Annotated in this window: 38 protein-coding genes and 8 pseudogenes (1 of these 46 running past the window's edge); 20 read left to right on the top strand and 26 right to left on the bottom strand. The window is 39.8% G+C overall.

From position 1 onward, the window contains the following. Nucleotides 1–664, bottom strand: a protein-coding gene (locus FTV28_RS11475) for an IS3 family transposase (protein WP_154320140.1) whose coding sequence is annotated in 2 segments (ribosomal slippage) — nt 1–430 and nt 430–664 — 1161 coding nt in all; it reaches 496 nt to the left of the window's first position. Because the reading frame shifts where the segments join, the coding sequence is not laid out codon by codon here. A gap of 23 nt (nt 665–687) precedes the next feature. Then, nucleotides 688–1089 (bottom strand): hypothetical protein, encoded by a 402-nt coding sequence (locus FTV28_RS11470; RefSeq protein ID WP_167846495.1) that lies wholly within the window; start codon nt 1087–1089, stop codon nt 688–690. A 49-nt stretch (nt 1090–1138) separates the two neighbouring features. On the opposite strand from FTV28_RS11470, the pseudogene FTV28_RS11465 reads away from it, so the two are divergent. Further along, a pseudogene (locus FTV28_RS11465) lies at nt 1139–1474 on the top strand (transposase); the annotation flags it as partial. A 49-nt stretch (nt 1475–1523) separates the two neighbouring features. Here the strand turns inward: FTV28_RS11465 and FTV28_RS11460 are convergent. The 9 genes from FTV28_RS11460 to FTV28_RS11420 form a co-directional block, all read right to left on the bottom strand. Then, on the bottom strand, nt 1524–2048 hold the full coding sequence (locus FTV28_RS11460; RefSeq protein WP_154320138.1) for a hypothetical protein: 525 nt from the start codon (nt 2046–2048) through the stop codon (nt 1524–1526). A 494-nt stretch (nt 2049–2542) separates the two neighbouring features. After that, nucleotides 2543–5791 carry a type I restriction endonuclease subunit R gene (locus tag FTV28_RS11455; RefSeq protein ID WP_179989053.1) on the bottom strand — a complete coding sequence of 1083 codons (3249 nt, stop codon included), beginning with the start codon at nt 5789–5791 and terminating at the stop codon, nt 2543–2545. Nucleotides 5792–5866: 75 nt separating this feature from the next. Beyond that, nucleotides 5867–6343, bottom strand: a complete 477-nt coding sequence (locus tag FTV28_RS11450; protein ID WP_070153126.1) for a hypothetical protein — start codon at nt 6341–6343, stop codon at nt 5867–5869. A 28-nt stretch (nt 6344–6371) separates the two neighbouring features. After that, the gene (locus FTV28_RS11445; protein ID WP_167846516.1) at nt 6372–6905 is read right to left on the bottom strand and encodes a DUF2939 domain-containing protein; all 534 of its coding nucleotides are present in this window, start codon (nt 6903–6905) and stop codon (nt 6372–6374) included. Between the two features lie 55 nt (nt 6906–6960). Next, nucleotides 6961–8076 (bottom strand): restriction endonuclease subunit S, encoded by a 1116-nt coding sequence (locus FTV28_RS11440; protein WP_104915058.1) that lies wholly within the window; start codon nt 8074–8076, stop codon nt 6961–6963. Continuing rightward, nucleotides 8073–9620 carry a class I SAM-dependent DNA methyltransferase gene (locus tag FTV28_RS11435; protein ID WP_154320136.1) on the bottom strand — a complete coding sequence of 516 codons (1548 nt, stop codon included), beginning with the start codon at nt 9618–9620 and terminating at the stop codon, nt 8073–8075. The genes FTV28_RS11440 and FTV28_RS11435 overlap by 4 nt, the downstream gene beginning before the upstream one ends. 227 nt (nt 9621–9847) lie before the next feature. Further along, nucleotides 9848–10126 (bottom strand): hypothetical protein, encoded by a 279-nt coding sequence (locus FTV28_RS11430; protein WP_070153138.1) that lies wholly within the window; start codon nt 10124–10126, stop codon nt 9848–9850. Between the two features lie 105 nt (nt 10127–10231). Next, nucleotides 10232–11143 (bottom strand): ParB/RepB/Spo0J family partition protein, encoded by a 912-nt coding sequence (locus tag FTV28_RS11425; RefSeq protein ID WP_070153141.1) that lies wholly within the window; start codon nt 11141–11143, stop codon nt 10232–10234. 13 nt (nt 11144–11156) lie between these two features. Beyond that, entirely contained in the window at nt 11157–11930 is a 774-nt protein-coding gene (locus FTV28_RS11420) for a ParA family protein (RefSeq protein WP_094069344.1), read from the bottom strand. An 856-nt stretch (nt 11931–12786) separates the two neighbouring features. On the opposite strand from FTV28_RS11420, the gene FTV28_RS11415 reads away from it, so the two are divergent. Further along, nucleotides 12787–13959: a replication initiation protein gene (locus tag FTV28_RS11415; protein ID WP_094069347.1), complete on the top strand. Its 1173-nt coding sequence runs from the start codon at nt 12787–12789 to the stop codon at nt 13957–13959. Nucleotides 13960–14444: 485 nt separating this feature from the next. On the opposite strand, the pseudogene FTV28_RS11410 reads toward FTV28_RS11415, so the two are convergent. The 5 genes and pseudogenes from FTV28_RS11410 to FTV28_RS11390 form a co-directional block, all read right to left on the bottom strand. Beyond that, a pseudogene (locus FTV28_RS11410) lies at nt 14445–15556 on the bottom strand (IS66 family transposase); the annotation flags it as partial. 61 nt (nt 15557–15617) lie between these two features. Then, nucleotides 15618–15935, bottom strand: coding sequence for an IS200/IS605 family transposase (gene tnpA / locus FTV28_RS11405; RefSeq protein ID WP_257229519.1), 318 nt, complete (start codon nt 15933–15935; stop codon nt 15618–15620). 329 nt (nt 15936–16264) lie between these two features. Continuing rightward, nucleotides 16265–19453: a tyrosine-type recombinase/integrase gene (locus FTV28_RS11400; protein WP_154320135.1), complete on the bottom strand. Its 3189-nt coding sequence runs from the start codon at nt 19451–19453 to the stop codon at nt 16265–16267. Then, complete coding sequence (locus FTV28_RS11395) at nt 19437–21707, bottom strand: hypothetical protein (protein ID WP_070153152.1); 2271 nt, start codon at nt 21705–21707, stop codon at nt 19437–19439. Before FTV28_RS11395 ends, FTV28_RS11400 begins: the two co-directional genes overlap by 17 nt. Then, a complete protein-coding gene (locus tag FTV28_RS11390) occupies nt 21694–22398 on the bottom strand; it encodes a hypothetical protein (protein ID WP_094069346.1) in 705 nt (234 codons plus the stop codon). Before FTV28_RS11390 ends, FTV28_RS11395 begins: the two co-directional genes overlap by 14 nt. 684 nt (nt 22399–23082) lie before the next feature. On the opposite strand from FTV28_RS11390, the gene FTV28_RS11385 reads away from it, so the two are divergent. The 8 genes from FTV28_RS11385 to FTV28_RS11350 all read left to right on the top strand — a co-directional run bounded on the left by FTV28_RS11385 (nt 23083) and on the right by FTV28_RS11350 (nt 32369). After that, the gene (locus FTV28_RS11385; protein ID WP_004974297.1) at nt 23083–24306 is read left to right on the top strand and encodes an efflux RND transporter periplasmic adaptor subunit; all 1224 of its coding nucleotides are present in this window, start codon (nt 23083–23085) and stop codon (nt 24304–24306) included. A gap of 10 nt (nt 24307–24316) precedes the next feature. Beyond that, complete coding sequence (locus FTV28_RS11380) at nt 24317–27400, top strand: efflux RND transporter permease subunit (protein WP_004974298.1); 3084 nt, start codon at nt 24317–24319, stop codon at nt 27398–27400. Continuing rightward, nucleotides 27393–27716 (top strand): DUF3240 family protein, encoded by a 324-nt coding sequence (locus FTV28_RS11375; protein ID WP_004974301.1) that lies wholly within the window; start codon nt 27393–27395, stop codon nt 27714–27716. Before FTV28_RS11380 ends, FTV28_RS11375 begins: the two co-directional genes overlap by 8 nt. Further along, nucleotides 27716–28186, top strand: coding sequence for a hypothetical protein (locus FTV28_RS11370; protein ID WP_228291711.1), 471 nt, complete (start codon nt 27716–27718; stop codon nt 28184–28186). The genes FTV28_RS11375 and FTV28_RS11370 overlap by 1 nt, the downstream gene beginning before the upstream one ends. 401 nt (nt 28187–28587) lie before the next feature. Next, complete coding sequence (locus FTV28_RS11365; protein WP_070153163.1) at nt 28588–28878, top strand: helix-turn-helix transcriptional regulator; 291 nt, start codon at nt 28588–28590, stop codon at nt 28876–28878. After that, the gene (locus FTV28_RS11360) at nt 28868–30217 is read left to right on the top strand and encodes a type II toxin-antitoxin system HipA family toxin (protein WP_154320132.1); all 1350 of its coding nucleotides are present in this window, start codon (nt 28868–28870) and stop codon (nt 30215–30217) included. The genes FTV28_RS11365 and FTV28_RS11360 overlap by 11 nt, the downstream gene beginning before the upstream one ends. Before the next feature lie 18 nt (nt 30218–30235). Continuing rightward, the gene (locus FTV28_RS11355; RefSeq protein ID WP_070153169.1) at nt 30236–31240 is read left to right on the top strand and encodes a YecA family protein; all 1005 of its coding nucleotides are present in this window, start codon (nt 30236–30238) and stop codon (nt 31238–31240) included. A gap of 10 nt (nt 31241–31250) precedes the next feature. Then, nucleotides 31251–32369: a hypothetical protein gene (locus FTV28_RS11350; RefSeq protein WP_179989052.1), complete on the top strand. Its 1119-nt coding sequence runs from the start codon at nt 31251–31253 to the stop codon at nt 32367–32369. A 143-nt stretch (nt 32370–32512) separates the two neighbouring features. On the opposite strand, the gene FTV28_RS11345 is transcribed toward FTV28_RS11350, so the two are convergent. Continuing rightward, nucleotides 32513–33826, bottom strand: a complete 1314-nt coding sequence (locus FTV28_RS11345; RefSeq protein WP_070153175.1) for an ATP-binding protein — start codon at nt 33824–33826, stop codon at nt 32513–32515. Between the two features lie 237 nt (nt 33827–34063). Between FTV28_RS11345 and FTV28_RS13665 the strand changes: the two are divergent. Then, nucleotides 34064–34369: pseudogene (locus tag FTV28_RS13665) on the top strand (transcriptional regulator). Then, nucleotides 34366–35280 (top strand): annotated as a pseudogene (locus FTV28_RS11335) (type II toxin-antitoxin system HipA family toxin); the annotation flags it as partial. The pseudogenes FTV28_RS13665 and FTV28_RS11335, both read left to right, overlap by 4 nt. Before the next feature lie 44 nt (nt 35281–35324). Here the strand turns inward: FTV28_RS11335 and FTV28_RS13620 are convergent. The 4 genes and pseudogenes from FTV28_RS13620 to FTV28_RS11320 form a co-directional block, all read right to left on the bottom strand. Further along, entirely contained in the window at nt 35325–35948 is a 624-nt protein-coding gene (locus FTV28_RS13620) for a DEAD/DEAH box helicase (protein ID WP_368856243.1), read from the bottom strand. 153 nt (nt 35949–36101) lie between these two features. After that, a pseudogene (locus FTV28_RS13690) lies at nt 36102–36742 on the bottom strand (DEAD/DEAH box helicase family protein); the annotation flags it as partial. A gap of 1015 nt (nt 36743–37757) precedes the next feature. After that, the gene (locus FTV28_RS11325) at nt 37758–38129 is read right to left on the bottom strand and encodes a type II toxin-antitoxin system HigA family antitoxin (RefSeq protein WP_000354814.1); all 372 of its coding nucleotides are present in this window, start codon (nt 38127–38129) and stop codon (nt 37758–37760) included. 31 nt (nt 38130–38160) lie between these two features. Further along, entirely contained in the window at nt 38161–38463 is a 303-nt protein-coding gene (locus tag FTV28_RS11320) for a type II toxin-antitoxin system HigB family toxin (protein WP_154320130.1), read from the bottom strand. A 390-nt stretch (nt 38464–38853) separates the two neighbouring features. On the opposite strand from FTV28_RS11320, the gene FTV28_RS11315 reads away from it, so the two are divergent. After that, nucleotides 38854–39057 carry a hypothetical protein gene (locus tag FTV28_RS11315; RefSeq protein WP_094069354.1) on the top strand — a complete coding sequence of 68 codons (204 nt, stop codon included), beginning with the start codon at nt 38854–38856 and terminating at the stop codon, nt 39055–39057. Nucleotides 39058–39079: 22 nt separating this feature from the next. On the opposite strand, the gene FTV28_RS11310 is transcribed toward FTV28_RS11315, so the two are convergent. Then, complete coding sequence (locus FTV28_RS11310; RefSeq protein WP_179989051.1) at nt 39080–39961, bottom strand: hypothetical protein; 882 nt, start codon at nt 39959–39961, stop codon at nt 39080–39082. A gap of 67 nt (nt 39962–40028) precedes the next feature. After that, nucleotides 40029–41582 carry an esterase-like activity of phytase family protein gene (locus FTV28_RS11305; protein ID WP_167846514.1) on the bottom strand — a complete coding sequence of 518 codons (1554 nt, stop codon included), beginning with the start codon at nt 41580–41582 and terminating at the stop codon, nt 40029–40031. A 474-nt stretch (nt 41583–42056) separates the two neighbouring features. On the opposite strand from FTV28_RS11305, the pseudogene FTV28_RS11300 reads away from it, so the two are divergent. Further along, nucleotides 42057–42884: pseudogene (locus FTV28_RS11300) on the top strand (TonB-dependent receptor); the annotation flags it as partial. 268 nt (nt 42885–43152) lie between these two features. Here FTV28_RS11300 and FTV28_RS13660 read toward each other — a convergent pair. Continuing rightward, nucleotides 43153–43239, bottom strand: a pseudogene (locus FTV28_RS13660) (HNH endonuclease); the annotation flags it as partial. A gap of 38 nt (nt 43240–43277) precedes the next feature. Continuing rightward, nucleotides 43278–44510 carry an ATP-binding protein gene (locus tag FTV28_RS11295; RefSeq protein WP_094069408.1) on the bottom strand — a complete coding sequence of 411 codons (1233 nt, stop codon included), beginning with the start codon at nt 44508–44510 and terminating at the stop codon, nt 43278–43280. 335 nt (nt 44511–44845) lie between these two features. On the opposite strand from FTV28_RS11295, the pseudogene FTV28_RS11290 reads away from it, so the two are divergent. Next, nucleotides 44846–45148, top strand: a pseudogene (locus FTV28_RS11290) (transposase); the annotation flags it as partial. Here the strand turns inward: FTV28_RS11290 and FTV28_RS11285 are convergent. After that, nucleotides 45133–45471: a transposase gene (locus FTV28_RS11285; RefSeq protein WP_154320127.1), complete on the bottom strand. Its 339-nt coding sequence runs from the start codon at nt 45469–45471 to the stop codon at nt 45133–45135. The pseudogene FTV28_RS11290 and the gene FTV28_RS11285 sit on opposite strands and share 16 nt — an antisense overlap. 305 nt (nt 45472–45776) lie before the next feature. Here FTV28_RS11285 and FTV28_RS11280 point away from each other — a divergent pair, with 305 nt between their 5' ends. From FTV28_RS11280 to FTV28_RS11260, 5 genes are all read left to right on the top strand, one after another. Next, on the top strand, nt 45777–47534 hold the full coding sequence (locus FTV28_RS11280) for a ShlB/FhaC/HecB family hemolysin secretion/activation protein (RefSeq protein WP_154320126.1): 1758 nt from the start codon (nt 45777–45779) through the stop codon (nt 47532–47534). Nucleotides 47535–47620: 86 nt separating this feature from the next. Beyond that, complete coding sequence (locus FTV28_RS11275; RefSeq protein WP_179990510.1) at nt 47621–54664, top strand: hemagglutinin repeat-containing protein; 7044 nt, start codon at nt 47621–47623, stop codon at nt 54662–54664. An 18-nt stretch (nt 54665–54682) separates the two neighbouring features. Then, entirely contained in the window at nt 54683–55303 is a 621-nt protein-coding gene (locus tag FTV28_RS11270) for a hypothetical protein (protein WP_154320123.1), read from the top strand. A gap of 236 nt (nt 55304–55539) precedes the next feature. Beyond that, nucleotides 55540–56615, top strand: a protein-coding gene (locus FTV28_RS11265) for an IS3 family transposase (RefSeq protein WP_154320122.1) whose coding sequence is annotated in 2 segments (ribosomal slippage) — nt 55540–55792 and nt 55792–56615 — 1077 coding nt in all. Because the reading frame shifts where the segments join, the coding sequence is not laid out codon by codon here. A gap of 98 nt (nt 56616–56713) precedes the next feature. Beyond that, nucleotides 56714–57568, top strand: coding sequence for a hypothetical protein (locus tag FTV28_RS11260; protein ID WP_179990508.1), 855 nt, complete (start codon nt 56714–56716; stop codon nt 57566–57568). Nucleotides 57569–57671: the final 103 nt, after the last annotated feature.

Raw genomic sequence — 57671 nt, 5'->3', positions numbered from 1 at the left:
TCTGTTGTCCAGATCTTATTGGGTTCATTGACCGTAAATTGACGATCTAACAAGTTAGGTGCTGTAGGCAAACGATGGTTTGAATCAGTCGTATGCTTGTATTTACGTGCAATCCTGCTACGTAAACCAAGCTTTTTAAGCATTCTTCCAACGGTTCGTTCGCTCATGCTGTAACCTAAATCATGCATGTCATGTACCAATGAAGGTGCACCCAATCGTGCATGATGCTGCCAATATACGGCTTTTAAATCATTATATTTCTGCGCTAGATTGGTCTGGCGCTTTCGCCAGGCATAATAGCCTGAAGTGCTGACACCCAGGCATTTACAGACAGAAGATACAGTGACTTCATTCACATCCAGATCTTGAATTACCGTGTACTTTTCTTGGCATGATCTGTCAGAAAGTACACATGCGCTTTTTTTAAGATGTCATTGACTTCCCTAAGCTGTTTGACTTCTTTCTCTAATTCCAATATCCGCTGTTGTTCTGGTGAAAGTTGACGTTTGCTTGAACCCACTGGATTGGCTTCACGAATCCATTTGTCTAAAGTTGAATAACCCACACCTAATTTCTGGGCGATTGCAGCTGTAGGCTCGTGTGAGTTTGAAAGTGCATAATCAATTGCTTGCTGTTTAAATTTGGGATTAAAACGTTTGGCCATTTCTTGGATCTCCAAAGTTAACGTTACGTTATCTTTAGAGGGAAGTACTGTCCATTATTTTGGCTAGGATCAACATGATGAAATAGCTCTCTTAAAATCAAAGGTTCAGCTTGATCAAATGCAATATCCCTAGTCTGAACGATCTGCTTCAAGAATTTATTCACATTGTTGTCGATATGAGTGACTGTGATCTCCTGCCAGATACTAGGCACAATCAGGGCTAAAGGACGTATTTTATAAAAATGAGAGGCAATATTAATCCCATACGGATCAAGATCACCATAAAATGCCAACAAGCAGTTATCCGATACTTGTTCTAATAATTTAACTACTGTTTTAATGTTGGCCCCATGCCCACGATAGACAAACAGGCTCGACTGCCACTCAAGAGGCAACTGCATATACCAATCAAATACCCTATTCATCATGGCACCATTTTCAATAATAATGATGCGCTGTATCGATTGTATGTCATCCCTGGATGAATTTGGTCAAAAGTGAGACGATAAATATCCTCAAATCAGTAAATCATGGCTTGCCAACTGGTCGAATCTCAACACGTTCTTTGCCTATCCAATGGACATTCGCAAGGCGATTTATACCACCAATGCAATTGAATCCTTGAACAGTGTCATTCGCCATGCCACCAAGAAAAGAAAAATCTTCCCAACCGATGAATCTGTGAAAAAAGTGGTATATTTAGCGATTATGGCAGCAAGCAAAAAATGGACGATGCCCATTCAGAATTGGAAAGCTGCCATGAATCGTTTTAGTATCATGTTTGATGAACGTGTAACCAAGTATTTTTAAAACCACATTTACACAGAATTATTTACACCCTCATTAAATAGTGTAATTATCAGTAGATACCAAATTTACAATCTTCAATGGCTTGCATTTTTTTAGTAGTTGACTCAGCCAACGTTTTACGTTGCTCTTGAATTGCAGGGTCACGAGTAAAAATAGGTAGTTCTTTAACTTTAGTCCGATATTCTGTTTCAATTTCATGACACACTTTAATATTTTCTATTGTTTTATTGACAAAATTTTCATCTACTTTTTTGTACTGATTTTTAGAAATACGTAATGTTTGACCATCATCAGATAAATGTAAGGGCATAGCAGCTAAACCATTATTAACCGCTAAAGTATCATCTTTTTTTTCCAATACGAGAGAACTTCCCTCTTTACCATTCACCACATTACTACGAGCAACCACATTTTCTTTAAGAATATAACTATCTTTACCCTCTTTAAAAATTTGCATAATGCGCTTTCCTTGCACATTTTCTAATTGCCAGTAGCCAACCATTTTGTCATGTTTATTACCACAAGCTGATAAAAAAACCGTCGACATTGATAATAAGATTACTAACTTTTTCATAAGTAAACCTCTGAAAATAATAAAGATTCTTCTAAGCACAACTTTTTATAACTATCACTAGTCGTTTTTAGGTTAAACTGAAATATATCAAAAAATAAATAAAATACATACATTTATTTTTAATTGAATTATTTCAAGTGGAAACTACACCCCAAATTTGCTAAATAGGTTTTCCAGCGTTTCAGTTATACAATGTTTTATGAGATCTGGACTAAATTCAACAGCATCATGAAAAGTTAGAACAACAAAATATCCGAAACTATTCCCAAAAGATGTCAAACAGGAAGCCCATTTGAAACTTTACTTAATGGAAAACGAATTTGGGCTGATAAGAATTTAGCCCAAATTTAACCTGACAGGCACAATAAAAAACGGGGAACTGTCAGATCAGTTTTGAGCTAGTATAAGTGAAGGGTTGTCCTTGTTAGCAGCAGTGTAAAAATGCCCCCTTGGTTATGGTTAATATAGCGGTCTTTTTGAACACTATCTGTACCCTATTCTTTTGAACTGGAAAGCTCTTCAGCCAACTGCTCAGCCTGTTCCAATACAGTTTCTGTAGCCAATAAAGCCATATCAGGTGGATAGCCATACTTCTTCAGCAATCTCTTCACGATGACTCTTAACTTTGCTCTAGCAGCTTCCTTGATCGTCCAATCCAAAGTCACATTCTTACGAATAGAATCAGTGAGTACGACTGCAAGTTCTCTCAATATGTCTTTCTGCATCAATTCTCGAGCACTGTCATTGTCTGCTACTGCTGAGTAGAACGCATATTCGTATTCTGTCAGGTTGAGTTCTTCAGCCAGTTTGTCTGACTCCTGAATTGTCTTAGCTAACTTGATCAGTTCATCAATGACTTCTGCTGCAGTAAGTACCTTGTTCTGATAACCCTTAATTGCTGAACTCAACATATCCATGAGCTTCTTACCTTGGGTGACACTGCGTTGCTCTCGTACCTTAATCTCATCACCAAGTAACTTCTTAAGTGTTTCAAGCGCAATGTTCTTATGCTTATAGTCTTTCATCTCCTGCATAAACTCATCAGAGAGAATCGAGATATCTGGTTTCTGAATCCCTGCAGCATCGAAGATATCTACCACTTGCTCTGTGACTAGAGCTTGGTCAATGGTTTGCTTTACCTTGGCTTCAAGCTCAGCATTACTTAAGCCAGAAATCTTGCCTGTACCATCACTAAACTTAGCAAGACGTGCTTTGACTGCTTGGAAGAATGCCACCACTGGTGCAGCTTCCATAGCATGTGGATGAGGTACAGCTAATGCGAATGCCTGTGACATCGCTGTGACTGCTGTCAGGAAGCGAGTCTTCCCTTCTCCTTGATCTACACCAAGGATATGCTCTTCCGCTTCTAAAATGATGTTGAGCTTACGAGAAGTATCTGCAGTGAAGTACTCTTGGTAGTTGAAGCCATGCAAAATGCCATCAAGCACTTCTAGCTTTTCTTGCAGGATCGTTGCAGCTTCATCCTGCACCAATGCAGGATCACCTTTACCACCTGCTTCTGAGTAAAACGATAAGGCTTCTTTCAAGTCAGATGCGATACCAAGATAGTCCACAACCAAGCCACCAGCCTTGTCTTTGTAGACACGGTTGACTCGTGCAATCGCTTGCATGAGGTTGTGACCTTTCATTGGTTTGTCGATGTAAAGGGTGTGCATACTTGGGGCATCGAAACCAGTCAGCCACATATCACGAACAATAACGAGTTTGAGCTTATCATCATTGTCTTTCATACGATCTGCTAAGCGTTGGCGCTGTTGCTTGGTAGTGTGATGTTTAGCAATCACCTCACCATCTGAAGCTGAGGCAGTCATCACAACTTTGATTACACCATCATTCAGATCATCACTGTGCCACTCTGGTTTGATCTTTACAATCTCGTTGTAAAGGTCTACAGCGATCCTGCGAGACATGCTGACGATCATGCCTTTGCCTTGGTTTGCATTGGCTTTAAGACGCTGCTCAAAGTGTTCTACGATGTCCTTTGCAATGGCTTTGATACGTTCTTTACTGCCGATCAAACCTTCGACTCTTGCCCACTTCGCACGTTCTTTTTGAGTTTGGTTTAAGTCATCTTCAGTAAACTGGTCATCAAAGTCTTCAATCAGCTCTTTGCCTTCCTCACTGATGGCAATCTTAGCTAGGCGGCTTTCATAGAAGATACGAACAGTTGCACCATCCTCCACTGCTTGCGAGATGTCATAGATATCTACATAGTTCCCGAAGACTGCAGGTGTGTTTACATCCGTCTTCTCAATTGGTGTTCCTGTGAAACCAAGGTAAGTAGCATTAGGAAGTGCATCACGCATGTACTTGGCAAAACCATAGACAGTACGTTTACCGACAACCTTGCCATCTTCATCTTTGACATCGACTTCCTTGGCATTAAAGCCATACTGAGAACGATGTGCTTCATCTGCAATCACGACAATGTTGGTTCGGTCTGACAGTTGCTCGTAGACGCTAGTGCCATCATCCGGTTGGAACTTTTGGATGGTGGTGAAGATCACGCCACCTGAACCCACCTTGAGTAACTCTTTGAGTTCTTCTCGGCTGTCTGCTTGTCGTGGTGTTTGTCTAAGGAGTTGGCTTGATGCAGCGAATGTACCAAAGAGCTGATCATCTAGATCATTACGATCTGTGATCACAACGACTGTTGGATTATCCAAAGCCAAGACAATCTTGCCTGTGTAGAAAACCATAGACAAAGACTTACCTGAGCCTTGGGTATGCCATACCACACCGGCTTTCTTGTCACCGACTGCTTGTTGCTGTACCAATTCGAGCTTACTTCTACCTTGATGTTGCATGGCAACTTCTGCTGATTTCGAGTCCGAGTTCACTGCAGACGCACGAATAGTCGAGAGGACTGCTGCATTCACTGCATAGTACTGATGATATGCAGCCATCTTCTTGATGGTCTTAATGGTGATTAAGCCATTGGTATCCTCGTGCTTCGTTGATTCATAGACAATGAAGTGTCGAATCATGTCGAGTAGTGTGACTGGATTCAGTAAACCATGAATCAGGACTTCTAGCTGTGCTTGTGTCTTCTTGGCTTTGGTTTGACCATTGTTTGTCTTCCACGCCATGTAGCGACTGTAGTCTGCTGAGACAGTACCTGCTTTCGCCTCTAAACCATCAGAGATGACGTTGAAAGCATTGTAGGTAAACAAGCTAGGGATTTGGCTTTGATAGGTCTGTATTTGCTTGTATGCGCCTTCTACAGTGGCATTCTCGTCTGTTGCATTCTTGAGTTCAATGACCACCAAGGGTAAGCCATTCACATACAAGATAATGTCTGGTCGTCTTGTCCAGCGATCTTCTTTGATGGTTACTTGATTGACGACAAGGAATTCGTTATTGGTTGGATTCTCAAAGTCAATCAACCAAGCATACTCACCTTGAGTGTTACCCTCTTTGCTCACCTCAATGTTAATGCCCTCAGTGAGCAGTCGGTGGAATGCTTGGTTATTACTGAGTAGATCAGGGGATTGAATATTGGTGACTTGCTTTAGTGCTTCAGTACATTTGTCTTGGCTTAAATGAGGATTTAAGCGTTGTAATGCATCAAGCACTTTGTCTTCCAAGATGACCTGCTTATAGCTTCGTAGAGGGTTAGTGCCCTTCGATTCAATCTCAGGTCCATACACATAGGTATAGCCCAATCCCTCTAGTTGCTCTATCGCCATCAGCTCAATGTCTGATTCGGTCATCTTAGTCACTTGATTATTTCCCCCTAAACTTATCCATATAACCTGGACTCATTAATTTTTTATATGATGTAAAGCTAAGAAACCTTATTCATCGTCCTGCACGTTATAGCCATACTTCTGCACAGCATTCTCAATAGCGCCCTCAAACTTATGGCAAACATATAGATAGAGTTCAGCATCTACCATCAGTACTCCAGGAACACCTAAACCATCATTGAGTGGAATCAGAGTCTTTTGTGAACCAATCTGAACTGTTGGTCGTTGGTATGAGCAATTCACAGTGACTTTATGTGGCGATCTATTCCAGTCAATTTTCTTGGCTTCCCACTCACGACTACCGCCCAGCAAGGTGACTTGAATCTTGGATTCAGTCGCTGTCTTATTCAGTTGTTTGTAAGAGACAAACTTGGCGACTGAACAAGGAGAGTGATAACAGGTTTCTATGACTTTACCTTTTTGTATGCCGCTATGATTGAATTTAGCCGGTGCTGCTTGAACGGTTGCAGCAAAGCTAACTACAGCAATCAAGCCAAATCCCATTTGAATCATGCGCTTTATCATTCTGTTTTTCCTCTTTGTTCTCTTTTACTTAATCCATCGGCACAGCGATCTTATTCACTTTCCAACTCAAACCATCACGAACCATTTTGACAGTGACGGCTTTGGAATCATTTGGATGTTGGATCACAACCTCAAAGTCACTGAATGAGGTATAGCGAGTTTTGTACTCTGCTTGATCTTCTTCTTTGGTTTCTGTTGTTGATGCTCCCTGTGATGAATGTGCTGCATCTTTAAGGTCTTTGCCTTGCATCATCATGGTCATCCCTTCAGGTGTGACAAAACCATCAATCATCTTGTCTACCATGGTAGATGCAAGCATGGCACCTAGTGCTGCGAAACCATCATCTTTATGGGTTGCCATCTCTTTCATCATCATGGCATTCATTTGATCTTTGAAGCTCTGACGCACACTTGGATAGTCGATGTACTTGGACACCTTTTCGCTATCACCTACTTGTGCAGCATTCTTGATGTTATTGATGGCAATGTATGGCGAAGCATACAAGTAGCCACAGATCACTACGACTAAGGCAATGATTGCCCCTATAATTTTTTTATTCAATTCAGCCCCCTGAATGTAAAAAAGGTGAAGCCATCAAATGACTTCACCTCAAATGTTATGCAACTTCTTCTGTTTGGTATTGGACTCTGACTTCGCCGCTCATCAGCTTAGGAAGCAAGGTATCTCGTAGTTGTTCAAGTGTTTGGATTTGCTTCTTGTTAGATGAAACCTTTTGCATCGAAGGAGTAATCAACAGCGAATACTCTTCAAGGTAGTCTAAACTTGGAGTCTTAAAAGAGATATTTAACATATCTTCTGGCTTAACCCTTTGATGACTGCCACTGGTTCCCGAAGCACTCATTGCTAATTCATCAATAACATCTCTTGAATTGAATAAGCTATACAAGAACATTAAATGAGATCCTACTTTAGGCTTCAAATTCTGAAACTCTGTTGAACATACATAATTATCTTTGACATCAGTTAATAACCATATACGAGGCACTCTTGGATTCAGCTTTGAGACTAAAATTGAGTTCTCACATACTCTGTACTTATTACTCAGAATTTCCGCACCCAATTCAATAGTAGGCTTTTCTCCTGAATCAAAAGCAGGCAAACTAAAATGATAGTATGTCTTAAGAGGATCTTTTGATGGGTTCACATTGTCTTTGATATGAGTAGCTATATCACTTACTAGTAAATCATCCCAATCCTCTTTCGCTTCCTCAATAAACCATTGACGAAACAGTGTTTCAGCCATGGCTTCCAAAGTCTTGTTCTGACAGTGCAGTAAGTCGATCTTGTCATCTAATGATGAAAGGATTGAGGCTATGGCTTTTTGTTCAGGGAGAGACGGAAAGCATATCTCTTCTTGATGAACATCATTACGGTTAACTCCAGGCACCGCACTTTTGTCACTAAATTTTTCCCAATCCAATGTTTGCAAAAAGTAGTAGATGAACTTTTTGTCATTCCCCTTAAAGTCGTTTACATAAAGAGATGTGTTTAATGGCCAAAATGGTACATCACTGAAAAAAACTGAACCAATGGTTCCATATCGGCCCGTCACAACACCTGATTCATTTACTTTGGCTTCATTATGAAAATCAGCAAAACCTGAAGAAGCAATGATGGGAACACTACCAGAAACACGAGATTGCTTTGGTAAGTCATAACCACGTTTTAGGGTAAAGAAGCTATCTAATCGCCCAACCTGCCACTCACTCATACAACCACCTTTGCTAAGTTCTCAGCAATGGCTTGGTTTAGCTTGGCTTCCTCAGCAAGCTGTGCTTCAAACTCTGCCTTTAAGCTTGTAAAGCGTACCTTGAAGTCGAACTCATCTTCATCATCAGCTAAACCAACATAACGACCTGGCGTCAGTACATAATCAAGCTCAGCGACTTTCTCAAGTGGTACAGATGCACAGAAGCCTGCAACATCCTCATACTCACCACCCTTGTTACGCCAATTGTGGTAAGTGTCTGTGATGAGCTTAATATCTTCATCAGACAAGACTTTGGTTCTGCGGTTAATCAGATGACCTAGGTTACGAGCATCAATGAACAGAATCTCATTGCTACGATCTTGGTATTGGCTTGAGTTAACACGGTCACGACGCATAAACCATAAAGCAGCAGGAATCTGTGTGTTCAGGAACAGCTTGGCAGGTAGGTTCACAATACAGTCGATGACATTGGCTTCTGAAACCAAGGCTTTACGAATCTCACCTTCACCACTGGTCTTAGAGGTTAATGCACCTTTAGCAAGCACAACGCCTGCCTGACCTTTAGGACTCATGTGATACAAGAAGTGTTGCATCCATGCGAAGTTCGCATTGCCTGCAGGTGGTGTACCTAGAGACCAACGAGCATCACCCACTAACTGCTCACCGCTCCAATCAGAGACGTTGAATGGTGGATTAGCAATGATGTAATCCGCTTTCAGGTCTTTGTGTGCATCATTCAGGAATGAACCCTCAGAGTTCCATTTCACATGCTCTGAGTTAATGCCACGAATGGCTAAGTTCATCTTGGCCAAACGCCAAGTTGTCTGGTTACTTTCTTGACCATAGATGGAGATGTCGTCCACTAAACCCTGATGCGATTCTACGAATTTCTCAGACTGTACGAACATACCACCTGAACCACAGCAAGGATCGAATACACGTCCTTTGTATGGCTCTAGCATTTCAACCAATAAGCTCACGATGGATTTAGGCGTGTAGAACTGCCCACCTTGCTTACCTTCAGCTAAAGCGAACTCACCTAGGAAGTACTCGAATACGTGTCCTAAAACGTCGGCAGAGCGATCTTTTGCATCACCTAGGGCAATGTTACCAATGAGGTCTATCAGCTCACCTAGGCTCGTAGGATCGAGATTTTGACGTGCATAGACTTTAGGTAGTACACCTTTGAGCTGAGGGTTCTCATTCTCAATGGCTTCCATTGCATCGTCTACAATCTTACCAATGGTGACTTGCTTTGCTTGGTTTAACAGGTATGACCAACGTGCGATCTCAGGAACGAAGAAGACGTTGTATGCAGTGTATTCATCACGATCTTCAGGATCAGCTCCTGCAAACTCTCCCTCACCTTCAACCAATAGGTTGTAGTGAGCTTCAAATGAGTCAGAGATGTACTTGAGGAAGATCAAACCAAGGACTACATGCTTGTACTCAGCAGCATCAATGTTCTTACGAAGTTTGTCTGCAGCTTTCCAAAGAATGACCTCAATGGGTTCTTGTTTGGTTTGCTTTGGAGTACGTGCCATGGAATTGTCCTGCAATGAATAGGTTATCTAGTTTTAGTTAAACCAATAGTACCCAATAATACGCTCGTGTGTAAGTATTGATACGTCATTTCTTGTCGTACAATTTAAGTATTAAAAAAGTGTAGCAAGTTGCTACACTTTTCAGACTAATCACAAACCCCACTTTAGCGATCGTTAAAGTGGGGGTATTTTCTAAACTTCTATCGCTTATTCATAGTGATTTATTTTTAAGCGTATTGATGGCTAAAAAATACAATAAAAATTAACTTCGATAAGTGCAAGGCGATTTTCTTCAAGTTTTGTGCTGTAACTGACAGTAAACATTGCTGCGTTACTTGCATAACAGAGACCCTGTAATTATTTTGCAACGGCAAAATTCGTTCAACAGTCTCCTTATCGGGACAATATAGATGCGCGACACGTTCATGAATGATATTGAGATCAATCGCTTTGTCTATTTTACGTATAAGATAATTTTTAGGAATAAACTCTTCTAGCGTAACCATATCAATTTCAGTTTGGGTGGTATAATTTTTCGCATGTGATAATTATAAAAAATTCTCACGTAAGTGTGAGAGTTTTATGAGCAAACTGAAAAGTGTAGCAAGTTGCTACACTTTTTCACTTTTCTGAATAAGCTGTTTTAAAAAATCTTCTAGTTGTAAAAGACTAGCTTCATCAATTTCTGAAATTTTAAGAGAGATATTGAGCTGTTTTTGATTCAGTTTGATATTTCCAGCAACCTTACCATCATATTCGATTTTTCTTACCACTGATGTCGTGGTTACTTTTTCTGGATCTTGACTCAATAGTTTTTCAGCATAAGAAGTAACTTTGCTTTGCTCCAGTTTTTTTTCTTTTAATTTCTCCCAAGCACCGAGTAAAGCTGTTTCCGCCTCCGAAAGTTGCTCTATATGATCCGATAAAAATTTCTTGAACGCTGTTGCAGCAGTACGACCGACTAGACCTGGCTCCAAATCCAGGTCATTCAACATTGCTTTAGGCAGCTTTTCATACGATAGATATTTGTACATATCTTCGCGATTTAAACCCAATGAATTAGCTAAACGTTGCTTGTTCTTCTTCAACTTTTCATCAAGTGAGTTCAAACCAATAAAAATTTCATAATCTGTCAGATCTTGACGCTTTAAATTTTCAGCTAGGGTTAACAAAGATGCTTCTTCATCATTAGCATCAATGATAATGGCTTCAATCACCGACTTGCCGAGTAATTGATGCGCCCGTAAGCGTCGCTCGCCTGCAATCAGTTCATATTTCAGATTATCAAGTTTACGCACTGTAATGGGCTGCAAAAGGCCGATTTCATTAATAGAATCCGCCAGTTCTTTTAATTGAGAATCTTCAAATACTTTACGCGGTTGGTTGGGACTGCGACTGATATCCTCAATAGGAACATTACGTCTAAATTCTTTTAGCTCTTTAATATTGTCTTTCTGTGCTTGCTGATGTTTTTCTGTATTTTGTTTCAATTTTTGAGCTAAAAGCTCTTTAGTGCTTGCCATAATACTCTCAGGTTTAAACTTTCGCTACAATTTCATAAGCAAGGCTTTCAAAAGCCTTACGTACTTTTGAATTTTTTTCTACTTTCAAAAGTGGCTGTTGCAGAATTGCTGCTTGATTAACTTTAGTACTTTGAGGAATGGTAGTTTGTAAAATTTTTCCAACCTGTTTTAAAGCTTCATCCCGAATCAATTTACAAACATTCTGACGTTCATCATGTTTAATCAGTAAAGCGCCTAAAAGCTCTAAATCTGGATTAATACGTTTTATCTTTTCAAGATGGTTTAAAAGATCTGTTACCCCATACAGTCCATATTGTGATCCAGATTCGATAGGGATAATGACATGTGTTGATGATGCTAAGGCATTACTGGTTAATAGTTTAAGACTAGGTGGGCAATCAATTAATATGAAGTCGTAAAGATCTTTTAACAGTTCTAGCTTGATGCTTAATTCTTCTGAAGGACGAGGAGCTTCTTCTTTAAGCTGGTCTTCAGTTTTTCCTAAATTTAATGAGCCATAAATTAATGATACTTTTTCAAAGTTTGTTTCTTCTTGTAATGCATCAGCTAATAATGAAATATCACCAACGAGTAATTCTGCTGAAGTAACAACAATTTCGCTTGGATGTTGGATCCCAATGTGTAAACTTGCGTTTGCTTGAGGATCTAAATCAATGACTAAAACTTTATTGCCAAGATTTGCAAGTTCAGAGGCTAGATGTACAACGGTCGTTGTTTTGCCACATCCACCTTTGTGGTTAGCAACCGTAATAATTTTTGCAGACATACGTGTCAGATGCTTCCGTATTTGAATGTTTAACAATATAAATAACTTTCACTCATCATACTATAGTTTTTAAATTTATAAATCTTATTTATTTAGGTGTAAAACAACTTAAAAAACTAATTTTTAAATAAGCTAGCTTAATTAATAATTAGTATAATTATTTATTTAGCTAATTAATAATTAAGACTGTTTTTTTGCTATATAAAACAAATGCTTATAAGTTTAAAAGTGGAGGGCTTGTCACCGTAAAGTGGAAGGTTTGTCACTCAAAGGTGGAAGGTCTGTCACTCAAAGGTGGAAGGTCTGTCACTCAAAGGTGGAAGGTCTGTCACCGTAAAGTGGAAAGTTTGTCACAAGAGTGGAAGGTTTGTCACTACTATTTTTAAAAAGGTTATATTTTTTAAAAAACTCTTGCAAAAATAAATACTTAATTTGTTGATAAAGTTGGCTAAACAATCTTTAAGGGTGGAAGGTTTGTCACTATGTGTTAGCACCCTGTGGATAAATTTTTTTTATTGGATATTTCCTGATGATTATCTATTCATTTATACCTTTCAAATCTAATGAAAGGTGGAAGCCTTGTCACATCTAGGTTTCTATCTGACATAGCATACCTAAATTTGGAAGAAATAAGTGAAAATGGGTATTTTGAACTGTTAGTTTAGAGCTAAAGGTGGAAGGTCTGTCACTATATGGTGGAAATAATATATTTCATTCCACTTTAAGGACAATAAATCGTCAAAAATGCATATTTCTGATGACAAGCCTTCCACTCTTAGATTCTTGTGGTGAAAGTCTTGAAAGTTTTTCCACTTTTGTATATAAAAATAGAATTAAATATATAAATATCACGGTTATGACAGAATCAGAATCATTGCAAGAAGAATTGAATCATATTCCTTACTGTATAGGCAATATTCGTCATAATGGCGTTGTTAGCACTAGTAACCGCTTAATTCGCCCAATTGAGTTATCAGCCAATGAATATAAGGCGCTCCTATATGCAATGGCTGTTGCAAATTATAGTGAGAAAAATAGGGTAAATGGTGAAATCACAGAACAAACCTATATTTATCTGTATAAGGATGATTTGGCAGATTTACTAGGATTGAATAAACGCAATTCGATTAATGTTGCAATAGACCGGATTTATAAAGAACTTTCATCTAGGGTGGCTCATTTTATTATTGAGGAACCTACTGATGATGGTAAGAGAAAGACTAAAAAAGTACATTCTGTCGTTCCTATTATCCGTGAGTTAAGATGGGAAGATGATTCTAAAAATGCCATTCAGATTCGTTTTACCAGTGAGGTGTTACCGTATTTCACGCAGTTGGCTGGGGGGAATTTCACCACCTATCAATTGAAACATCTGTTTGCCTTGGATTCTGTTGCTAGTATGAGTCTTTATACGTATTTCATTAAAAATGAATTCAAGTACGCAAGCCAAAAGAGTTATGAAGTCCCAATGCTTTTAGAAAACTTGAAAGCTCTGATTGATATTAATGAAACTAAATATGATCGCTGGGTAGATTTTAGACGCTATGTATTAGATAAAATAGTTGCAGAAATTAACGAAAATACAGATCTACAACTAGAGTATGAAACCATAAAAAAAGGGCGCCCAATTGTGGGGGTGAATTTTAAACTGCATCAGCGTATTACTGATAAAACACTAAATGAAACTGCTGTAATTGAAAAAATTTATCTTGATGTTCCATTTGAAGAGAATGCATTAGTAAAAGAATTGGGGGCAAAATTCGATACGAATGTACGTTCCTGGTACATTTTTAATAATGATGAAAAGTATTCGCAGTTCAAGAAGTGGTTTAAAAAAATTGGTTGTCTCACTGACTCTCAAGCAAATATTGTTATTAATGACACTTTATTCCAAATGGATTTTGCTGAAGTTGGTATGAGCTTGAATGACTTTAAACGTAATATGAAGCATAAACTAAAAAATAATCCGGAATTTGTACAAAGTATTCGTGATAGGCTGAATGATATTTTTGGTAAAGAGCTTGTCTAAGGAAAAGTGTAGCAACTTGCTACACATTTTTTAATGTATCACTGAAGAATTCAAGTACTAAGAAAATTGGATACAAAATATCTGTGTGTATAGCTGAATGAAAAATAGTTAAAAGAATAGATATTATTTTTAGATTTTACACTTTTGTTGTTCCTCATATATTTTTGCAGAAAAAAGTTTTTCAGTGCTCAAAAAATGGTGTGGTTAAGATAGGGAGATCAACCAAGTTTTAAGTATATAGAGTAATTTAGATAAAAAATTACTAAATATTTTTATAGCCTTTGTATAAAGCAGCGGATCATGAAAACTATTAAAATAGCCTAAGCTTATTAGCTTTGTTGTAAAAATTTACTCTGAGATGCTTCTTAAGCTAGATATTTGATGCTGTTGCGTCTAGCCACAAATGATAAGCTAAAGACCGTTTTAGCTAAAGATGATGACGATCAACTTGGCGATACCATTGATTTGTAAGTATCCTCTAAACTCTATGCCAATCTTTTAATTTGGATCACTTTGTATGTCGGCAACTTTTGCAGTACACCATTTAAATAGGCATACAGATCTAGACCATTCAACTTTGCTGACTGGATCAATGTCATGATGTTAGCAACTCGCTGACCACTGCGCAGTGATCCAACATACAACCAGTTCTTACGACTTAAAGCCCAAGGGTGCATTTGGTTCTCCACCAAATCATTGTAAATAGATAGATTACCATCATCTGAATAGCGGCTTAAGGCTTGCCAGCGCTTTAGAGTGTAATTGATTGCCTTAGCGGTGGTAGAACTTGATGGCACCATCAGATGATGTTGGTTGAGCAATTCATATAGTTGTTGCATCACTGGTTGACTATGCCGTTGCCGGTATTCGCAGCGTTGTTGCGCTGTACCGTCGGTCTTGTGCCTTAACTCTGCTTCTATCGCATACAATTTCTGAATCAGCACCAGTGCCTGTTCAGCAATCTGACTTTTCCCAGTGATATGCAGTTCATGGAATTTACGACATGCATGTGCCATGCAACCTACTTCAATGATCTGACCTGATTTGAAATGTGCTTTATAACCACTGTAATCATCACAGACCAGATGTCCCTGCCAGCCATTCAGGAATTCTTCTGCATGCAGACCTGAACGGTTTCTTGAAAGTCATAGATCACCCCCTTGCTGCAGCACCACCTGTTTTAAGGCATTGACCAGAGGTTCAAGTGTCTACACCACAGCGACCAATCCAATCTGACAGGGTGGATCTAGATAGATCTACACCTGCGCGCAGAAAGATCTGTCGCTGACGATACAGCGGTAAGTGATCAGCATATTTGGATACCAGCACATGGCTAAGTAACTCAAGTGTCGCAATACATTTATCGATCACATAGGCAGGCATCGTTTGCTGAGTCAGGGTGTCACATTGATCACAAACCCATTTACCACGCACATGCTGTTCTTTATAGAACTGCGCTGGTCTGAAATTCAATTTTTCACTGATATTCGCCGATACGACGCAGTGTGCACCCACAGATGTATTGCGTTGATGCAGATTCATGCTCAATACGTACGGTTGCTAAATGATCTGGGAGTAGTCGACGTTTATGTTTATTTATCCAATGAGCCGTAAAACACCCTCATTTATGGAGGTGATATAAGGCTCGATTTTTAATTCTAATGAGGTGATTGTTGTTGCTCGATGTATTGTTTAATAATTTCTAATGGCGCACCACCGCAACTTGAAGCAAAGTAACTTGGCGACCATAAAGAATCACCCCAAAGTTTGTTTTTAATTTCAGGAAAGTCTTTTCTAAGGTGGCGACTAGATAGACCTTTTAAGCTATTCACTAAATTTGAAATAGCAACTTTTGGTGGGTAATTAATTAATAAATGAACATGATCATCCTCCCCATTAAATTCAATCAATACAGCATCAAAATCCAAAGCCCGATATTGGCAATAGTCACCAACATAATATACATTAAATTGTATAAATTGCTGTGTATATAAGTACAATGAAATAAACAACTTACGTTTTCAAATATTTTTTATTGGAATTAATTTTTATTAAGATCGTTTAATTGTGGTCACATAAGTTTTTAAAAATTTACCAAATTATCACCAACATAATTTTGTGATGATTAATTAGGTAAACCGAATGGTAAAAAATCAGGTTGATGGAATTATATATGGCCAGCCTAGGCTTTTATCAGCATTAATTAACTGTATAACCCCCAAAAAAAATTAAAACAGACACTCACCATTAAAACTTAGGTGTAGCACGAGAGTTAAGCAGTATCCGTTACGATGATTTATTGAAGTCATTTTATTTCTAACTGCAATTGAGCAGGCCTACCAATGCAAGCCAGATGTAAACAAAATTTAAAAGCCGGTAGTGCTTTGCCTTGTTTTAAGGAATATAGCTGTAAGCGTGCATTATTTTCTTTTGTTGTTGGGTAACCTTCTAGTTTCTGATTTGCCTTGGCAAGTTTGAGTAGATTCGGCGTAATTTCTTTGTTTAAAAAATTAACCATATCTATTCCAAGTAAATGCCACATGTTGGCAGGAAACAGATCTTTGGCCGCATAGTAGAATTTTTCCAGATTCTGAATATTTTTCCGCGTTGAATGTAAACCTGTATGTGAAGCAGTTACGTGATTAATAAAGAATTCTAAGACATACCTAATATTTTCAGGTGACTTTTGATAGCAGGCTTGTAGATAGTTAAAAAAATGTGTGACCAATAAAAGGTCCTCATTAGTATCAATCATTGACGGTTTGATGTATTGCAGTTCGGTTATATGAAAAAGTCTTGGATTGTTTTTTCTAGATTTAAGTTGTTTGAGTTGGATTGCATTGTCATACCAATACTTGATGAGCTCATGAGATAGGCAAAGTTCTTGTGCTACGCGCTCCGTATCATATTTGTATAACTCTAATAAGCAGAGTGCCTTATAAAATAGATCAAGATCGATTTTAGATTCTGGAGTCGCGACAAAATAGTCAAAAATACAATGTTCTTGCGTTTGATTTACCTCTAATTCTGCATGTAGTGTGTGAGCATTGCTCGCTATCCATTTTTCTTGATTGTTTAGAAGGAGTTTACAGAGCGTTGTAGCATGCATTTCAAAATTGAATTCAGACTGATCATTGAGCGATTTTAGAAAATGTAACTCTTGTGTTGAATTGCTTATCCCCAGCATTTTCTTAACCAAACCATTGCTTAGTAATGGGCGATATTTGGAAAATTGATAACCTGCAATAAAGTAAGCTACATGAATATAACTTTTAAAGGTCTCGATGGGTTCGAGATGCCCCAAAAGATGTGCGATGATAATCCAATGATTTTGATCAATTGAATTACGTAATAACTCAGCCCTGAGCTGATTATATTCAACTTCCGTATAGTCTGTGAGGCTATCAGACAAAAAATGATAATCACATTTAAAAATTAATGCTAAATGATTTGCTGCAGAATGTCTAAATGAATGAAATGTATAGTGATGTTGCTTGAATAACTGATCCATAAAATTTTTAAAGGGTGCAGTCAGCATGTGCTGGCTGAGTTTCTTATTCTCATTGAACTGACTGAATAAATAATCATTCGGTTTTTTTGTTAACCGCTGTTTGACAACATATTGATGAAATTGTTGATACTCAGATGCTTTGAGTAAGCAATACACGGGCACGCTACGTTGCGCGCTGTCAGTCTTTAATCTGTGTTCATTGCCTATTTTTTCTGACCCATATGGCTTGACCAATAATGATATTCTGTTTAATCCTTCAGTATCTTTGATACGTAAACCAATCATTTCATTAATTCGCATCCCAGTTCTGTAAGCAAGCGTATAAATAAGACTAAGATTTTCATAGTCATGTTGAGAGATGATATTTTGTAGATGTGCTTGTTGAAGTTTTTTGATTAACAGTTGAAATGTGACTGGGCTGATAATACGTGTGCGTGGTCTGGTTTGTTGATCCAGCGTCTCTAAAGTGAATGCTGGGGCATCGAATAGTTGTTCTTGAAATTGATGAAAACGTTTGAGTGTTTTTACAATTTGAGCAGCCGATTTTTTAACAGTATCTTCGAGCAGACTTTCAGCAATACAGTTATTTTGATAAATCTGTGCATATATTTTTTGCAGGCGTGTTTCTTCATCGTCCTCAGAAAATTGATATTGTAAAGAATAGATTAGCCAAGGCTCACCAATTCGAGTGTAGTATGTGTAAATTGAGCTTTTGGCTAACTGGCTATTGTTGGAAATGATTTTAGCAAAAATTGTAGCGCAAAAATCAAATCTCTGAGCTAGCAGATCTATATCTTCTTGAGGTGGTTTAAAGAGACTAATTAACCACAGGGTGATTCGTTTACTGTATTCATTAAAGAGTTTTGCATTCTCCATACAATAATCGATCATGAGTTGATAGATTGGGGCATCTGTTTGGCGAAGACGAATAATTTTTAATAAGTCTTTATGAATTTTTAGTACATCTTTTAGTGCATCTTGCTCATGATGCAAATAAACAGTTTGTGGAGGTAAATTCTTAGACTGATGAATGACTTCAGTAGTGAGCTCATGCTTATATTTAAATTTTGGTTGCACAAAACGCTCAAACTCTTGTTCGGGTAAACCACAACTGAGTAAATTCCCGATGAGGCATTCAGAGAGCGCCGGATCTATATCTACGTTGGGAAGCTGTAACCAGTTGTAGCGAGCATGCTGAAGTAAATGCGATAAGCTATTTTTTTTAAACTTTTTCTTTATTTTTCGAAAGATATACTCAAGATAGCCCTCTACGGGAAGATGAACATGTCGAATATCTCTCAGATTAAAATGTATTAGCCACAGACGTGTGACGGGGTCTGGAATAAAATTTCTAGATTTTCGAACAGTATATTCATCAATAAAAATATCGCCATAATGATTAGAATGGGATTCTAAAAAAAGAATATTAAGGTCTTTATAATGGCGTACTTTTACTGGATTTCTGAGGTGTTCAAGCAAGGCATTAAGTTCAGCTTTTTCATTTAAGCCACCAAATAGAATGGCAGACAATATAATATTGCCCACGATTTCCTCATTTGAGAATGAGTCACAGCTTTCAGCCAATTCCCAATAATTATAAAGCTGTTGTACGAGGTCATTTATTTCATGACCATCGGCATTCCAGCTCATGGTCACGATAGGCTTATCTCTTTTAATATCTAAAACAGCATGAGGCAGCTCTAAATCCAAGCGATGCTGAGCATTTAACTCTTTGATGTAATCTTCAAAAAAATCATATGCAAACTTGATCCACTTTTTACTCGTAGAGTTTTTCTTGATGTGGCTATAAACCTCGCCGTAATCACCTAGCAAATGTGGATTCTGATCAAACTGCTGTTCTGAAAAATATTTGCGGAGTGAAGCATGAACTTCATTTTGAATTTTTTGTTCATTTAATTGTCGAGTAAGTTCTCGTTTCTTTTCGGCAAACAGTTGATCTGCTTTTTTAAGCGATGAGGACATTTAAATTCACTCCAATAATTTCAAAATATTCCTGCATTTCATTTAAATGTGTTGCGAGCGCGCGATATTGGTTCAGAGACAAACTAGAAAATGGATGTGCGGCTTCCTGTTGGAAGGCTTCATGTCCAAAAAGTGCAAGTATTAAAGGCTCGGGGATTTGTTTGTTGGTGAGAAAGGCACGTGTTGTATGGCGGTGCCAGTTGGGATGTGCTAACCCAACTTCAGGATGAAAGTCACGCACATTGGAAGGTGTAAGCGGAGTGAGTGTGCCATTTTGTAAAAGATTTAACAGAGGCTGTTCATTATTAAATATGGCATCAATTTGGGCTGAGATTTCGCGGTTAATCGCCATGTAATGTTGTTGGATATGTTCGAGGAAACGAAGATATTTCTTTAATTCACCGATGAGAAATGCACAAAGTGGAATCAAGCGTCCAAAGCCACGTCTACCACCGACCTCTTTGTCAGACAGCATAATTGTCTGTTGCTGAAAACTTATATTATTCAAAAAACCTGGAAAGTCCCGAACAGGTCGTGCAGCGGTAAACAAAAGTAGGATATGCCACATCCAAATGCTATAAGCATTAAAACTTTCTACCCAGTCGTTATCTGAAGTCGTATAAATTTTGGTGTAAAGATAGAAAAGGATGTCCTTTATGACATTTTTACTTGGTGCTTTTTGGCTACCAAAGCAGATGGACTGATCACTATAGACAATATCACCGTAGTCATTTTCAGCGAGCTGTGTACATAGTTCAGATAAAACTTTGACATAATTTTTTTGTAATTTATTTACATTGTAATGGCAGTAAGAGCTTGAAGAAGAGTGACTTGCATCTACACCAGTGATGATGTCAGCAAGTTGCCTATTGCCTGTTTTTTGCAAAATAACATGATGCAGTAATGAGCTAGTTTTTGATAAGTTCAGCTGAGGAATTTTGACTTCATCTTTTATTATTCTAATTTTTTTCTTTAGCTCATCTTCAGTGATGATTGGTTCTGCTTTGATACGATCAATAAAGTGATTTGGGATAGGGATATCTAAATGAACGGTGTTATTGATCAGTGACTCCGGATATTCAAACGTTGCATCTTCAAAAATGCTGAATTTGGTTGAGAGATAGTATTGGTCACTTTGCAATTTAATGACTTGGCGATGATTTAATCTTTTTACACGCCTTTTTTGAAAATTTAACCAGTCTTTAAAGCCAACGCCTGTGATTAAGCAAAGTAATACAACGAGCACGCTTTTATCATTATGTTTTTTATCATCATGATACAGGTATGTAATTAGGTCAGAAATAGTATAAACACTTGGGAGTAAACAACTTGCAGTGAGCAAATGATCTTGTCGTTGCATATGTTTTGGAATTAACGAAAGTGCCATACGTTGGGCATTTTTAGAATGTCTGGCAAGTGGTGTAATCTGATCTGCTTGAACAATAACAGAGGGGTCTTCTTGCTCGTCAAGGGCTTGCTCATTAGCTAAACCTCTATTACTTTTTTTAGTCTCAATGATTTCGTTAATAGTTCCATCGGTATCCCATGTACGATATTGCAGTTTACTATCTACACTTGATTTGGCAATTTTTGGACGGCTTTTTAGTACATAATTGAATGCAATACGTAATTCATCACAGAAATTTTTCTGAAAATCATTTAGTTCTTGATCTGCTTCAGGTTGAAGAGCAGACTCTACAAATTGCTCTAATGATAGAAATAAAGCAGGGAATTTAAGAGTTAAGAATGCTTGATAATCTAATGCGTGAGCATCTTTTTTTTTTGCAAAAAAAGACTTGTTTGCAACGCGGAAACGCTGAAATAAGCGCTTAATCGTATTGAGATGCTCTGTATGTTGTTTTTCAAATAAATCTGGTTTGATCTGCGGCAATGCTAATAAATATAGTGCTGCTTTAAGGACGAGCACATTCCAGGTGAGTAGTTCCGTGTGCGCATGATAAATGCTGGCAATACTGTTGATGTAATACGTGATTGGGGAATCACCAATTTTAGATTTTCTAGACGCTTGGAGAGTAGCGGGAATGCGAGGTGGTGAACTTGTAGAAATATCAGATTCAATCTCACTGAGAACAAGCCCCTTAAGATAATCTGAGCAGTCATGGTAAACCAATAGATCTGCGATAAAGTTAATATGTGCATGAAGACACAAATCCTCTGCATTAAAAAGCTTTTTTAATAAGTCTGATAATAAAATTTTGGGTTGAGGAAGGGGCTTAGTTTCACTTTCGTGCATATGAACAATTCCAAAAATCTGTTGGATTTGGTGAAAAATCATTTTGATTTAAATAATGATCGACGACTTTTGATTGCTTGCTGACTTCGTCAAGTAGATGCTGGCGACGTGCATGGATTTTTCTGTTTCTATTGTGGAGTTGTGTATGGCTAAAATTGAGTAACTTACCAAGCCCCTCAAGACTGAGCGTTTTATGTGCTTTGAATGAATGTAAGCGATTAAAGTCGAGTAAAACTTCAGTCGAAATATATCGGTTGATCGCTTGCTGAAGATGCTGCGGATTTAAATTGTGTATATCAAAAGTATTTGCTTGCAAAAAACTTAAGAATTCAAAGCTTGCATAGTGTTTGAGTTGTTGTTGTAAGTTGGCATCAGGTGGGAACGTATATACATGTAATTCCTGAGGTGAAGGCGGAAGCTTCATGTGATGCAGGTACAAATCAAAATTATCAGCGATCCAGAAATTGGATATTCCTGCTATAGACCAAACATTGAGTTTGTTTGATGCTAAACGAAAATGAGAAGTTAATCGTAGAGCTCGAAAGGCCATGTGATAGCAGTGATGAATGCCAGCAAAATCTGGATGAGTGTTTAATGCGAGTTTAGAAAGATCTCGCTTGAAGATAATTTTGGGGTTATCAAAATTAAATGAACATTCAGAAGTTACTTGTTTACGCGTTCCACGGCACATATTTAGATTATTAAAATATAACTATGATACATTTCTACTATTTAACTGTTTACTTTTCAAGTAATCTAACGGTATTTATTGTGTAAGTGTAGAAAAGTAGACACAATTTATAGTTTTGGTGTGCATAATTTAATTTGGTTCTATTTTTATTAGTAATATTTTTAAGCTATTACCGAGGTTGGGATTGATTGATTGTATGGCTGTGATTCCTGCTACAAAGTAGTAAAAGTTAGATCATAAAAATACCCCAACCTTGGCAAGGTCACCGAGATTTATTCCATTAAATGACCTTAATTATAAGTATATGATTTGATTACTGGTATATAGTTTTTGGTGGAGTAAAATTTTGATCAATTTAGATCATTTAATGTGGTTTTGGTCACTTCATTTTAGACATTTTAGTTTATAAAAGTCACCTATGTTTTGATGCTGATTTTCGTGAGAAATAATAACAATATATAGTTTAATATAATGATTATTAATAATTTATAAATCGACTACAACATGTAGTAGCGAAGATGCTCAAAATGCACTTACTACGTAACATCAGTTAAATAAAAGTCTCCCACAAACCCAATACGGTTCACTTGGGCCTATGCAGTCTGAAATAGGTTTATAAACTTAATCTGATCTTAAGAACTTAATCTTAGCTTTGTAGAGAAAATCTCTTGAAGGATGAAACGAGTGGATCAGCGAGTAGATGTACTAAATTTTAAAAAACTATTATATCTAATGAGCGTCTTGATCTTGATTAGCCTTGGGCTATGGTGGGGAAGTAAGCTGCTCTCGAATAAAAATATAGAGGCTAAAGTAGAGAGACAGGTTTCAGAGGCTGAGAGGAGTCCTGAAGTCTCAGAGCAACAAATCTTAATTTCTTCAAAACAAATTGAGCAAGTTGGGATCAAATTACACACATTAGGTGCTTCTTCTACTAACATACAAAAACAAATTATTTTACAAGGGCAAGTACAGTGGTCACCAGAAAGCAAAGTTGTACTGACTAGTCCTGTTTCAGGAATGGTGCAGCAAGTTTTGGTACAACCCTTGGCAGAAGTTACCCGGAATCATCATGTACTTGCTGTACATAGTCCAGATTTAATTCAGATTCAAAATGAAATATTGCAGCTTCGTGCTCAACAACAATTAGCCCAGCAAAATTTAACACGTGAACGTAGCTTATATGCTGAAGGCATTATTGCCGAGAAGCGTGTGCAAGAGGCACAGAATCAAGTACAGCGTCTTAATATTAACTTAGGTGCAAAACAGCGAATGCTGCAATTTATGGGAGGAGGGCAGGTAAATAGTCTAAATTCCATTGTCTATGTTAAAAGCCCAACAAGTGGTTATATAGAAAACTTACAGGTTTCTACAGGTCAGTATGTTGAGGCTGGTACAGTATTAGGTCAACTTGTAAACGCTGATTCACCGTTACAATTGTTATTACAAGCTAATTTAGCTGACAGTAAATATGTGCATATTGGGGATGTTGTTCAGGTTGAAGGTTGTGATATTACAGGGCATATACAAAATATCGCTCCAGCACTTGTAGGGAATACACAAACTCAAAATATCATCGTACAAATGGATACCAAACATAATTGTTTGCGGGTGCAACAATTTGTCAAAGTTCATGTTCAAAGTAAGCAGCCAACAGTAATTGCAGCATGGCCAGTACCAAGTACTGCCATAACCTCACAAGATGGTAAACACATTATTTTTGTTAAAAATCAGAAGGGGTTTGAAGCTGTAACGGTTGAAGTTCTATCAGCTGATCAGCAGCAAAGTTATATTACAGCTGAAAAATTAAAACCCAAAATGCAACTTGCTATCAGTGGTGTAGAGCGTCTCAAGGCGGTGTGGTCTGGCTTTGGTGCAGAGCAAGCACCTATTAGCACTACAGAACGTTGAGGTGAGACATATGTTAAAACGTCTTATCGCCTTTTCACTTAGTCAGCGCATTTTAATATTATTGCTCACATTGGCGATCAGTGTGGCAGGCTACATTGCTTTTACGAAACTACCAATTGATGCTTTTCCTGATGTGTCAAGTACGCAAGTACAAATTGTGATGAAATCGCCCGGCATGACGCCCGAAGAGGTGGAAAGCCGTATTGTTGTACCCATTGAACAAGAAATGTTGGGAATATCTCATCAGACAGTAATGCGTTCGCAATCTAAATACGCGATTGCGATTATCACATTAGACTTTGCTGAAGGCACTGACCCTTATTGGGCTAGACAACAGGTGAATGAACGTTTAAGTAATGTGATGTCTGCATTACCAAGTAGTACGTCAGGTGGAATTGCACCCATGACGACCCCATTAGGTGAATCTTTTATGTTTACCTTACATGGGCCACTCAGTGATATGGAAAAACGAACTCTACTTGATCGGGTGGTTCGTCCACAACTTCGTAAAATTGAAGGGGTCGCCGATGTTAACGCTTTGGGGGGACTTGTTCGTACATTTGAAGTGACCCCTAATTTAGAGGCCCTGGCGGCACGAGGCTTATCTTTAACACAGCTACAACAGGCAATCGAGCTAAATAATGCCAGTGATGGTGCTGGGCGGCTTAATGAAAATGGAGAGTCATTACTGATCCGAAGCGATAGCCGCGTCAGAAACCTTGAAGAGTTAGGCGATATTATTGTTTCTAGCCATCAAGGAACATTGGTGCGGGTTAAAGATGTTGCACAGGTACATACTGGAGCACTCACACGCTATGGTGCAGTGACTGAAAATGGCCAAGGTGAGGCTGTCCAAGGTATTGTATTAACTTTAAAAGGTGCGAATGCACGTCAAGTCGTTCAACATGTTCGTGAGCATTTGTCCGACATTGAAAAAACTCTGCCACAGGGTACAACGATTGAACCATTTTATGATCGTGGTGAGTTGGTAAACCGAGCCATTCATACCGTAAGTAAAACGTTATTAGAAGCTATTGTCTTAGTCTTGATTTTACTTTTATTGTTCTTAGGAAACCTAAGGTCTGCTTTAGTGGTTGCGGCAGTTTTACCATTATCTGCACTAAGTACTTTTTTGATGATGCACCATTTTGGTTTAAGTGCCAATTTAATGTCTTTAGGTGGTTTGACGATTGCGATTGGTTTATTAGTGGATGCTGCAGTTGTAGTGGTTGAAAATATTGAAATGCAACTTGCTGAAGCAAAAGAGTCACCGCAACGTTCTTTTTTACCGCCATTAAATATGATTTACCGCGCAGTGTCTGAGGTTGCAGTACCAGTCACAGCAGGCATGATCATTATTATGTTAGTGTTTATTCCATTGGTCACGCTTGAAGGATTGGAAGGGAAGCTCTTTTCACCTGTGGCTTTAACAATTGTATTTGCTTTATCAAGTTCACTAATTTTTTCTTTGACAGTGATTCCTGTACTGTGTTCATTCTTTCTAAAACCGAAAGCACATCACACACCCTTTTTAGTAGCTAAATTAGAAACTGGTTACCGAAAACTTTTGAATCTGAGTTTAGCCCATCCTAAACAGATTTATGTCTTAGCAGGTGGTACCTTACTTCTGGCTGCATTGATTTTCCCATTCATTGGAAAGTCATTTATGCCAACCATGGATGAGGGAGATACTATTTTACAGTTAGAAAAAATCCCTTCGATTAGCTTACAAAACTCAATTGCATTAGATCTGGATATTCAAAAACGTATTTTGGAACAAGTGCCTGAAGTTGAAAGAATTGTGGCACGTACAGGTTCTGATGAATTGGGATTAGACCCTATGGGGTTAAATGAAACAGATAGTTTCATTGTGCTAAAACCACAAACGCAATGGCAAGTCAAAAATAAAGAGCAAATTTTAGAAAAAATTCGTCTTGTACTTCAAGATGTTCCTGGCGTGAACTTAACATTTAGTCAACCCATAGAGATGCGCACTTCAGAAATGTTGTCTGGAGTACGAGGAGATTTGGCTGTCAAAATTTTTGGAAGTGATTTAGACCAGCTTAATGATTTATCAAAGCAAATTGCAATAGTTCTACAAGGCATTGAAGGCAATGAAGATGTCATGACACTCGAAAATTCGGGAGTACAGTATCAAGAGCTGCGAATCCATCGTGATATGGCTATACGAAATCAATTGGACAGTCAAAATGTTCAAGCCCAACTCAAGATGCTCGTGGAAGGCAAAGAAATAGGTTCCATTATTGAACAGGGGCGCCCTGTTCCATTAATGATGAAAGGGGATCCACGTTTGGGAGAGTCGAGTTTTGAATTTTCCAATATTGCCTTGCCAATTGAGAATGCAGCTGCAGTGCCATTGTTATCTTTAGCAGAAGTGGTTAAGACTGAGGGTGTCGTAAAAATTGATCGTGAAAATGCATCACGAATGTCAGTGGTACGTGCCAACGTACGTGATCGTGATTTAGTTAGTTTTGTAGATGAAGCAAAACAATTGGTTGCAGAGAAAGTCAAGTTACCAACCGGCTACTCACTCAAATGGGGGGGGCAATTTGAAAACCAACAACGTGCGGCTGCTCGCTTAATGCTTGTTGTACCTGCTGCATTAACAATGATCTTCTTTTTACTATTTACGACTTTGGGTTCGGTGCGTCAAGCCGTATTGGTTTTCGTCAATATTCCCTTTGCGTTAGTCGGTGGAGTATTTGCATTAGCATTAACAGGTGAGTATTTATCTGTTCCTGCATCAGTTGGTTTTATTGCCTTGATGGGGATTGCTGTACTGAATGGTTTAGTGATGATTAGTTATTTTAATCAACTGATTTCTCGTGGTGTTGCAATTGAGGAAGTTGTTCGTGAAGGTGCTATGCGCCGTTTACGTCCAGTCATGATGACCGCGAGTATTGCAGCTTTAGGTTTGATCCCATTGTTATTTACTACTGGCCCTGGTGCCGAGATTCAACGTCCATTGGCGATAGTTGTGATTGGAGGGCTTATTTCTTGTACTTTGCTGACTCTGATTTTACTTCCTAACTTGTTTAAAAAATTTGGTTTAGCGCGAGATCATCATGTCTGAAATATGCCAACTCTCTATTAACGTGTCCTCTGATATTGCTGAAGAACTTATGGAGCATTTGTGGTTAATTCCTGAGTTGATTTCAGGGTGTACTTGTGTCAACGCACAAGGGTTTGGTAATCGCCAACATTATCGTAATGTTCAGGAAAAAATTCGCGGAGCAACTGAACGGAATCTTATATTGCTGATTGTACAACACGAATCTGTATCATTGGTTTTGGCGCATATTCAGCAAAAATTTAAATCAAGTGATTGTTTTTATTGGGTCATACCTACATTAATTTCTGGTTATATGAGCCAAGGAGCACTTGACTAATGACATTAAATATCAAATTTAAATCAACACTTCTAGGCCAAATTTGGTATCTGTTTGGGTTGGGCTATTGTTTTACAGTGGCTTCGACAGCAATTGCAAAACCTCAACTTGAAGCTGCTTTGCCACCACTTGAAGCAGTACAACAGAGTCTAGTAGAACATCCGAATGTGCGTGCTGCAATATCAGAGCAAGATTATGCAGACTTTGCCCGACAAGGATTAAAAGTAGGGCAAAATCCGTGGACTGTTACAGCCGGTATGCAAGTACGTAAGACGGATACACAACTAGAGCGAAAACAAGCCAATAGTTATGAACCTAGTTTGGGGATAGAAAAACAAATACGTTTGCCTAATAAATACCGGCTAGATCAAGATCTAGCACAACGTATTTCAAGTATTGCAGAAACCCCAACCTTGGCAATAGTCACCAACATAATTTACATTAAATTGTATAAATTGCTGTGTATATAAGTACAATAACATCAATAACTTACGTTTTAAAATATTTTTATTGGAATTAATGTTTATTAAGATCGTTTAATTTTGGTCACATAAGTTTTTAAAAATTTACCAAATAATCACCAACATAATTTTGTGATGATTAATTAGGTAAACCGAATGGTAAAAAATCAGGTTGATGGAGTTATATATGGCTGAACCGTACCGGGTTTGTCGGAGACTTTTTTATTTAAGTTAGGCCACCTGACCTAACGGGTTAATCTTATGCTGCTGTTAGGGTCTAAAAATAGCAGTTTTGAAGGGCTTTATCGAGTGATTTTTTCAACACTCTACGCAATTATGGATATCATAGTATCCACTTTATGTTTTATTTCGCTATAATGGATATAACTGTATCCATTTGGTCTTTGCGGATGAATTTTACCTTACTTGATGATACCGATGTAAGCCAAGCTTATGCGGCTTATTTACGTGAGTTACGCAAGCAGGCAAAGCTGTCGCGCGCTGCATTGGCTGAGCGAAGCTGCGTACCTGCGGCCACCATTAAGAAATTTGAGCTGACCGGGCAAATTTCATTTCGTCAATTGCTGTTGCTATGGCAGACACTTGATTCGCTAGATAGGCTTTATCAGCTCACGCAACTTAGCAAAGAACGCGCTGCTATACCCATGAGTATTGATGAGGTGCTAAAAGATGAGTTTTAAACCGATTCAGAAGCTTAATGTTACTCGTACGCTAAGCTCAGGTGAGCAGATATCTGTTGGAGTCTTGGCGCAGAATCGGCAAGGCGTTTTTTTTCAGTATACTGACGACTATTTGCAGCAGTTTGGCAATTTATCACCGTTTACCTTGCAAGCGAATACGCTAGTTCAAGCCGCACCTAAAGCGCCGCACCAAGGTGTACATGGCGTATTTGGGGATTGTTTGCCCGATGGCTGGGGCATGTTGTTACAAGATCGTATTTTCCGGCAAAAGGGCATCCTACCTAATCAATTAACGGCGATGGATAGACTGGCCTTTGTCGGTGATAAAGGCATGGGAGCGCTGTCTTTTGCTCCGGTGTCTGAGTTTTCAGCCACGACATACGCGGACATTGATTTAGCAACCTTGGGCTTAGAAGCACAAACGCTGTTCGATGCTTCAATGTCAGATTATATGGATGATAATCACGATGAGTTAGATGGGCATACGCAACAGGTGTTGGCCGCATTAGTCGCCGGTGGTAGTTCGGGTGGAGCAAGGCCTAAGGCGCAGATTTATATGCCTGCAGGGGAAACTCAGCATTGTCGAACCTTTGCTCAGCCTGGAGATGAGGCTTGGCTGATTAAGTTTACCTCGAAAAATCTCGCGCTCGGGCATGAAGAAGGGTTGTGTGAAGCGGTTTATTTGCAAATGGCCGAGCTTGCCAAGTGCCAACCACCAGTCTGGCAACTCATTGAAGCACCAACTACAAGCGGTGCGTCTGCCTGGTTGGCGCTTAAGCGTTTTGATTATGTCACGGAGCAGGCCCGTTTAAGCGGTAATCGCAGTTCAGGTCGCTTGCATATGCACAGCGCTTGCGGGCTGCTGGATGCAGACTTTCGAACGCCAAGTTTAGATTATATTGACTTGATCAAAGCCAGCCGTCAGTTGTGTAAATCTCCTGCTGCTGGGCAGCTGCAATTTCGCCGTGCCGTTTTTAACCTGCTGTCGTCTAACCAAGACGACCACAGTAAAAACTGGGCGTTTTTGCAAGCGGATGACGGTCAATGGAACCCTGCACCTTTTTACGATGTTACCTACAGCCCACATCCATTCAACGAACACGCCACTGCTTTCGGCGGTTATGGCAAAGCGCCATCGCTTAAGGTGATGCAAAAACTTGCTACTAGTGCTGGCTTTGCGAATTGGAATGATGCAAAGCAAGTTATTGAAGAAGTCGCAGAAGCCATCAGCCAATTTACGTATCTTGCCAAGCAACAAGGGATCAGTAAAACAACAATGTCCGTGATTGCTAAGACATTGGAGCAGCGTAAACAAGAAAATGCAGCGCTTTTTCTATAACAATAAGAAGGGACAGTAATGAAGCTCGGCCGAAACGATCCTTGCCATTGTGGCAGTGGTAAAAAATTTAAACGTTGTTGTATGAGCAGCGTTTCCAAGCAACATGCCCAAGTCTTCGATGATGTTGAAACCATGCTGGCAATGAACCCAAATTTGAGTCTTGATGAACTCAATGCCGCTTTGCAGCACAAAGTGCAAGAACGCAATCATCAACCTCATCCCGATTTTTGTGGCGTAACGCCAACGCAAATGGCCAATTGGCTTTATGCGCCTTTTGATGAATTAAAGTGGGTGACAATTTGCACTCCCGACTCTCTTTCTGCCAGCCCAATAATGCGTTATCTAGCCCTCATTCTTGATGAGGCCATGGCGCAAGAAGGCTCCTTCAAAGCCACGAGTAAAGGCAACTTACCGGCTAAGTTGGTTAAACAGGCCAGTGAGTTATTGCCTGAGTTTGCCGTTGCTCAATTAGAACGTAGTATAAGCATCAGCGAGTTTTCGGGCAGCAATGAAGACAAATTTAATGCCTTGCACTACACCCGAGTGCTTGCCGAAATTAGCGGTATTATTTATCGGCGCAGTGGCCGCTACCATGTAAAAAAATCAGCGCAAAAGCAGTATCAAGCGCTAGGCATACAGGCCTTTTTCAAACCTATGTTAGAGGCCGCTATCAGCAAATATAACTGGGGTTATTTGGACAGTTTCGAATACGATGTCGACTTGCGCACTTTTTGGTTGTTTATGCTGTGGCGTATTCAAAGCCACAACAGTGTGGAGCAGCTTGTGAAAGAGGTGATGACAGCTTTCCCTAATCTATTGCTGGTATTCCCTACGGATGATTACTTCTCGCCAGAAAGAAACTTAAGTATGCTCATCGAATCACGATTTATTGAGCGATTTTTGCAGTTTTGGGGATTTGTAACGATTGACCCAAGACGTTATATAAACGCTGAACAAGTCGCCAGAGTGATTCAGGTACAGCCTTTGTTAAAACAAACTTTTCAATTCACAATAAATAAATAGCAAGGTCACCGTGAGCGAATTTCAATACTATAAATTTGAGCGTCTGGATGGGTATTTAGATGCTAAAGCACGTCAAGCACTCAGAGCCATTTCAAGCCGTGCCGAGATCAGCGCTACGGCCTTTCAGGTGTATTACACCTACAGTGATCTAAAGGCCGAGCCTTTTGAGCTGATGTTAAAATACTTTGATATCGGTTTTTACTATGCCGATTGGGGCTCAATCGATGTATACATCAAGCTACCAGCAGGAACGCTTCCAGATGCGTTACTTGGCTTTTCAAGTGATGGACTTCATGTTCACGAAAACGATGAGTGGCAGTTGCTGATTTTTTCCCTTGAGGAGTGTGATGAGTATTTTGACGATGAGCATGCTGACGACTTTTTCCAGCATTTAGCCGCTTTACGCGGCGGGTTAATGCAAGGGGATTGGCGCCTTGTGTACTTAATGTGGCTCAAAGCGTTTGATTTTAATGATGGCGTTGAGCGAGTGCCGTTAATTCAATTCGATTTTGAGCACCTCAGGGAAGAGGAGCAGTCGTTTGCTGCGCTGTATGATATTCCCTTAGCATTGGTTAAGGCGCTCGCCATGGTGCTGAGCGAACAACCCAGTCACCAAGCCAAACAAACTCAGCTTACGCTTGATGCGTGGATCCATAATCTCTCGCAAGCAGAGAAAGACACGCTATTACGCACGTTGTTTGAGCAAGGCCAGCTAACCCGTCACCAAGCCTTAGCGCTGACGCGAAAAGAACCTGTCAACACAGACGAGATCTATCAATACTGGTTAACTTCCGCCGTCATTTCTCCTTTCATTGAGCAAGCGCAAAGTCAATTACAGCAAGAGCAAGCCGCAGCACTCGCAAAAAAATTAGCTATCGAAAAAGCGGAAAAAGAAAAAGCGTTGACGTATATCTACAATCAACGTGAGCACTACTGGCAGCAATCACAAGAGCAAGCGGATCGAACTTGCGCCAGTGGTTACGATGCGGCATCACGCTATCTGCATCAGCTGTTTGAGGCCTATCAGTTCAAAGCTGATGAAGCGGCGTTTGAACAACGTTTTAAGCGCTTTGTTGTGGCGAATAATAGCCGTAAAGCACTGTTAAATCGCTTGAGTGATTTGCTTTAAACGATGAGGCGATAGGCTGGCCAAATGACGTTAGCAAAAAACCGATTGAGGGTTGGTTGAAAGGTTGTAAGCCCACCAAAGGTCTACAAATTGTTACCTATGAAGTCACTTTGTGTAGACCTCGGGGTCTAAGTAACGCGCTTTTACCATCTCTGTGGTAAATACTGCGTGAAATACAAAGGCATCACGATATTGGTTTGCTCTAATGCGGATGAGCCTTGTGTACCCGTTAACTTAAAGGTTTTACTTGGAGTACATTTTTCAACGTAGGATGCCAACGATTTTGCTCTTGTACGTTTACCACTTTTGACCTCCACAGGGACGATATCGCCTTCATCGGTCGCCAAAATAAATTCGATTTCGGCACGGGCGTCATTCCATGAATAGCTTGGGTCAACGCCAATGGCAGTGAGCTCTTGTTGCACAAAGTTTTCAGCCACATAACCTTTGTATTCATAGTTTTGTTGCTTAATTTCTTTATAACTGCTGCCGAGCATATGATTAAGCAGACCCACATCAAACAAAAACAGTTTCACCATATTTTCTTTTTTATAGGCCGCTAACGGAGATTTCGGCAATCCTTCAATAGGGTAGTTTGGCAAAGCTAGGCGGCAGCAGTTAAGCCAATGGATCGCGGTTTCAAAATCGCTATAACGAGATTTACGCTCATGCACATGCTTAAATTTAAAGCGTTTAACCGACTCATCGCTGACAAGTGATAGCTGGGCTGGAATGCTATTAAATACCGATTCAATCAGTGTGGTGTCGACCTTGCCCGCGTACTTACCAAAATCGCGGCGATAACCTTCCACTAAATCGGCATGAATTTTTGTGACTTTTTCAACACGCTCTAGAATGCTTGAATCCTTATACTGATACCAAGCAGAAACGGCTTCCGGCATACCACCAGTAAAAAAGTAGTCAGTGAGTTTGTCCATCAATTTGGTGTGTACTGCCGGTGTGCTTGCTTGACTATCAAACGCTTTGATCAGCGCTTGCTCGTTGGATGCGTAAATAAATTCTTGGAAGGTCAGTGGTCGTAAATTGTATTGTTCTACCTTGCCCACAGGGAAGGTGTTGAGCAAACCAATATTCGAGCCGCTGGCAGCGACAAAATAGGACGGTGCTTTTTCAGCAAAGTACTTTAGTGAGGTAACGGCACGTTCACATTCGCCAATTTCATCTAATATCAGCAGATCGGTTTCTGGGTTGAACGCTTGGTTGGTTAACAACTCAATATTCATTACTAGCTCGTCAGGTGACAGAGAGCCATCGAACGCTTCTTTGTAGGCAGGGTTTTCAAGGAAGTCGATACGAAGGATGTTGGCAAAGGTATTCCCAAATAACTCTTGTAGCAGATAGGTTTTACCTGTTTGTCTTGCACCATCGATCAATAATGGCTTGCGCACCGGTTGATTTTTCCATGTTATTAGGGCGTTTAGTAAGTTGCGCTGCATTGTCATTTCCCGCCAATTAAGACTGTTAACTGCCTGTAGTATAACTCAGCCTACACTTTTACGCGCAGAAAAGTGCGGAATTTTACATTTTTATGCGCATAAAAGTGTAATTTGATGACCTTTGGCATTCAGGGATTCACATCATCGCCTTGGCCAACGCGCAAGCTAAACCTAAAAGTAGGATATAAATCCAATTATATTGAGTAAAGTGGGAATATAGTCCCTTTGGTTGGTGATATGGCTAAGCGTGACTTACACAATATATTGTTTCCAAAGCAGCGTAAAATCCTGACGCAGTTTGGTGAAGACTTGCTGTTGGCGATGAAAAGACGTGGTTTTACCAAAAAGCTACTGTGTGAACGTACTGGTTTTGATCATAAAACCGTGAATTAAGTCTTAGCCGGTGATCCGGGCGTTGCCATAGGCACTTACTTAAAGGTGATGGCCGTTCTTGGCATGGAAAGCAACTTTGCAGAAATGGCCGCCCATGATGAAGTGGGTATCAAGCTGCAAAACATAAAATTGCTGGAAGGTTCAAGATGAGCCGTGAAATCGTTGAAGTCTATGCCGACTGGCAGCCAATTGAAGCACCTTTGCTAATAGGGCTGCTTTCTTACAGCGATTCAAGCCGAGGTGGCGTGTTTAGTTTTGCCTACGATAAAGCATTTTTAACCTCAGCCTATCGCTTGCAAATTGATCCCATCCTGACCCTCCACTCCGGTGTACTCTAAAACGATGAAGTCGATAAAAGCTTCCGCGCATTTCTTGATTCATCGCCTGATAGATGGGGGCGTATTTTAATGCAGCGGCGTGCGGCGATTGAGGCGCGCAAAGGCATTCGAGCAACAAGTCGATTAAACGAATTGGATTACCTGCTGGGCGTAAATGACTCTTACCGGATGGGTGGTATTCGATTTAAGCGAACAGGCTCGAATGCTTTTTTGGACGACAATTCTGAATTTGCTGCGCCGCCAATGGCTTCTTTGCGAGAGCTAGAGCATGCAGCAATGCAGATTGAAAAAGACGATAACATCGACAGTGACGAGTATTACCGCTGGTTGAAAATGCTGATTTCTCCAGGCTCATCATTAGGTGGTGCAAGGCCCAAAGCTTGTGTCACAGATGAACAAGACCACTTGTGGATTGCTAAGTTTCCCAATTTAAACGATACCCATGATGTGGGCGCGTGGGAGATGGTCTGTTATGAATTGGCGTTAGCGGCAGGTGTTGACATGTTTCCAAGTGAGATGAGGCAATTTTCGTCACAGCACCATACCTTCTTAACAAAACGGTTTGACCGCGACGGTGACAAGCGGCTGCATTTTTCGTCGGCCATGACACAGCTTCAATACTATGATGGTGAACAATCTCAAGGTGCCAGCTACTTAGAGATTGCTGAATTTATTTCCAATTGTGGAGCACAAACCACAGCTGATTTAGCTCAGTTTTGGCGTATGGGGGTAAAGGCATGGGGAAGTGTTTAATGAAGTGCTGCTGTTTATTTTGGCTTGGTATTTGGTGAAGGGATGTTTTCTAATTTCAATGAAGGTTGCTTGTTACTGTTGTCATCAATGTACTCAAGGGCGTACCTCATAGCCTTGTAGCTTTTCTCGCGTTTTTTAAACATGCGTTGCAGCATAGGGAGAGTGCAGTCCACATAGTCGTGAATAGTGACTTGTGTTTTGCCTTCCGATTCACGATGAATACGACCGGCATATTGAGCCAATGTTCCTTTCCATGAGATGGGCATGGCCAAAAACAACGTATCCAGTCTTGGTAGGTCAAACCCTTCGCCTACATATTTTCCTGTTGCGACGACGACTTGAGCCGATTGCAGATGATTGTCAGCGTTCTTGCGTTCCGCAGCTTTCATGGCGCCTTTAAGTACGACAGTGCTTATACCCATTTCGGTAAGTCGTGAGTGTATGGATTCTGCGTGCTCTCTACGCTCTGTAAGGACTAACGGGTGTCCGCCATTTTGAACACACTCGTAGGCGTCTGAGACGATTTTTGAAGTGCGCTGCTCATTATTGACGAGCCAGCGGTAGGCATCGCTTATTTTGGGGCGCTCATCTGTTTTTATAAGCTCTGCTGCTGGTACATCGTAGAGCTGATGAATCATCACGGTTTGAGTAAATTGCTCATCAGGGCTTTGTTTCACTTTGTAGCGAATAGGCCCTGCCGCCATAAAAATGATCTTTTGATGACCATCTTGTCGCTCTGGTGTTGCTGTAAGGCCCAATACATATTTTGCTCTTACCTCGTTGAGTACCATTTCAAACCTTGGTGCAGATAGGTGGTGGCATTCGTCAACAATAATATGGCCGTAGTCTTGAATGAGAGGAGTGATGGAATTGTCTTTTTTATTAACCAAACTTTGGTAGGTGGCTATGTCGATAATGCCACTCGGCTTTCTTTTACCTCCGCCTATACTGCCAATGGTTACTTCGGGTAGGAACGTGCGTAAGCGCTCTTGCCATTGTCGAGCAGTTGTCGGCTATGAACCAGTATGAGGGTATTTACTTTGCGTTTTACGATCATAGCAATGGCAGTAACCGTTTTTCCAAATGCAGTTGGCGCATGCAAAATACCGAAGTCATGTTTAGATATTGCGGCCACTGCGTCACGCTGGTTCTTTCGCAAAGTGAACTCAGGGGTAAGCTTTAATAATGGTTTACCAATTTCACGCTTATCGTCAAATAGTGGCGAAATGTTTTGCTCTTGTAGCAAAGCAATCGCATCATCGAGGCAGCCTCGCGGTAGTGCTAGATAACCGTTTTCAATACGAGCACAGGAAATAAACCTCGGAATGCCATGGGTTGAAAAGCGCAACGCTTGTGTTTTAAAAAACACAGGATTAGAAAAACTAGCTAATCGCTTTAGTCCGGCCAGTAATGGCCCAGGTAACTCGCTCATCAAAAAGTAGATATGGTTGGCCAAGGTAATGGTCACGTTTTTCGGCAAAGACTCTAATTTTATTGGTGCGGCTTTGGCTGTGATTTCCCAAGGAGGGCGGTTGTCTGTTAGCCCTTGCTCGGACAGTAATAGGGTGTTGGGTGAAATAGTTGTTATGAGTTGGTCAATACTCGACTGAGTGAGCGTTTTAAGCTCAGCAAGGTACCGCCATTGATCATCGATGGCATTCAGGTCACTGTCAACAAAGCAACTACGACCTGAAAGGCGAGCCTCCTTTTGAAGTGGTAACGCAATGAGATTGCCAAACCCGCCTTCAGGAAGTACATCTTGGTTAGGAAAGAGCCTGTCATAGGAGTCAAACGATAGATTTGGAAATATTTCCATGGCTTTATCAAGCAAAGCGAAACCCAGTGCCCGAGCATGGTTCGCTGGGATATTGGTTTCAAAAAATATCCATAAGTGAGCCCCGTTGCCAGAACGCGAGATTTCTATCGCGTGCGGAATATCAAACGCTTGGCACACTTTAGACATTGCTTTGACTTCTTCTTGCCAACAGCCTTTGTCAAAATCGGCTGCCAACAAATAGCACGAATTATCTTTAAGTAGTGGATACAGACCTACCACTTGATGACCGGCAAGGTGCCTGTAAATAATGTGCTCGTTTAATTCGCTAAACTTTCGGTGTGAACAGTCTTGGCATTTAATGCGGGGTTTGTTGCATAGCCCGCTTACCCACTCATTATCACAGGCTACGGAATAGCCACTGCGCCCCTGTTGATTTTGCCAACGATTGGCAAAGATATCCTCTCTTCCACGAAATCGTTGTCTGAATAAGGCGACCTTTTGTTCTGGCGTGAATGTCTGTACTGAACGCTCGATTTGAGCGCTACGCAAAGCCTCTCTTAATGCGAGAAGCTGCTGCTTTTCATTTTCAAGCTCAGCTAGCCTGTTATCAATAGCAGAAATGTTTGGGTAGCGAGCGTCATTCATAACAAACTAATTTTGATTCGCAGCACTATAAAGCGCGAACTTGCGGTGGCTTGATCAGCGACTCTGCTGGAATACCTAACCCTTCATGAAGTTTCCAAATCATTTTTAGCGTGAGTGATCGCTTATGGTTTAGGATTTCATAAACACGATTGCTTTTACCTATCATGGGTTCAAGATCTTTAACGGTTAAGCCTTTGCGCTCCATCTCAAACTTTATTGCCTCAACAGGGTCTGGCAAATCCATTGGAAAATGCTTTGCTTCGTAGGCCTCGACTAACGTAACCAAAATGTCCAGCTTTTCGCCTTCGACGGTATCAGGCTCCGCCATCATTAGGTTTTCGATGTCGTTTAATGCCGCGCGGTAGTCGGCATCTGTTTTAATAGGTCTGATGTCCATTATATTTACCTCTTGTTACTACCTTTTGGCTTCAAATCGTTTGTACATCAATTTTATCGTATTGCGCATGGCTGCCGATAAACCGTATGTAAACCACTTTGTACGCATAATTGATCCAAGCAACTAACCGGTATTTATTACCGGCAATGTTAAACACGACACGCCCATCTTTGAGGATGCTGGCATTTCTAAAGTCCTGTTTCACATCCGCCGGTGCTCCCCAATCAGCGTTTAATGCATGCCTATACCAAGCTAACGTTGGCTCTTTAGCGTCAATGTATTCTGAGCTGTCTTCCCAAAATGTTTTTAAGGTTGATAGTGCGATAATTCTCATAAATAGATATTAGTCCCAATTTGGGACTTTTGCAAGTTTGGTATTCTTGATGCGGTTAGGAGTTGTTACCGCATCCCCAATTGCCCCATTCCTTGGGGCGGTTCACATCCCTCTTATTCACCCTCTTAAGCTCGGCATATCAAGTGTTGCCCCATTGTCCCAACTGCCACGGTAAGTGATCAAATGGGGGGCTTGCTATTTTCGCCTGATGGGCCTTTTCGACATGCGGCTGCGTTTGCCATCGAAGAAGGCCAATACTCTGAACCAATAGAGTGATTCTTCATACCCCAAGCTGTGCGTTGGACGTGCAGGCGGGATGAGCCCCAGTTTGCGTCCTAAACTGACAATCACGTAGAAGCGAACGGAAAATACCTATACGAGCCTGAAACTGTGGCTGAAGTTGAGCATATTCTAGGTGCTGTTGTTGTTCTATTAAGACAGCCGATTTATTCACTCGGTTTAGGCTGTGTGATTAATGTGTTTAGAACAGCCCAAGCTTTAAATATTGGGCTTGAAATTGGGGCAGAGAAGGATAACTTGTATCTCAAACCTGATCTGACAGTTACCCATTTTTTATTGTTTCTATCAGGTTAAATTTTCTAGATGTGTATGAAGGCTAATTGCAGAAATTTGATTGATATTGGTACACAAACTGAGTCTTTGTTGCTGTCGAAGTTGGTGCATTATATTGGGTTAAACCTTTTAAAGCACTGAAGCTTAAAGCAGCACGATCAACTACTTTTCTTGTGAAATTCGCATTGGGATCTGAATATTTAAACGAAATTTCTGCTAAAACAGGTTTTAGACTACCGTAAGGCAATAGGGTATACCATAAACTTAACTCTAAATCTGCATCGAATTCACCTAAATCAATCGTTGCACCACTATATTTTCGTTCATAGATAGTTAGACCACCAACTTGATTCAGGGCTAGACTATTATTAAAATTATAGTCATTTTTGAAGCCAGTAAATAGAATATTGATATCCTCAAAATCGTTAATGGTTCGCGAGGTTGGTACGGTTGTTGACTTGCTTGCAACTACAAGGAAACTCAAGTTATCTTTACGAGTAATGTCATCTTCTAGCTTAGTTTTTGCGCCTGATACATTGCTAGTCAAATCTTTGAAGTCAGCAATATAATGGTCATATCCACGATACTTTAAAGTTACTTCTTTTGTACCATTTTCATTACGCTCTCTGAAGCTGTATCCCATATTTTTTAAAGTACAGCTTCCTTGAGTATCGTAAAAGCGGATTTCTCTTTGTGTATCAAAGATCATAGCACCAGTTACGTCACGACTGATTTTATTTTCAATCGCATTTTTCACCGCTGAAAAATAGCTATTTATGCTGCTTGCTTCATTTCCATAATTAAAATTTATGGGATCTAATAGTACTTTGTATTCGCGAGATGTGGCTTTGGGAGATGCATAGCTCAGCGATGGTAGCACTGTAATTGCCAAGAAAGTTATCAAAGCCGATTGAGTTATTCTCATTTTTCTCTCTAGACAAAAGTTGAATTTAAAAAGCCCAAAAGTTTTAGCTTTTGGGCTTCATTCATTGTTATGGGTTGAAAAGATTTAACTTATCGGCAATATATAAGGTAGGTGTATCGACACGCATGCCCACATTATCCAAATACTTTTGCTCTAAACCATTGGTTGTCCAAAGACCCATGTCATCATCATTCACAATGCCAAGAGTTTGTCGGTTAATCAACCATAGACCTTCCATTTTGTCATGCGCATAACTTACACGTTTACCCATATCCAATACCAATGTTTTACTTACTGGCTGAATATTTAGTGCTTGTAATGCTTCCCATTTTTTATCGTTATTGATGAAATATTGCTCGAGGGTTTTACCTGCAATCGTTAAACCAAGTTTAGGATCTTGCACTAGATCGCCCTGAGTTGCGATATCCTCCAAATTGGTAGCATCCTTCAGATCAATACGATAAACATGTTTCATGATATTCGGATCGTCTTTAAGGAATTTGCCATCACGTTCCAGTACTAAAAACTCATGATCATTAATCGCAATAATAGCTGAGTTTGAGTTAGCATCAATTTCTTGACGATAGAGATACTGAGCAACTTTTCCTGTTTCAAGATTGATCGTCACAATACGTGTTAAGGTTGATTTATTAACAGCTTTAGTCGGTAAGTCCATTGTCGATTGCATAATCCCAACCAATGTTTTTTGGTCAGGTGTAATAGTTAAACCTTCCATACCACGGTTGGCACGACGATAACTAAATTCTTGCGGTAAAGTGAAGGTATTGCGCACATCATTTACAAAAGGATTAATACGACCAATTTCTTTTCCATTGGCATCATAGTGCACAATGTGAGGACCATATTCATCACTCACCCAGAATGTACCATCATTCAATGCTGCCAAACCTTCAGAATCGAGACCGTAATCATCAAGTTTGATAGGGTTCGTTATTGGGTCATAAGGCTTTGATGGATCTTTAGCGATGACCTTGCCATGAATATCGTAAGGTGTTTCGCCTGTACCACCTAGTGCAGCAGTATTCGGTAATCCACTAATATTATTTCCATCACGATCTTTTAATAAAATCGTTTTGATGAGTTTGATTGAGCCATCATCTTGTACCTCAAACAACCCAATTTTAGGTATATAGTCTGGCATTGGAAAAATCTTACCAGCACCATTCACGCCATCATTATAGTCAGCATTTGGGCCACGATCTGTGATTGCGTAAAATTGTTTATTGTTCGTAGGATGGGCAGCAACATCAGAGCCAAAGCCACCCTGTCGAAGTGTAAATGCACTCGCAATAGTTGTTCCATTCGCCTTAAAGCTTGTTAAGTTTTGGTAAGGCAATGCAACCCCTTGGGCAAATAAGTTTGGACCACACTGGATGGAGCTTTGCTGGATTTCATTCGCATCCAACTCACCATTTTGATTTTTATCCAAACCACTTTCAATACGTGTTCCAGCACTCCAGCAATCATCATTTCCAAGTACTAAAGGCGTCTGTTGAATCAAACTATTCAATCCATTTTGACCATTGTCCCCATCATCAGTACATGCGGTTAATAAAATTGTCGAAGCTAATAAAGCTAAGGTTAGTGGTTTTTTTTTCATTTTTTTGAAGCATCATGTTTAAAAAGCTTCATCATAAGAAGCAAAAATGACAATTACATGAATGAAATATGATCAATGTAAAATTTTAGCAAATTAAAAATATCAGTAGTTTGTGGGGGTTATATCTAGGTTTTCTTCATTATTTATCAAATGTGGTTTGAGGTAAAATTAAAATAAAACTTTAAACTGCCACAGTATTCTAGATATAAGCAGCCTTATTATGAAGCTGTCTCATAGGGCAGGGTTATACCAATGCTAAGTTTGAAGTGATTGAATCATCCTACTTACTAACGACACAATGTGACGTGTCGAAATTTATGTTTATTGAAAATTCCCCCAAATAATTTAAATTACTGTAATATTTTCCAATAGTTAAAACATTGCTAGTAGCATCATCAACTTAAATGTACTGTGTTGCAGGTAATAGAATTAAGACATCAGAAATAGCTTCAGCACCATGACTAAACCACAGGCAATGGTGATGACAGTGGTTCAACAGATTATCAAAAGTTACTTCCAACTGTCGCTTTAGGCTGGGATATATTACCTGAGCTTTATACTTATGCTAGCTATGGCAAAGGCTTCGAAACACCAACCTTTACCGAGATGGCCTATCTTACAGTAGGGACTTCAGGCATTAACTTTAATTTAAAACCTGCGACCAGTGATACCGTAGAACTTGGCTTAAAATCGCAGAATACCTTAGGGTTATTTACTTTTGCTGTATTTCATACTGAAACTAAAAATGACATTGTGCCTGACGATGCCAATGGCGGGCGAAGCACATTTCGTAATGCAGAAAAAACCTTACGTGAAGGCTTAGAGTTATCGTGGCAAAAACAGCTCTGGCAAGCACTCAATATTCGAACCAGTTATAGTTATTTAGATGCGACTTTTGATGCTGATATTCCAGCGACCACAACCAAACCGCTGATACAAAAAGGAACATATATTCCAGGTATTGCCAAGAATCAAGCTTTTGTAGGCTTGGCATGGCAACCTGAGCAGGGATTTCAGGCAGGCTTAGAAGCACGTTATATGGACAAGATTTATGTCGATGATATCAACTCTGATACTGCACCAAGTTATACGGTCGTTGCGGCAAATGTTGGCTATTTGTGGGTCAATAAAGACTGGAAAGTAAATACTTATGCACGACTAGATAATTTATTAGATCGAAACTATGTGGGTTCCGTGATTGTCAATGATAGTAATAATCGTTTCTTTGAGCCCGCAGATAGACGAAATTTTAATGTTGGACTATCGATAAAAAAATATTCTAACATAGGCTTTGTTGCATAAATACATAACCAACTGATTTTGTTCATTAATTTTTAGGTTGAAATTCATACAAACCTATTTAAATCAGAAGCTTACAAAATCTTTATGCAACAAAGCCGTGGAACAGCCACAAATAAACTCAGTAATAAATTTTTAAACATATTAATCCCCCGTTAAGTAACGGATTATAACAGCCGTAACTATCTAATCACATGCAAAAAGTAGCCGTTTCGCCTTTTCCTGTCCTCACATGATGCAAGCGGACCATACATCTTAATCAGATAGAAATCGAGTCGAGGTAAATCAATCCATCACAAATGGAGCAGAAATTATGCTTGATCACACTCTTGGTTAATGCTGAAAAGTCTTTGAGTTTTAATTAATAAATAAGTGTATCCATGTCTACCCTCAACTTTACTTATTTTCAGATAGCAACCAATCGAGAGCACTCATTTTTACAATACCATTATAATTCGCTTCAGTCCCTATCGTGTCTAAGGTAAGCAAATACTTGGGATACGAATCAGAAATTTTCTGTAATGGACGTAACTCTCGGCTGAGTGTCTCCTCATTGAGCGTTTCTAATGCCACCTGATAATAAGTTAAATTCTGTAAAGTATCGACAGCAACAAAATCAATTTCATATTCATCAACCCGCCCTACATAGACCGTATAACCTCGTCTGACAAGCTCAAGATAAATCACATTTTCTAAGATATGACCTTGATCAGCATTAGCATCAGGCAACATAATCCGGCGCAATCCGACATCAACTAAATAGTATTTTTCAGAGGATTGTAATAACTCACGCCCGCGTACTTTAAATTGTGCGGCACTATAAAATAACAAACTGTCCTGTAAGCCCTGAATATAGCGTTTTACTGTTTCAAATGAAATTTTAACCCCACTTGAAACAAAGGTATTTTTAATTTTATTGATGGAAATAGGTGAGCCTGTCACGCTTGCCAAATATCTTGCGACACGCTCGAGAGAGTTAATATCGGCAGTATTCAAACGGGGAATAACATCTTTAAACATTACACTGGCATAGACTGCTTGCAAGTAATCATAAGTTTCCTGCTGGCTAGTCATGGCAAGCGTATAAGGGAAACTACTGCGCGTATACATGGCATACAAATCACGATTTGATAATTGTTGGATGATCGGATTATTTTCAATATGCCACTGTTTAAATTCTTGGAATGACAGAGGTAGAACATGTTGCTCGATATAGCGTCCTGTAAGTAAAGTCGCAAGTTCTCCACTTAGAAAGAATGCATTTGAGCCTGTAATATATAAATCGATATAATCCCGAACATATAAAGAGTCGACTACTTTCTCAAAATTTGTAACATGTTGTATTTCATCTAAGAAAACATAGTTTTTTTTACTTTTATCAACTTTGGACAATACATAATCATGTAGTTTACGGTAATCGGTGAGTTCTTCAAATTCCATAAATTCGAAGTTGATGGCAATGATGTTTTCGGCTTGTACACCCTGTGCTTTTAGGATTTGTTGAAACATTGCCAATAAGGTGGATTTTCCAGAGCGACGCACACCTGAAAGTACTTTAATGACATCACGGTCTTGCCATGTATTCAGAAATTTTAAGTAGCCATCACGTCGAATATTAGCGCTTCTCATTATTTACACTTGGAATCTAAAGTTTTAATAAATTATATCAAATTTTAGAACGTATATGTAAATATATTTAATTTTAAAAAAAGTTTAAGGTTAAGTGAAACATTCAAAGCTGCTGTTGAAGTATACGGATAGTAAATGTAATAAAAATCCAGATTCTATCTTTTTTGACTCTGTACACGACAAAAAACCTAAATATGCCTAATATCGTATCTGGGTCTACTCCTTAGATGAGCAATGGTGATGCCTTGTTTTCGGATTTGTTGAGACTGTAAATAAAACTATGTAAACGCTTAAACTCCCCCAACGTTGTTGGGGTCAAACAAAAGGTGTTTACCATGAAAGATGAAGCAATGTTGGCACTCGCTAAAGAGTTAGCCAAGAACCTAAAAACCGAACTCGATCTCAATAATTTTAGTCGGGCTTTAAAGAAATTGACTGTTGAAACTGCCCTTAATGCGGAACTCACCGACCATTTAGGTTACGAAAAGAATAGTCCACGAACAGGTAAAAATGCTCGCAATGGTTACACAACGAAGCGTCTACTGACTGATGATGGTGAGTTTGAACTAGATACCCCTAGAGATCGTGAGGGTAAATTTGAGCCACAGCTTATCAAGAAAAATCAGACCCGTATCACAAAGCCAATTTCTGCTTTTGAGTGAGGTAAAGCAATTTGAACCGTTAACATATTAGTAGAAATAGGATCTAATGGTGCAGAGCAGGATAAGGCAATAAATGCAGGTTTATTCGGTGGTGGTGAGCGATCATTCTTTGGTTTACCATCAAATAAGCGAATCCATTTGGATACAAGATTTGCATTCAATCCATGTTGCAAAGCGACCGAAGCAATTGAAACGTCAGGTGCTTTACAAGCCTGAACGATCTGCTGTTTAAATTCAGCACTGTATGTTCTTCGTTTTTTCGCTAGAGATGCGATGGATGTCTGATTATTTGTCGTCATAAATTTAAGTCCCCACTTGTTTTTAAGTGGGGACTAAATTAAGGCTTATAGGATGAATTCATAAGGTGTGTTCAGCGGACGCTTACGAAAAAACAGCCAAGTGCTCATATGGTACAGTTATATCAAGAACAATGGTCAGATTGGCTATCAACGACACATGTGGCAAGTGAAGGTGTCCTGCAGAATGAAAGTTAAGTGTCTATTGAGGGGTACAATCTAATGGGAGAAATTGAAAAATAAAATACCATTGAATATTTGGTCATTATTTGTTAATTTCTGCGCAAAATTTAACATGCAATAAATTTATGTTCAAAAAAAATATAGTATTAAAAAGTATTTTGCTTACTTTGGGTGGTTTTGTTGTTACTCCTTTTGCATTTGCAGAAACATTTGATCCAGCGATAGATGGTTTGATTCGAAACCAGCAGCGCCAAGCAGAACTAGAAAAAATTATACAACCAGAACGTGATGTTAATTTAGATGTCATCCAAAAAAAAGAAGCTGTACAACTTACCGACCTTGAAGATCAGAATTGTTTTGAAATCAAGACAGTTGAACTTGATGGCGAAATGAGTAAGCATTTTGATCAATATGTGCAACAAGCGTTAAAAGATTTAAGTTTTACTCCAGGTTTATGCATGGGTGAGCAGCGAATTAATCTGTTGATGACGCAAACGCAGAACATCATCATTGGCCGAGGCTTTACTACGACACGAATATTGGCTGCACCTCAAAACTTAAGTACAGGCGTATTAAAACTCACCGTCATTCCGGGATTAGTTCGAGAAATCAAACTCGATTTAAGTGATGAGGAAAATACCCGAGCAGGCCGAATTCAATATGCCAAAAATATCTTTCCAATGAAGAGTGGCGATATTCTCAATTTACGTGACTTAGAGCAAGGCTTAGAAAACTTAAAAAGACTGCCTACAGCGGAAGCTGATATTCAAATTATTCCTGCAGATGCGCCCAATCAAAGTGATGTTATCGTCAAATGGAAACAGCGAAAAATTCCAATTCGCGTGACCTTAAGTGCTGATGATGCCGGTAGTCGTCAAACCGGTAAATACCAAGGTAACATCACCGTTTCAGTCGATAACCCTTTATTTAGAAGTGACTTATTTTACGTCACCATGGGCCGTAACTTAGCAGATCAGCAAGAGATTACGGATCAAAATGGAACCACTGTGAAGAGCGGAACCCATAACTATGCCCTTCATTATTCAGTCCCTTATAAAAACTGGCTGATCAGCGCCAATGCGAGTCGATACAATTATGACCAAGCTGTTGCAGGCACCAATAATGTCTATAACTATAATGGAGAAAGTCAGACTCAAGACTTAGGCTTGACCCGATTGCTTTATCGGGATGCCAAGCGTAAAACCTCAGCGACCTTGAAAGGCTGGCATCGAGAATCTAAAAGCTATATTGATGATGCCGAACTGACCATACAGCGCAGAGATGTTGCGGGTTGGCAGTTAAACCTTGATCATCGTGAATATATTCAATTTGCAGTGCTGGATTTGAGTCTAGGGTATAAGCGAGGCACAGGTGCATTCGATTCATTACCAGCAGTTGAGGAAGCGCTGAACGAAGGTACATCACGGATGAAGATCTGGACGCTAGATGCCAATCTGAATGTTCCGTTCCAATTTGAGAACCAGCAATATAGCTACTCAAGTGCCTTTAGAGCGCAATACAATGACACCCCGCTGACCATCCAAGACCGGCTTTCCATTGGTGGAAGGTATACAGTACGCGGTTTTGATGGTGACCTAACCCTAGCAGCAGACCGTGGCTTCTACTGGCGCAATGATTTAGCCATGTCTATTTTTCCCGCACATCAATTCTATATGGCCTTGGATGCTGGGCATGTTGATGGTCAATCTGCCCAATGGCTTTTAGGTAAAACCCTTGTGGGTGGTGCGATGGGGCTACGTGGTCAATTTAAGGTGGGTGGCACTTTTTACTACGATATATTTATCGGTAAACCAATCAAGAAGCCTGAATATTTCCAAAATTATGATTTGAATTATGGTTTTAGTGCCAGTTATTCATTCTGATCTAAAGAAAAGTACAAACTAAAAAATGAGCTCGTAGTATTAAAGCGAAAAAATCTCCCAAATAAAGACACATTGGTAATTGAAAAATGAATAAGAACTGCTATAAAACGATTTTTAGTCAAACCCGTGGTGAAATGATTGCTGTTGCAGAAAATGTCGCAGCTGCAGGACAAGCCTCAACACAGAATAATAAAGCGGTTGATCTTGAAACACCAGTCGTTGCTTCTGAAAAAAGTTTAGCTTTAAAAGTTCTTTCATTTTCATTGATGCTGATTACAGGCACTGCCCTGATCAATGCATCTATTGGTGTATCGCACAGCAATGTTGTTGCAGACTCGAATGCGGCAGGCAATCAGCGTCCAACGATATTGAACAGTGCCAATGGCACAACGCAGGTGAATATTCAAACCCCAAGCAAAGCTGGGGTATCGGTGAATCACTACCAGCAATTTGATGTGAATCAGAACGGTGTCATTTTAAATAACAGCCGCCAAAATACTCAAACGCAGCTTGGGGGTTATATCCAAGCCAATCCGTGGCTTGCAGGCGGTGAAGCCAAAGTCATTGTTAATCAGGTGAACGGCAGCAATCCAAGTCACTTAAATGGCTATGTAGAGGTCGGTGGACGTAAAGCAGATGTGATCATTGCCAACCAAGCTGGGATTAATGTCGATGGTGGCGGTTTTATCAATGCAGGTGGGGTGACTTTAAGTACCGCCAATCCGAATATTCAAAATGGACAAGTGACAGGTTATCAAGTCCGTGACGGGGTGATTAACATCACAGGTCAGGGCTTGGATGCCAGTAAAGCCGACTATACCCAGTTACTCAGCCGTGCTGCACAGATCAATGCGGGGATTTGGGCTAAAGAATTGACGGTGGTTGCTGGACAAAATGATATTGAAGTTAATCCGCAGGCTGGTGCGATACAGGCGGCTTCGGGGTTGGCAGGCACTGTGCCACAGTTTGCCATTGATACCAGTCACTTAGGCGGAATGTATGCGGGCAAAATCAGTTTAATCAGTACCGAACAAGGGGTTGGGATTAACAATGCAGGGCAAGTGTTTGCTTCAGCCGGGCATATTAAAATCAGTGCCAATGGCGAGCTGCAAAATAGCGGTGCAGTAGTTGCAGAAAATAAAGTCGATAGCACCCCAGCGAGTTTAAATCTTCAAGCAAAAGATTTAAACAATAATGGCAAGATATTAAGTCTAGGCGATCAACGCATTCAGGCTGAAAACGTCAACAATACCGGCCTCATTAATAGCCAAGGTTTAACTCGTATTGATGCCAGTCAAGGCATCCAAAACGTGGGTACAGGTCAAATCTATGGTGACCATATTGCCCTGCAAGCCGCGCATCTTCTCAATGCAGAACAGCAAACCAATGGCGATGTCAAAGCAGGCACGATTGCGGCACGTCAACGCTTAGATATTGCAGGCGGAAAAATTGAAAACCGAGAACAAGCCTTAATTGCCAGCGAAGGTGCGCTGACTGTTGGTGGACAACTCAATGCAAACCATATGGCAGAAGGCTCTGCCGCATTATTAGACAATGCCAGTGCACGTATTCAATCCGTGGGTGATATGTACTTAGGCGTGGATATTTTGACCAACCGAAATTTGCATTTCAGTTCAAGTGTCAAAGAAATACCAGAAACCCGCAAAGATGTGACCGCTTATCAAGGTGCTGGAAGCGCTGAAATTCTTGATTCATCGCATATTACAGGTCGTGGCAGTTATGACAGCATTTATCTGGATGGTCAAAAATATGAAGACTATACCCGATATATCTACAACCAGTACGAAACCCAACACTATGTGGATTCCAGTGCACCAGCGGAGATTATTTCAGGTGGCACACTGACGCTAAAAGGCCAAAGCCTGACCAATGACAAGAGCCAAATTCTAGCGACGAAAGGCATTAATATTGAACAAAATGAAGTGAATAATATTGATGCTGAGGGTGAGCATCGTGTGATTAAAACGGGGACATCACAGTATCACTATGTAGGTTGGAATACATTAGGTACAAGTAAACGAAGTAAGTGGAACAGTGTTAAACCCTATAATCCAGCTGATATCGTAACGCCAATAAAACTTGATGTGGTGAAATATGATGGTGCTCACCAAGGCACATTAAATGGTGATACCTCAGAACTCAGCTTACCGCTGCAATCCTTATACAGCGTTAATAAAGAAAATAATAACCGCCCTTTGATTGAAAGCAGCGATGCCTTTACCAATTATAAAAATTGGTTAGGCAGTGATTACATGCTGCAAATGTTCACGACCAACCCACAAAATATGCAAAAACGTTTAGGGGATGGTTATTACGAGCAAAAACTGGTCAATGACCAAATTGCACAACTGACGGGTCAAGTTTATTTAGATGGTTATACGAACTTCGAGGATCAATTCAAAGCCTTGATGGATTCTGGGGTAAGTGCTGCCAAAGATCTTAATTTAAGTGTTGGAGTGAAGCTCTCAGAAGCACAGATTGCTCGATTGACCAGTGATATGGTGTGGCTGGTGACAGAAACCATTACCGTTGATGGCGAAAAAATCCAAGTCTTGGTACCGAAAGTGTATGTTGCGGTACAGTCGGGGGACTTAAACAACAAAGGTGCCTTGATTGCAGGCGAGACGGTCAATTTAAAACTGAGTGGGGATTTAAACAACCAAGGCAGTATTGCTGGACGCCAATTGGTGAGTCTTGAAGCCAATAACATTAATAACGTGGGTGGCTTAATACAAGGTCGAGATGTCTTTGCGACAGCACACACCGATATCAATAATATTGGTGGGACAATGACCGCCAATCAAATCCTTGCCCTTGATGCGGGCCGAGACATTAACAACATCACCACGACGATTAAAACTGAAAATAAGCACGGTTTAAGTGAATTTAGCGCTGAAAACATTGGCCGTGTTGCTGGGCTGTATGTACAAGATGCGGATGGTCAGCTGGTTGCCAATGCCAAGAATAATATCAATCTGACTGCATCAGATCTACAAAGCCAAGGTAGCATTGCGATCCAAGCGGGACAAGACCTGAATCTTTCTACGGTGAATGTCAGTCGCAGTGATTTAAGCTCAGCAGGTGACAAGGATCAGATTCTGAATGCTTCGAGTCGAGATGTAGGGACGCAGATTCAGGCGAAAGGAAATATTTCCCTGCAAAGTGGTGCCAATACTCAGATTAAAGCCAGCACCTTGAACAGTACGTCGGGCAATGTAGTGATTGATGCTGGACAAAATGTCTTGATCGAAAATGGACGAGATGAACGCAGTTCTCAGCTTGCAGCCCAAGAAAAAGGTGGCTTCTCTACAACAGATAAAAAAATCCAATCTTCGACCAGTCAATCGATTGCAACCGACATCCAATCGGGTGGCAATATCCTGATCAATAGCCAAACAGGAGATATTCAAGCCACGCACCTGCAAGCTGGTGCGAAAGACAGCATTCAAATTACGGCAAACCAAGGCAATGTAAAACTTTTGTCAGATATTGATACTGATATAAAGAGCACGGAAACAGCCAAGAAAAATACAATTCAATTTAAAAACCGTCAATCAGGATATATCGACGAAGATGTTGCACAAACACAGCTCAAAGCTGGCAAAAATGTTGATATCAATGCCGGTAAAAATATCGAGCTGCAAGCCAATGATATACAAGCTCAAGACAATATTTATATTGGCAATAAACAATTCGAACGCCAAGCGGATGGCAGTTTAAAATCCAAAGATGGTAATGCCCTGCCCGAAAATGTCAGTCTGACGACATTAGAAACCAATGATCAGCAATGGGATGAAACCCAAAAAGGTTATCGTGGCATTGCCAAAGACTTAATGAAAGTGACTGCTGTTGGCTTAGCGGGTATTGAGGCTTTAGCTCCGGGATTAAAAGCACCGAAGATCACGATCGGAGAATCATCGAGCACACGGACTGAGCAAAGAACACAAACAGGGACCGATCTTGGTGCCAATAATGTCTATGTGGGTTCAGCAGGTCAAACGACACTGACCAGTAGCAACATTGATGCACAGAACACGGTCTTAGCGGGCAAAAAAGTCACGCTCGATGCAGCAGAAGAACAACACAAAACTGTTACGTCAAACAGCAAAGAAACGGTACAAGGTCTTGGGGTTAAGCTGAATAAAGACAGCATTCGAGTGGGCGGCTTTGTACTTGAAGACGCAGAGAATACCGTTAAAACTACAGCCACAACGCATAAGTCAGGCAATATCAATACTGAAAATTTAACAATTCAAGGTGCAGAAGGTGTAGATATCCTCGGCCAAAATATCACAGCGACAGGTGATACGATCATTGATCATGGTCGAGGAAATCTTAACATAGGCGGTTATGAAAATAAAACCACCACAGAAGAAAAGACTCATACTGAAACCATCAGTACAGAAGTCGGCATTCGCAATGCCTATTTAGATGCAATCTTAGCGGTAGAAGCTGTTGCAGATGCAACTAAAGCCTTATCTAAAGCTAAAGATGATTATAGCCAAGCACAACGTGACTATGCAGCGGGTCGAATTACCAAAGGAGCCTTAGATGACAGCAAAGCCAATGTCGCAATGGCAACGGCCAATGTGGCAAGTGCACAGATTGCTGTAGGGGCAGCAGCCGCATCTGCGGCTGCAAGCAGTGCAACCTATGGCTTTACTATTGGTGCCAATGGTGAAAGGATTGAAACTACGACGACCACGAATACAGAACAAAGCCAATGGCAAGGTAGCAACTTAGATTTAAATAACCTTCAGCTTAAATCAGAAGGCCAAGACATCAATATCCAAGGCAGCCGAGTGAATGCAACAGGCACCACGACCTTTGATGGCAGCAAAGACCTCAATGTGACTGCAGGCGTCGAGCATAGTAAACAGGACAGCAATAGTAAAACCAATAGCCAAAGTGTGAGCTATACCTATGGCGGTGGCGGCAGTGCTTCAATAGGCAAGCAAACCAGCCAATCACAAAACGAAAGCCTCACCCACGTAAATAGTGAAGTTGTGCTGAATCGTACTGAAGGTGCAATAGACAAACTGAATATTCAGGGCGGTGAGGTTTCTATCGCTGACCGAGGTAATCTACAAGTAAATCAGATCCATGTAGAAAGCTTGCAGGATACAGAGACTAGCAGTAATAGCAGCAAAGGCGGAAATATTGGCTTAGGTTTTGGTTCTAACGGTAAAGCCAGCAATATCAGCGCTGGCTATAACCAAAGTAAGGGCAGCATTGACAGTGCATGGGTAAATGACACTAGTAAGCTGCTGATTGGCAATGCGCAGAACGATGCTGATCTAGATGCGATGGGTGTTAAAAATATTACCAGTATTGGTGGTGTGATTGCCAATGCGACGAAGAATGAAGACGGCACATTAACGGATCACGGTAAGCTGAACTATTCAGGCGAACTTGCGCTGAAAGACATAGAAGATCATAACTACAACAGTAGCAGTGGTTTTAATGTATCAACGACGATAGGCAAAACCACGAACAACAAAGATGGAGAAAAATCCAAATATCCAAACGGTTCAACCACCATTGGCCTTAACAGCAGTGGACAAGAAACAGAACAATTGACTAAGGCAACGATGGGTCAAGGGACTGTTGCAAATGCCCCAGACAGCACCAATCGGGACATTAATAATACGCAAGAAATTACTCGTGACCAAGTGACGGGCATGCTGGATGGTTCTGTGACGGTTGATCAGCGTTTACTGAGTAAGAGTGGACGGGCGGAGATTATTCAAGAGCAGAAGGAATTACCTGAAAATTTCCGTCAAAGTGCTGAAAATATTGTGAAGCAAATGCCTGAGGGAGAATATAAAGAGAAGGCTTTACAAAGTTTAAATAATATACAAGCAAAACTTTATAGTTTACCAGCAGATTTTGAGGGTTTAGAGGAATATGGGCAGCAAGTTGCAGGGGAGCTATTGAAAAATGGTCTTGAAATTAAAGAGGTCGAAAAGATTATAGATACAGATAATTATTGGTATGCAATTCAAAAATTATCTGCTGTCCAAGAACAATTAGATATTTTGAGTCAGAATGGTAGTGGCATTGAACAGATTCTTAATTCTGAGCTCTCTAAAGAGCAACCAATAGTCAACTCAAACTCCTTAATTAGTATATTAGCTGAAAATACAGATAGTTCTCTTGCTGTAAAAGAAACGGATTTACTAGGTTTTAAATTTTTACATGCGGCAGCAGAAATTAGTAAAAATATAGAAAAAATTTCTGTAGATAGTGGTGTTGACATTGAAAAAATACAACTTGCTGCTAGCGTGTTGTTAGGAGGGCCTGTAAAAGCAACAGCAGGATATATAGTTAATCAATTTAGTGGAGAATATATTGATTATGCTACAAATGCGGTATCAGATCATTTAGTAAAATCACTCTACGGACTTTCAGATGGTCTATATGATGATTGGAGTCGGTCTGAAAAAATTAGTGAGTTGAAACAGCTTGGACTAAGCGATGATGATTTTCAACGAAGTCTTAATTATGCGGAATCACTGCAAAATGCAAAGCTAGGTGCTACTTTTATTGTTGGTATAGCTGCTGAGACACTAATTTCAGGGAAAGGAAAAGCTAAAAATAGTGATGAAATATCAGTAAAACCTACTGTTCCTGATTATGTTACTCGTAATGATCATGATTTTTCTGCTACAGAAAATTATAAAGGTAAACCAAAAGCTTACATAAATGACAAAGGTGATTTGGTTGCTGCAAACCCTGAAGGAACAGGATCTGTTCAATCTCATATTAGAGGTGGTAATTCTGAGAATACACCATACATTTCAACAAGTGATCCAGCAATAGCTATTGATTCTAAAAATTATGGTGGTGAGCAAATTAAGATTGATACGAAGCGATTGCAGGAAGATATTGATGCAGGTAAGATTTCTGGTAGTCAGATTGTGACACATACCGAAGTTAGAAAGGAATTACAATCTAAAGTCGATGCAGCTCAGGCGAAATATGATCGTAATCCTAGTAAAAAAAATCGAGATAAATTAAGAGATGCAAATAAAGATTTGAATCATGCTATTAGAGATGGGGAATGCTTAATCAAAGGTTGTGTTCCATCAGAATACATAAAGAAATAGTTTGTAAGGAGTATAGAGTTGGAACAGAAGATTATAGACTTATTAAATGAGATTCCTGATAGTGTCAATTATACAGATATAGCAGAGGACTTAGATGCTGAAGATATTTCAGTTAGCCGTATAGAACAGTTAAGAGAATTATTAACAAATTCGGATGACTATATTGTATTCCAAGCTGCTAAATTGTTGACATTTTGGGGAGATGATTATGGTTTTAATGCTTTAACTGCATTATTTGAAAACAATAAATTAAATGGTTTTATTGATCATAGGCTAAATGGTTATGATGATACATTGCAACATGTTCTTAGAGCATTTATTCGTTATTGGGCTGATAAATCTGACCATGGTCTAGGTACCTTAACAAGAAAAAAATTGTTTCCATATATTGTCAAAATAATAGAGCTTGCTAATACTCAACCTTTTGGAATAGATTCTTTATTTGGTTTAATAATCGATGAGGACTTCAAAGAATATATTCCATTTTTAAAAGAACATTTAATTTCAATCATTGATCATCCAGAAATACATGGTTGGAAAATTCATGATGTTATTGAGTTATTTTTAAAAATTGAACCTGATTTTGTATATAAATTATTGGATGAAAAAGGAAAGACGTTAAAGGATTTTAATTTTTGAAATTAATGTATCGACCAGTATTGGTATTCCACAAAAGGGAACTAAAGAAGCTTCTACAGCTCCAAAAGGTTCAACGACCATTGGTATCAATAGCAGCGGGCAAGAAACAGAACAACTGACCAAGGCAACCTTAGGTCAAGGTACTGTGACGAATGTGAAAGATACGGTAATCCCCCCTAAAAATAATAGGATCTAAAAGTAGAATTTTCTCTTAAGATACGAGCAGGAGATTCTGCATGAAAACATCTAAATTTACTGATAGTCAGATCATGTCCATCTTGAAACAGGCAGAATCTGGCACACCTGTAGCGACCCTTTGCCGTGTACACGGCATGAGTAATGCTACCTTTTATAAATGGCGTGCCAAATATGGTGGTATGGATACATCATTAATGGCTCGACTGAAAGAGCTAGAAGCCGAAAATACCAGACTTAAAAAGATGTATGCGGAAGAGCGATTAAAGGCCGAAATCATCCAGGAAGCGATGGCAAAAAAGTGGTAAAGCCATCTTGCCGGCGTAAGATGGCACAACAGGCAGTTGCCCAGCATGCCATTAGTATTCGTTTGGCTTGTAAAGCATTTGGCATTAGTGAAACCTGCTACCGCTATCAAGCCAAACTCAGCGATGACAATGCACTCATTGCTGAACAGCTCATTGAACTCACTGAGGAAAATTCCGATTGGGGCTTTGGTTTGTGCTTCTCGTATTTACGGCATGTTGAGAGTTGCTGCTGGAATCACAAGCGGGTTTACCGCATTTACTGTGAGTTGGCACTGAATCTGCGTATTAAACCGAGAAGAAGACTAAAACGGCATGCGCCTGAACCATTGAAAGAACCAATCCGAGAAAATCAGGTTTGGTCATTAGATTTTATGCATGATCAGCTTTCCGATGGTCGCAAGTTTCGATTATTGAATGTGATTGATGATTACCGCCGCGAAGGCCTAGCCATTGAAGCAGGGTTCTCATTGCCCACAATCAGGGTTATTCGTACGTTGAATCAATTGCTGGAGTGGAGAGAAAAACCGTTAGTGATCCGATGCGATAATGGTCCCGAATTTATCAGTCACGAATTTGTGCGCTGGGCTACTGAGCATGGTATTCGTATTGAATATATTCAACCGGGTAAGCCACAGCAGAATGCGTATATTGAACGCTATAATCGGACCATACGTTATAGTTGGCTGAGCAAGCATTTATTTGATACTTTGGATGAAGTACAAGATTATGCAACAAACTGGTTGTGGCATTACAACCATGAAAGACCACATCAAGCTAACAAAGGAAAGCCACCTCTAATGGCTGCTTAACCTCTGCTTTTAACTTCGGTTATTTATGGGAGGATTACCATACCACCAACCGTGATATCAACAATACCCAAGAAATTACTCGTGATCAGACCACAGGTATGCTGGATGGTTCAGTAACGATTGATCATCGATTACTGACAGAAGCTGGACGACAGGAGATTATTCAAGAACAGAAGGATTTGCCAGAGAATTTCCGTCAAAGTGCAGAAAATTTAGCACAAGCCTTACCAGCGGGTGAGTATAAAGATAAGGCTTTACAAACACTAAATAATATTCAGGCAAGGCTTTACAATTTACCAAGTGAATATAAAGAAACGGGTGTAGTTGGTGACAAAGTTGCAAGTGAATTGCTCAAACGAGGGATAGAGCCAAAAGAAGTTGAAGCTTTATTTTCTAAATTAGATTTTTTCTATGCAGCAAAAGAGTTTAGTGAAATTCAGAGTCAACTAGATACATTAGCTCAATCTGGTGTTGGTTTAGAAACGATTTTTAAACAACCTAAAATAGGCGTAAATGAACAAGAAGTAATTTATGCGAAAGGAACTGACATTGAGACAAAAGTTACGACCCAAACCACAGTTGGTATGACGATATTAAGCAATATTGCTGATTTAGGAAATAATATAAAGCAGATTAGTGAAGATACTGGAGTTGATTTAGGTACTGTTCAACTTGCGGTAGGACTAATGATTTCAGGCCCAGTCCGTTTAGCAATTGAGACAGGAAAATCTTTAGCTTTAGATAGTGCGGTAGGAGCTGAAATAGCTCAAGGATTTGATGCGCTGGCGACATCATTAACTGCCGCCGCTCATGTTACCAATTCAAATACGATTAATAATTGGACTAATTCAGAGAAAGTTAAAGAAATTGAAGCCTCAACATCTGAAAATAAATTAGATGAATTGAAATTTGCAAATGAAATTGAAAAAAATCTCTGTACACGACAAAAATAGATAACTCATTGAAATAATGTCACAATAATTGTTTTCTAACGACGAATACTATGACACATCTCAATGAGTTATATCTTATCTTAAACAAATCTCTAAAATGGAA

The organism is Acinetobacter sp. YH12252 (genome assembly GCF_013417365.1).
Classification (GTDB): Bacteria; Pseudomonadota; Gammaproteobacteria; order Pseudomonadales; family Moraxellaceae; genus Acinetobacter; species Acinetobacter towneri.
This window is presented reverse-complemented; position numbering and strand designations above follow the sequence as displayed.

Bases quoted from the DNA above. Each gene is read 5' to 3' on its own strand.
- FTV28_RS11360 (WP_154320132.1), top strand. From the start codon at position 28,868: ATGAGTTTTAAACCGATTCAGAAGCTTAATGTTACTCGTACGCTAAGC.
- FTV28_RS11325 (WP_000354814.1), bottom strand. From the start codon at position 38,129: ATGGACATCAGACCTATTAAAACAGATGCCGACTACCGCGCGGCATTA.
- FTV28_RS11380 (WP_004974298.1), top strand. From the start codon at position 24,317: ATGTTAAAACGTCTTATCGCCTTTTCACTTAGTCAGCGCATTTTAATA.
- FTV28_RS11470 (WP_167846495.1), bottom strand. From the start codon at position 1,089: ATGAATAGGGTATTTGATTGGTATATGCAGTTGCCTCTTGAGTGGCAG.
- FTV28_RS11345 (WP_070153175.1), bottom strand. From the start codon at position 33,826: ATGCAGCGCAACTTACTAAACGCCCTAATAACATGGAAAAATCAACCG.
- FTV28_RS11280 (WP_154320126.1), top strand. From the start codon at position 45,777: ATGTTCAAAAAAAATATAGTATTAAAAAGTATTTTGCTTACTTTGGGT.
- FTV28_RS11275 (WP_179990510.1), top strand. From the start codon at position 47,621: ATGAATAAGAACTGCTATAAAACGATTTTTAGTCAAACCCGTGGTGAA.
- FTV28_RS11260 (WP_179990508.1), top strand. From the start codon at position 56,714: ATGCTGGATGGTTCAGTAACGATTGATCATCGATTACTGACAGAAGCT.
- FTV28_RS11370 (WP_228291711.1), top strand. From the start codon at position 27,716: ATGACATTAAATATCAAATTTAAATCAACACTTCTAGGCCAAATTTGG.
- FTV28_RS11400 (WP_154320135.1), bottom strand. From the start codon at position 19,453: ATGTCCTCATCGCTTAAAAAAGCAGATCAACTGTTTGCCGAAAAGAAA.
- FTV28_RS11435 (WP_154320136.1), bottom strand. From the start codon at position 9,620: ATGGCACGTACTCCAAAGCAAACCAAACAAGAACCCATTGAGGTCATT.
- FTV28_RS11450 (WP_070153126.1), bottom strand. From the start codon at position 6,343: ATGATAAAGCGCATGATTCAAATGGGATTTGGCTTGATTGCTGTAGTT.
- FTV28_RS13620 (WP_368856243.1), bottom strand. From the start codon at position 35,948: ATGATTCATCAGCTCTACGATGTACCAGCAGCAGAGCTTATAAAAACA.
- FTV28_RS11420 (WP_094069344.1), bottom strand. From the start codon at position 11,930: ATGTCTGCAAAAATTATTACGGTTGCTAACCACAAAGGTGGATGTGGC.
- FTV28_RS11285 (WP_154320127.1), bottom strand. From the start codon at position 45,471: ATGACGACAAATAATCAGACATCCATCGCATCTCTAGCGAAAAAACGA.
- FTV28_RS11310 (WP_179989051.1), bottom strand. From the start codon at position 39,961: ATGAGAATAACTCAATCGGCTTTGATAACTTTCTTGGCAATTACAGTG.
- FTV28_RS11295 (WP_094069408.1), bottom strand. From the start codon at position 44,510: ATGAGAAGCGCTAATATTCGACGTGATGGCTACTTAAAATTTCTGAAT.
- FTV28_RS11390 (WP_094069346.1), bottom strand. From the start codon at position 22,398: ATGTGCCGTGGAACGCGTAAACAAGTAACTTCTGAATGTTCATTTAAT.
- FTV28_RS11320 (WP_154320130.1), bottom strand. From the start codon at position 38,463: ATGAGAATTATCGCACTATCAACCTTAAAAACATTTTGGGAAGACAGC.
- FTV28_RS11460 (WP_154320138.1), bottom strand. From the start codon at position 2,048: ATGAAAAAGTTAGTAATCTTATTATCAATGTCGACGGTTTTTTTATCA.
- FTV28_RS11375 (WP_004974301.1), top strand. From the start codon at position 27,393: ATGTCTGAAATATGCCAACTCTCTATTAACGTGTCCTCTGATATTGCT.
- FTV28_RS11355 (WP_070153169.1), top strand. From the start codon at position 30,236: ATGAAGCTCGGCCGAAACGATCCTTGCCATTGTGGCAGTGGTAAAAAA.
- FTV28_RS11430 (WP_070153138.1), bottom strand. From the start codon at position 10,126: ATGGTTACGCTAGAAGAGTTTATTCCTAAAAATTATCTTATACGTAAA.
- FTV28_RS11365 (WP_070153163.1), top strand. From the start codon at position 28,588: ATGAATTTTACCTTACTTGATGATACCGATGTAAGCCAAGCTTATGCG.
- FTV28_RS11440 (WP_104915058.1), bottom strand. From the start codon at position 8,076: ATGAGTGAGTGGCAGGTTGGGCGATTAGATAGCTTCTTTACCCTAAAA.
- FTV28_RS11415 (WP_094069347.1), top strand. From the start codon at position 12,787: ATGACAGAATCAGAATCATTGCAAGAAGAATTGAATCATATTCCTTAC.
- FTV28_RS11395 (WP_070153152.1), bottom strand. From the start codon at position 21,707: ATGCACGAAAGTGAAACTAAGCCCCTTCCTCAACCCAAAATTTTATTA.
- FTV28_RS11305 (WP_167846514.1), bottom strand. From the start codon at position 41,582: ATGAAAAAAAAACCACTAACCTTAGCTTTATTAGCTTCGACAATTTTA.
- FTV28_RS11425 (WP_070153141.1), bottom strand. From the start codon at position 11,143: ATGGCAAGCACTAAAGAGCTTTTAGCTCAAAAATTGAAACAAAATACA.